The following is a 57,671-nucleotide window of genomic DNA, read 5'->3' on the forward strand; positions in this document are numbered from 1 at the left end:
GGGGTGGGTGGGGTGGGGGAGAGGTGGGGGCGGGGGGAAGAGGCGAAGCCGCCCCCCACCCCAGCCACCCCACCTCACCCCACAGGCAACCCCGCTGCCCGCCAAGCCTGGAAGCCGCCCTCCAGATCGGTTGCCCGGTGCAGGCCCAACTCGCGCAACGAGAGCGCCGCGAGGCTCGATGCGTAGCCCTCGTTGCAGACGACCACGACCGGAAGGGCGTGATGTGTCGCTTCCGGAGCGCGGTGTTCGCCCGTCGGGTCGAGCCGCCACTCCAGCTCATTGCGTTCCACGATCAGCGCGCCGGGGATGATGCCGTCGCGCTCCCTCAGCTCCGCATAGCGGATATCCACCAGCAGCCCGCCGGCCTCCTGGACCGCTGCGGCCTCCCGGGGGCCCACCCGGTGCCCCAGTTCGCTCCGGACCCGGGCCAGCAACTCGTCGATCGCGCTCATGTCCATTCCTCCGGCTGCTCGACCGCTTCGAGCCGCAGTACCGGTCCGGTGCGGCTGTAGCGGCGCATCAACGGCAGCGGCGGGTAGTAGGCGTGCACCGACACTGCATGGGTCTCGGCCGAGAGGTTGAGCACCTGATGCACATGGTGCGGGCCGAATGCCCGGCCGCGGCCGTCGCTCAGCTTGCGCTCCCGGTCCACGCCGTCGGCGAGTTCCAGGGTCTTCCAGCCCTCGGTGGGGAGGGCGGCGGTGAGCGACTGTTCCGTCAGCTCACCCGCGGCCGTCGCGAAGGCGCCGTGCGAGCCGCCGTGGTCGTGCCAGCCGGTGCCGGTGCCGGGCGGCCAGCCGATCAGCCATGCCTCGCTGCCGCCCGGCCCGTCCAGCCGGATCCAGGTACGGCCTTCGGGGTCGAGCGGGAGCGAGGCGATGAGCGCTGTGTCCGCGGCGGTGCGGTGGGCGAAGTCGAGGAGTTCGGACGCGCTGGGCCCGCCGTCATGGCCGGTGGTATGCGGGCGCGCAGGGGTACGTACGTCGGGCACGGAAACCGTCCTGGGTGATCGCGAAGAGGCGCGGCTGCCGGACAGGGGCAGGCGGCCGCGCGGGGAAGGAGATGAGGATCAACAGGACGGACGACACATGCAGCCCGCATAGCGGAGCAGGTCGAGATGGACCCTCCGCCAGAATCGCGAGCTGTGATCAGTCACCCTCGGAGTGAAGCATGGACGTTCGCACAGGGTCAACAGCGGACGGTTCCCCTTCCCCGGTTCCGTTGTCCCGGAACACCAAGGAATCCCCGGTCTCCCCGCTGCCCCCGGACCGCCGGGCCCGGCCCGCCCCGGCCTCCCGCCCGTGCGCCCCGCCCCGTACCGCGTCCGCGCAGGCGGCCATCTCGGCCGGACGGACACCGGACAGTGCGGTGACCAGATGGCCGTCCGGCCGCACGAGCAGCACGGTGTGGGCGGCCGCACCCGGATAGGCCTCGGTGACGAGGATCTCGGCGGCCATCGGCAGTGCGTCGACCGCGTCGGCCAACCGGGGCATCAGACCCGCCGACTGCCAATGGCGCCGGTCCCAGACCCCCGTGCCGGGCGCCACCAGCACCACCAGGAGGCCCTTTCCGAGCCGGTCGTGCAGCCGGACCACCGAGCCGTCGGACGCGGTCACCGGCACATCGGTGACGGCCGCGCCGGGGAGCGTCTCGACGAGGGGCCCCTCGGCGGCGGGCGGCGCGAGCGGGGTACGGGCGTACACGGGCGGCGAGCCCAGCGGGCCGCGGCCCAGGTGGCCGTCGGTCAGCAGGGTGCTGCGGCCGCGCACCGCACCCGGAAGCACGGTCCGCCAGCGGGCCGAGCCGCCGTCCCGCAGCAGCGGCAGCGCCTGGTCCGCGGCGCGCAGCCGGGCCGCGACCGCGCCCCGGCGCTCGGCCTGGTAGCTGTCGAGCAGGACCTCGGAGGCGCCGTGGTGCCAGGCCAGGCCCAGTTTCCAGGCGAGGTTCTCGGCGTCCCGCAGGCCCTCGTCGAGGCCCTGGGTACCGAGGGCGCCCAGCAGATGGGCGGCGTCCCCGGCGAGGAAGGCGCGGTCCTGCCGCCAGCACCGGGCCAGCCGGTGGTGGACGGTGTGCACGCCGGTGTCGAGGAGCTCGTACGGCGGGACCAGCCGGCCGGGGCCGCGGCCCCGGGCAGGCACCGCGCCGCCGTCCTGGCCGCTCTCGTCCGCCGCGCCCGCCGGGGATTCGGTGGTCCAGCCGGCCAGGGAGTCGCGGATCCTGGCGACCAGGGCGTCCGGCGTGACCAGTTCGCGCCCCGGCGGCAGCAGCCAGTCCAGCCGCCAGAGGCCGTCGGCCAGCGGACGGGCGGAGACCTCGTTGCCCGGTTGGCCGCCGTGCCGGGGCGGTGACCGGTGCAGCAGGGCCTCACCGGGCCAGGGGAGTTCGCAGCGCAGCGCGGCCACGGCATGCCGTTCCACGGCCGTACGGCCCGGGAAGCGGATGTCCAGCAGCTTGCGGACCGTCGAGCGCGGACCGTCGCAGCCGACGAGGTAACTCCCGCGCCACCACGTCCCGTTGGGGCCGCGGGTCTGGGCGCTGACGCCGTGCTCGTCCTGTTCGAGGTCGGCAAGGCGGCTGCCGGTGACGATCTCGACGAGCTTCTCGTCGGCGAGGGCGGCGCGCAGGGCGCGGGTGAGCGCATGCTGCGGGAGATGGACCGGGGACACGGCGGCGGGGGCGGCCGCGCCGTCCGGGGTCTGGGGGGCGAAGGCGACGCGTTCCAGCAGGCGCCGACGGCGCATCGTGCGCCAGGCCGTCCAGCGGGTGCCGGCGCTCTCCAGGGCATCGGCACAGCCGAGCCGGCCGACGAAGGCCGCGGTGTCCTGGCGGAGCACGGCGGTGCGGGCGGGCCGGGTGTCTTCCTGGCCGGTGGTCTCGTCGAGGACGACACAGGGCACGCCGAGGCGGGCGAGGGCGAGCGAGAGGGAGAGGCCGACCGGGCCGGCCCCGACGACGATCACCGGGTCCACGGCGCAGCTCCCCGGGGCCGCTGGTACGTACGGGACAGGCGGGAACTGGCAGTTGGAGCCCGGTGCGTGATCACACAGCGTATGCAACCCACTGCGGCCGCTCGCGTCAAGTGACGGAGGCGGTGGCGACGGCGCCACCGCCTCCGGACGGTCTCATCTCAGCCGCGGAACGGCTGTCGTGCCGGCCGGGCCGCTCGGAACGGCACGGCAGGCACTCGGCCGGACACTCAGTCCTGCTTGCCCGCCGGCTTGTCGGGCACCGCGTCGGCAACCTCCATCGCGTCGCCGGCCGCCACCGGCTCGCCGGCCGTGGTCACCTCGATACCGGACCTGGCCCGGCGGCCGCGCTGCTCGATCCAGTTGGCGAGGGCGGACAGCGCCAGGCACATCGCGACATAGATGGCGCCGGTCACGATGATGACCGGGACATAGGTGTCGTTGCCGTTCACGATGATGTTGGTGCTCATCAGACGGGCCGTGAACAGCAGCTCCTCGAACGTGATGATGTAGCCGAGGGAGGTGTCCTTCAGGGTCACCACGAGCTGGCTGATGATCGTCGGCAGCATCGCCCGGACGGCCTGCGGGATCAGCACCGTCGTCATGACCTGTGTCTTGCTCATGCCCAGTGCGTAGGCGGCCTCGCGCTGCCCCTTGGGCACGGAGTTGATGCCGGCCCGCAGCACTTCGGCCTGCACCGAACCGTTGTAGATCGTCAGCCCGACGACCAGCGCCCAGAACTGCGGCTGGCTGCCGGTGAGGCCGAGGCTGTCGCGGTTGGTGAGGAAGATGACCCACAGCGCATAGATGGTGATCAGCAGCGGGACGGCGCGGAAGAGCTCGATGAACCAGGTCGACAGCCAGCGGACCGGCTTGTGGTCCGACAGCCGCGCCACCGCGAGCAGCACGCCCAGGATCAGCGACAGCACCGCCGCGACCGCGAAGACCTGAAGCGTCGTCAGCACACCGTCACGGATGTTGGTCCGTACACCGGCATTGTTGAAGATGTTCCACACCTCGGGCTCGAGCTGGCCCTTGGCGCTCAGCCGCAGTACGGCGAACGCGATCAGCCCGAGTACCGCGAGGGTGCCGAGGACCGTGTAGACGCGGTTGCGCGTCTTCGCCTTCGGTCCCGGTACGTCATAAAGAACGCTCGCGCCGCTCATGCCCCTACCTCGCTTCGTTCCGCCCCGCCTGCGCGCGGCACCCACGTCGTGCTGCTCTGTCTGCCGCGGCCGGTCATCGGGCGACCCCCATCCGGCGCTCCAGCAGCCGGAAGAAGCCGCTGATGGCGAAGGTGATGATGAGGTAGGCGAGGGCGGTCCACAGGAAGATCAAGGCGATCGCATAGCCCTTGTCGTTGAGCAGTTTGGAGACGCTGAACAGCTCGGGGTAGCTGAACGCCCCGGCGATCGCGGAGTTCTTCGTCAGTGCGATGAAGATGCTGCTCAGCGGCGACAGCACGGTGCGGGTGGCCTGCGGCAGCACGATCATGCGCAGCGTCTGGGAGAAGGTCATGCCGATCGAGCGGGCGGCCTCCGCCTGCCCCAGCGGCACGGTGTTGATGCCGGAGCGCACCGCCTCGCACACGAAGGAGGAGGTGTAGAAGCCGAGGGCCAGAGTGGCCAGGGCGAAGGGGCTCCAGCCGTTGAAGAGGATCTGCGGCACGACGAAGAACGCCACCAGGAAGAGCAGCGTCAGCGGGGTGTTGCGCAGCAACGTGACCCAGGCCGTCCCGAAGGCGCGCAGCGGCGGAATCGGGGAGACCCGGAACCCGGCTATGAGTACGCCCAGTACCAGCGCGAGCAGACCGCTGGACGCGGTGATCGCCAGAGTGCTGAGGAACCCGTCCCGGAACTCGGGCAGATAATCGAGGAGTACGTTCATGGGGTCTCCGCGGTAGCGGTCAGGTCGACGGTGGGAAGAGGGGCGAGGGGCGGGGGAAGACAGCGCGCCCCGCACACCCGGCCGCGGCGGGCGTACGGGGCGGCGCAGTCAAGCGGGTGCCGGCGCCTCAGTAGCGCGGCAGCGGCGTCTGCGGGGCGGTGTACTTCGAGCCCGACTTGCCGAGCGTGCCTTCGTACGCCTTCTGGTAGTCGCCGTTCTTGATGTGGTTCTCCAGGGCGCTGGTGATCGCGTTGCGGAGCGCCTTGTCGTCCTTGTTCATGCCGACGCCGTAGGGCTCCTTGGTGAAGGGCTTGCCGACGACCCGGAGCTTGCTGGGCCGCTGCGCGGCGTAGCCCTTGAGGATCGCGTCGTCGGTGGTGACGGCGTCGACCGAGCCGTCCAGCACGTTCTTGACGCAGTCCGAGTACTTGCCCAGCTCGGTGGTCTTGGCGCCGTACTTCGACTTCTTGATCTCCTGGAGCGGGGTCGAGCCGGTGATCGAGCAGACCTTCTTGCCCCGGAGGCTGTCCGGCCCGGTGATGGACTTGTTGTCCTTGCTCACGAGGAGGTCCGCGCCGGCGGTGTAGTACGGGCCCGCGAAGCCGACCTGCTTCTTGCGCTCGTCGTTGATGGTGTACGTGCCGACGTAGAAGTCGACGGCACCGCCGGAGATCTTGGTCTCGCGGACGTTGGAGTCGACCGTCTGGAACTCGATCTGCTTCTCGGAGAAGCCCAGGTCGGCGGCGATCATCTTGGCGATCTCGATGTCGAAGCCGGAGTACTTGTTGGTGGCGGGGTCCTTGAAGCCGAGGAACGGCTGGTCCGCCTTGACGCCGACGACGATCTTCTTGGCCTGCTGGGCCTTCTTCAGCACCGCAGAGTCGATCTTCGGCGCCGAGGCGACCTTGTAGTCGCCGCTGTAGACCTCGCCGCCGGCCGGCTTGTCGCCCGCAGAACCCGACTCGCCGCCGCACGCAGTCGCCGTGGCCGCCAGCGCGAGCACCACCGCACCGGCCGCAGCCGTCTTACGAATCCTCATGGTGAACATCCTTTGGTTCAACAAGTGTTGGCATTGATGGTGGCCCAACTGCGGCCTCAGTGGTGGAGGATCTTCGACAGGAAGTCCTTGGCGCGGTCGCTGCGCGGGTTGTTGAAGAACTGGTTCGGCTCAGCCTCTTCGACGATGCGGCCGTCCGCCATGAAGACGACCCGGTTCGCCGCGGAGCGCGCGAACCCCATCTCATGGGTGACCACGATCATCGTCATGCCGTCCCGGGCGAGCTGCTGCATCACGTCCAGCACCTCGTTGATCATTTCCGGGTCCAGCGCGGACGTCGGCTCGTCGAACAGCATCACCTTCGGGTCCATCGCCAGCGCACGGGCGATCGCCACCCGCTGCTGCTGACCGCCGGAGAGCTGTGCGGGGTACTTGTCGGCCTGGGTGCCGACACCGACCCGGTCGAGCAGTGCGCGGGCCTTCTTCGTGGCGGCTGCCTTGTCCGTCCTGCGGACCTTGGTCTGCCCCAGCATCACGTTCTCGAGCACCGTCTTGTGCGCGAACAGGTTGAAGGACTGGAAGACCATGCCCACGTCGGCGCGCAGCCGGGCCAGCTCCCGTCCTTCCTGCGGCAACGGCTTGCCGTCGATCGTGATGCTGCCGGTGTCGATGGTCTCCAGGCGGTTGATCGTGCGGCAGAGCGTCGACTTGCCCGAGCCCGAGGGCCCGATCACGACGACGACCTCGCCGCGGTGGATCGTCAGGTCGATGTCCTGGAGCACGTGCAGCGCGCCGAAGTGCTTGTTCACGTTGTCCAGCACGACCAGCTGGTCCCCTGCCGGCGCGGGACCCTCGGCGTTCTTGGTCACCGATACTTCGCTCATCGGCGTGTAGCTCCGTCCTCCTCGGTTGGGAGGACCCTAGTAACGCCCTTCGACCAGCGTCATTAGTTCTGAGGGGAACTTGAGGATAACGATCCGGCCGCAAAGGGACACTGTGCGTGAAGCGGGGCGCCGAGGTACCGGCGGCAGACGGTGGCCGCGGGCGTACCGGCTGGGTAACGGATGGCGGCCGGGAGGTGGCCTCCTCTTGACGCGCGCACCTCGCATCACCGTAGATGCCCTGTGGCCTGTACACACGCACCCGGGAAGGAGGCCCGATGAGACTGCTGCTCGTCGAGGACGACGATCATGTCGCCGCGGCCCTGTCCGCGGTGCTCGCCAAGCACGGTCTGTCCGTCGTGCACGCACGCAACGGCGAGGAAGCGCTCAAGGCCCTGCTGCCCGACCATGCGGAACCGTTCGCGGTGGTGCTGCTCGACCTCGGGCTGCCCGACCAGGACGGCTTCGAGGTGTGCGGCCGGATCCGCAAGATCTGCGCCATCCCCGTCATCATGGTCACCGCGCGCTCCGATGTGCGCTCCCGCATCCACGGCCTCAACCTCGGCGCGGACGACTATGTCGTCAAGCCGTACGACACCGGTGAGCTGCTGGCCCGCATCCACGCGGTGAGCCGGCGTACCGCACCCGGCGGCACCGACCAGCCGGCCGACGAGAGCGCCGCCGACGACGCGCTGCACCTGGGTGCGGTCACCGTCGAGCTCCCCACCCGCCAGGTGTCCGTGGACGGCACCTCGGTTCCGCTCACCCGCAAGGAGTTCGACCTGCTCGCCCTGCTCGCCCAGCGCCCCGGCGTGGTCTTCCGCCGGGAACAGATCATCAGCGAGGTGTGGCGGACGAGCTGGGAGGGCACCGGACGGACCCTGGAGGTGCATGTCGCCTCCCTCCGCGCCAAACTGCGGATGCCCGCCCTGATCGAGACGGTGCGCGGCGTCGGCTACCGCCTGGTCGTGCCGGCCGCCGGCGCGGGGCCCCGGCCGCCCGCCGCCCCGGCCTCCTGACGGCCGCCGCGACCACGTGCGCACCCGACTCCTCCCGCTGCTCATCGTCCTCATGGCCGGTGTGCTGCTCGCGCTCGGCATCCCGCTGGGCGTCATCACGGCCGGTGTGGAGCAGCAGCGGGTGGTCGTCGACCGGATCGACGATGCCGCCCGCTTCGCCTCCCTCGCCCAGTTCGTCACGGCCCGCCCCGCCGCCGACGGCGACAGCAAGACCCCGGAGGAGGACGAGCGGCGCGCCACCCTTCGTACCGAACTCGCGCGCTACTACGGCCTCTACGGCATACGGGCCGGTGTCTTCTACCGCGATCACACCCCGATGGCCGCCGCCCCGGCCGGTATGCCGGTGCCCCGCGAGGGCGAGGGCGCACAGGCCTTCAGTGAGGCGCTGGCCGGCCGTCGCAGCCACGACCCGCACCAGATCTGGCCCTGGGACGACACCGGCCGTATCCCGGTCGCCTCACCGGTGATCCGCGACGGCGATGTGGTCGCCGTCGTCATGACCGACTCACCCACCGCACAGATGCGTTCCCATGTCCTGCGCGGCTGGCTGCTGATCGCGGCCGGAGAGTGCGCGGCCATGCTCGTCGCCGTCGCCGCGGCCTTCCGCCTCACCGGCTGGGTGCTGCGGCCGGTACGGGTCCTGGACGCGGCCAGCCACGACATCGCCACCGGCCGGATGAACGCCCGGGTGGCCGCCACCGCGGGCCCGCCCGAACTGCGCCGCCTGGCCCGCTCGTTCAACGAGATGGCCGACAACGTCGAAGACGTCCTGGAACAGCAGCGCGCCTTTGTCGCCGACGCCTCCCACCAGCTGCGCAATCCGCTGTCCGCGCTGCTGCTGCGGATCGAGCTGCTGGCCCTCGAACTCCCCGACGGCAACGCGGAGATCGCCTCGGTCCGTACGGAGGGCAAGCGGCTGGCCCGCGTCCTGGACGATCTGCTCGACCTCGCGCTCGCCGAACACACCGCCGCCGACCTCCAGCTCACCGATGTCGCGGCGCTGGCCGCCGAACGCGTCGGCTCCTGGCGTCCGCTGGCCGACGACAAGGGCGTCCTCCTCACGTACGAGGGGCAGCGGGCGGTCACCGGCTGGGCCGACCCGGTCGCCCTGTCCAGCGCCCTGGACGCCGTCGTCGACAACGCCCTGAAGTTCACTCCGGAGGGCCGGCCGGTCACCGTCGGTGTCGCGCCGGAGGGCGAGCGCGTCCATGTCACCGTCGCCGACCGGGGGCCCGGCCTGACCGACGACGAGCTCGTCCGGGTCGGTGACCGCTTCTGGCGCAGCAGCCGCCACCAGAACGTCTCCGGCTCCGGGCTCGGTCTGTCGATCACCCGCGCCCTGCTCGCCGCGGGCGGCGCCACCATCGCCTACGAGCCGCATCCGCCGCACGGGCTGAAGGTCACCGTCACCGTGCCGCGCACCGCACCGTGAGGGGCGTCCGCTCGGGCCGCCGGGCATCCCGGTCACCTGTGCTACTGTTTAGGGCGTTGCAGTTGTGGTACCCATGATGAACTTTGTGCGCGCCCGGAGGCTGGTAGCCCCGGGCGTTCCTTGTTTTCCGGACCTGTTCCGGTGTGGGGCAATCATCTCGGCGACAAGGAGACCGCACGGTGTGGTCTCCGGTTTGCCCCATGAAGGAGAAAAACATGGCTTCCGGCACCGTCAAGTGGTTCAACTCGGAAAAGGGCTTCGGCTTCATCGAGCAGGACGGCGGCGGCCCCGACGTCTTCGCCCACTACTCGAACATCGCCGCGCAGGGCTTCCGTGAGCTCCTCGAGGGCCAGAAGGTCACCTTCGACGTGACCCAGGGCCCGAAGGGCCCGCAGGCGGAGAACATCGTCCCCGCCTGACGCTTCTCGCGTCCCGTGACCGGGGCCCGCACCGGCTGGTCCGGTGCGGGCCCCGGTCCGTTCGCGGACTCCGTGCGCGGACGGGGCCCGGTCCGGGGCCTCAGGACCCGGGAGGGCGCCTCCGGGCTGCCGGAGCCGGGCCGTTTGCGATCAGGTCTCCCCGGCTGCCGGCTGCCGGCTCAGGGCTTCTGGGACACGTAATAGCGCCGGGCGCCCTCGTGCAGCTCCAGCGGATCGGTGAACACCGCCGTCCGCAGATCCACCTTCTGTGCGGCATGCACCTGGCGCCCGATCGAGTCCCGGCTGTCGATGACCGTACGGGTGATCCCCTGGGTCATCGCCGCATCCTCGCGGTCCGTCGTCACCAGCAGGTTCGCCACCGCGATCGTCTTCACGCCCTGCCCGTCCTGGGCCAGGGGGTAGGCATCGGCCGGCATCACCGCCGCGCGGTAGTAGCGGGTGCGCTCGCCCTGCCGGTGCAGCGCCGGGCCCAGATCACCGAGCGGGACCAGCCGCACCGGGAACCGCTGGACCAGCCGCTGCACCGCCGTCGTCGGCAGCCCGCCGGACCAGAAGAAGGCATCCAGCTTGTGCTGCTCCAGCAGCTTCGGCATCTCGTCGATGCCGACCCGTACCGGCTCGATGTCCTTGTCGAAGTCCAGCCCGGCCGCCTCCAGCAACCGCCGGGTGATCAGCTGTACGCCGGAGCTGTCGGCCCCGACGCCCACCCGCAGCCGCCGCAGATCCTTCGTCGAGCGCACCGCGGACTTCTTCGGCACCACCAGCTGCATGTAGTCGTCGTACAGCCGCGCACAGGCCCGCAGCCGGTCCGCGCCCGACTCGCCCCTGACCTGGTACTCGGCGACCGCGTCCGCCGTCGCGATGGTGAACTCCGCGCGCCCGGCGACCAGTTGCCGCAGATTGTCGATGGAGCCCTCGCTGCGGGCCAGCCGCAGATCCACGTCCGGCAAGTCGCGGGCCAGGTCCTGCTTCAGCAGCTCCCCGTAGCGCGCGTACACCCCGGTCGGTACGCCCGTCGCCAGCGTCACCTGCCCGCGGGGCGAGGGCTCACCACCCATCGCCAGCAGCCACCACAGCCCCAGCCCGAGGGCGACCAGTGCGGCGACCGTGGCCTGGAAGGCCCGGCGGCCGGTGCGGGAGAGTGCGGTGACCATGGGCGGGATCCTGCCAGCACATCGGCCGGAAAGGGAGGGGTGGGGTGGACCGGGGCCTCTCCGCAGGCCCGACCGCCCTATGCATATGGCACTTCGCGTAGCACGATCGAACATAGAGGGCCGCCCCTCACGATCATGCGACGCAGCGGGGACCTGGCACGTCCCCCACCGCGTGCCGCCCGGCGCGCACTCCCTGTGATCCCTCCATCCGAGCGCACCGGCGCCGGTGCCCGACACCGCGGCCCCCTGACGCGCCGGTGCGGGAAACGACACCTCATGAAACCGCTCACCGAACTGCGTCCGGACCTCCATGCCCGGCCCGACGCTCTCCGCTCACCCCCGCTCGCCGCCGACCTCGGCCTGCTCCTCCTGCGCCTGACCGTGGGACTGATCCTGGCAGGACACGGCGCCCAGAAGCTCTTCGGCTTCTTCGGCGGCCACGGGCTCACCGCCACCGGCAAGGGCTTCGAGGCCCTCGGCTACCGCCCCGGTGAGTTCTATGCCGGCCTCGCCGGGGCCTCGGAGGTCCTCGGCGGCCTCGGCCTCGCGGCCGGGCTGCTCACGCCCCTCGCGGCGGCCGCACTCATCGGCGTGATGATCAACGCCATGGCCCTCTCCGCGTCCCAGGGACTCTGGGCGGTGACCGGCGGCATCGAATACCCCCTGACCATCGCCGTCGTCGCACTGACCATCGCGGCGACCGGCCCCGGCCGCTTCGCCCTCGACCGCCCCTTCCGCTGGGGGAACGGCGGTCTGCGCAGCGCGGCCTTCGCGCTGGTGGCGGGCGGTGTCGGCGCCGCGATCGTGCTGGCCCTGTGAGACGGGCCGCCCGCGCCGCCGCACGCCCGGGGCCGGATCCCGCCCGAAGACTCCGGGGTCGGGAGGTACTTCCGGTACCGCCTACCCTTGTTGCATGACCAGCAGCGACCGGAGCCAGGCAGTGGGCGTGAACAAGAGTTACGAGATCCGCACCTACGGGTGCCAGATGAACGTCCACGACTCCGAGCGGCTGTCCGGCCTGCTGGAAGACGCCGGATACGTCCCCGCGCCCAAGGACGGCGAGGGCGCCGACGTGGTGGTCTTCAACACCTGCGCGGTGCGGGAGAACGCCGACAACCGGCTCTACGGCAACCTCGGTCAGCTCGCCCCGAAGAAGGCCGCGCGGCCCGGTATGCAGATCGCCGTGGGCGGCTGCCTCGCCCAGAAGGACCGCGACACCATCGTCAAGAAGGCCCCCTGGGTCGACGTGGTCTTCGGGACGCACAACATCGGCAAGCTGCCGGTGCTGCTGGAGCGCGCCCGCATCCAGGAAGAGGCGCAGGTCGAGATCGCCGAGTCCCTGGAGGCGTTCCCCTCGACCCTGCCCACCCGCCGCGAGAGCGCGTATGCGGCCTGGGTGTCCATCTCGGTGGGCTGCAACAACACCTGCACGTTCTGTATCGTCCCGGCGCTGCGCGGCAAGGAGAAGGACCGCCGGCCCGGCGACATCCTCGCCGAGATCGAGGCGCTGGTATCCGAGGGCGTCAGCGAGATCACCCTGCTCGGCCAGAACGTCAACGCGTACGGCTCCGACATCGGCGACCGCGAGGCCTTCAGCAAGCTGCTGCGCGCCTGCGGGAAGATCGAGGGCCTGGAGCGGGTCCGCTTCACCTCCCCGCACCCCCGCGACTTCACCGACGACGTCATCGCCGCCATGGCCGAGACGCCCAACGTCATGCCGCAGCTCCACATGCCGCTCCAGTCCGGCTCGGACACCGTCCTCAAGGCGATGCGCCGCTCGTACCGCCAGGAACGCTTCCTCGGCATCATCGAGAAGGTGCGCGCCGCGATGCCGGACGCCGCCCTCTCCACGGACATCATCGTCGGCTTCCCGGGCGAGACCGAGGAGGACTTCGAGCAGACCCTGCACACGGTCCGCGAGTCCCGCTTCGCCCAGGCCTTCACCTTCCAGTACTCCAAGCGCCCCGGCACCCCGGCGGCCGACATGGCGGGCCAGATCCCCAAGGCCGTGGTCCAGGAGCGCTACGAGCGCCTGGTCGCCCTCCAGGAGGAGATCTCCTGGGAGGAGAACAAGAAGCAGGTCGGCCGCACCCTCGAAGTCCTGGTCGCCGAGGGCGAGGGCCGCAAGGACACGGCGACCCACCGCCTGTCCGGCCGGGCCCCCGACAACCGTCTGGTCCACTTCACCCGCCCCGACGAGCCGGTCCGCCCCGGCGACACGGTGACCGTCGAGGTCACCTACGCCGCTCCGCACCACCTCCTGGCGGAGGGCCCGGCCAAGGCGGTCCGCCGTACCCGGGCCGGTGACGCCTGGGAGAAGCGCAACGCCGCCCCGGCCGAGAAGCCCCAGGGCGTGCTGCTGGGCCTGCCCACCATCGGCGCCCCGGCACCGAGCCCGGCGCCCGCCGCCGGCTGCGGCTGCGACTGACCCGGCCGCGTGCCAGGTGCCCGACAGGGCACCACGACCGCCCTCGTACCAGGGGCGTTACGCTGCGTGGCATGCTCGTAGCCGCCGCTCTCTGCCCCTGCCCGCCGCTCCTCGTCCCGGCGGTGGCCGCCGGGGCGGCGCCCGAACTGGCGGCGCTGCGTGCCGCCTGCCTGGACGTGACCGGCGTGCTCGCCGCGGCCCGCCCCGACCGGCTGGTCGTCCTGGGCCCCGCCGACGAGGCCGGCCGGGGCCCGCATCCGCAGGGCGCCCGCGGCTCGTTCCGCGGCTTCGGGGTGGACCTCGAGGTGCGGCTGGGCGCCGCCGGGACCACGCCGGAGCGGGAACTCCCGCCGTCGCTGTCGGTCGGCGCCTGGCTGCTGTCCCGTACGGAATGGGCCGACGCCCCCGTGGACGCGCTGGGTGTGGCGGAGTCGCTGCCCCGCGACCACGCCCTGTCGACGGGCCGGGAGATCGCGGCGTCCGCGCCCCGGGTGGCGCTGCTGGTGATGGGCGACGGCAGCGCCTGCCGGACGGTGAAGGCGCCCGGCTACTTCGACGAGCGGGCCGAGGCCTTCGACACCGCGACGGCCCGCGCCCTGGGCACCGCCGACATCGATGCGCTGACCGCGCTGGACGAGGAGCGCGCCGCCGCCCTCCAGGTATCCGGACGGGCCGGCTGGCAGGTCCTGGCGGGCGCGGCCGAGGGCGCGGACCTGCGCGGCCGGCTGCTCCGCGACGAGGCCCCGTACGGCGTGGGCTACTTCGTGGCCGCCTGGTCGTAGCGCGGCCCGAGGACGGATACGCCGACGGCCGCGAGGCGCTCCATCTCGCGGCCGTCGAGCCGGGTACGGCAGGCGCGCCGGCTAGTGCCGTGCGCTCTCGCTGTCCGCGGCGGCCTCCGCCGACTGCTGGCGGGGGATCCCGGCGCTCTCGCCGGCCTTCTCCGCCGACGGCTCATCGGCGGCGGCCGTCGCGGACGCCGTCTCAGCGGACGCCTCCGGAGCCGCCGCCTCCGCCGCGGATGCCGTCTCCGCCGGGGACCCGGGTCCGTCCGCGGCCTGCTCGGTGCCGTCGGCGTCCTCGGCCCCGGTGCCCTCGGTGGCCGCCGAAACGGCCGGTTCCGCCGCTTCCGCCGGCTCCGCCGGTTCCTCCGCCTCGGCCGTCACCGCCGCAGCGGCACTCTCCTCCGCCGAGGCTTCGGACTTACGGCGGCGAAACCGCGAAAACACGCCCATAACTGCTCCTACGCTCTTCATGTGGCGAAATCCCATGCCGCCGGGGAACGGCCCATTGCGCCGCCCGCGGGCGCCGGTGGGACGCACCGGCTCCTGGGACCTCGCAACAGGCAACGAACCCATCTGTGGCCCGTCACGTCGCTCGTTCGAGATGGGGGCGTGATGTTTGCGAGACTGACGGGGTGAACACCGCCGTTCCCGCTCCGCGGGTCATCGCCGTCGTCGGTCCCACTGCGGCCGGAAAGTCCGATCTGGGCGTCGCACTCGCACAGCATGTGGGGGGCGAGGTCATCAATGCCGACTCCATGCAGCTCTACCGCGGCATGGACATCGGCACCGCCAAGCTCACGCCCGAGGAGCAGCAGGGCGTCCCGCACCGCCTCCTGGACATCTGGGACGTGACCCGCGCCGCCAGCGTCGCCGAGTACCAGCGGCTGGCCCGCGCCGAGATCGACCGGCTGCTCGCCGAGGGCCGCACCCCGGTCCTCGTCGGCGGCTCCGGCCTGTACGTCCGCGGCGCCATCGACGCCCTCGACTTCCCCGGCACCGACCCGGAGGTGCGCGCCCGTCTGGAGGCCGAACTGGCCGAACTGGGCAGCGGCGCCCTGCACGCCCGGCTGGCCGCCGCCGACCCCGAGGCGGCCCGCGCGATCCTGGCGGGCAACGGCCGCCGCATCGTGCGCGCGCTGGAGGTCATCGAGATCACCGGCCGCCCCTTCACCGCCAACCTCCCCGGCCACGAAGCGGTCTACGACACCCTTCAGATCGGCGTCGACGTCGAGCGCCCCGAACTCGACGAGCGGATCGCCCGGCGGGTCGACCGTATGTGGGAGGCGGGCCTGGTCGACGAGGTGCGCCGGCTGGAGGGCGAGGGGCTGCGCGAGGGCCGTACGGCCTCCCGGGCGCTCGGCTACCAGCAGGTGCTCGCCCAGCTGGCGGGGGAGTGCACCGAGCAGGAGGCGCGCGACGAGACGGTGCGCGCCACCAAACGCTTTGCGCGCCGCCAGGACTCGTGGTTCCGCCGGGACCCGCGGGTCCACTGGCTCAGCGGCGCCGCCGAGCACCGGGCGGAACTTCCCGGCCAGGCGCTGGCGTTGCTCGAACGACCGGTCACAGCCTGATCACGTCATGGCATCGGGACGCTCCGGCCGTCATCCGGGCCCCTGAGGGCGTGTCATCATCGACCTTCGATCGAGGCGTGCAGTCTGGAGTGGGGAGGGCGCGTGGCAATGGAGGCCGGCCCTCGCAACGGAGCGCAGCGTCCGGACAACGGCGTTGATGCGGCACCCCTGACCGACGACGGTCCGGACGCCGACCACGGCCTGCCCGGCGCCGACGGTGTCGGTACCGGACCGCTCACCGACCCGGACACCCTGGACGACTCCGACGCCCCGGGCTCCGGCCCCGGCGAGGGCGGCGAGTCCTTCCGGGAGCTGCGCCCGCCCCGTCGGCTGCGGCTGTGGCAGCTGGCCCCGATCGTGGCGCTCGCCGCCCTCGGCTCGCTGATGTTCGCCTTCCCCCTCGCCTTCGAGCTGGGCGGCGACGGCGGCGCGATGATCGCGATGCTCGGCCTGCTGCTGTGCTGCTGCGCCGCGGGCTGGGGCATGATGGCCGCCCGTCGCGTCGGCCACACCTGGCCCGGCCTCCCGGCACGCGGCTCCGGCCGCCGGGCCGACTGGCGCGTGGTGCTGCTCTACGCCGTCGTGGTGGCCATCCCGGCGTCACTGGCCATCTGGCGCGTGGCCCGGCTGCGCTGAGCGGCGGGGTCTCCCCACCGGTGAGGTCCCCCGAGGCTCCCCATGGGGCGGCTGTTCCGATGGGGTGGCTGTCCTCGATGGTGCGGCTGTTCCCGCCCCCCCCCGTGTTCCGGTGCTTGCTTCCGCGGCTCCTGGGTGTCCTGCGGGCTTGCTTTGCCGTGGGCCTGGGTTTTCCCCTCCGCCCACCCCCCTTCGGGGGGTGGGCGGGTGTAGGCGAGCGCAGCCCCCACCCCCCGCCCCACCCCCGCCCCCGTAAGGCCGATCCCGCCGCCGTCCCCGTACGATGCAAGGGTGACCAGCACGCAGCGCCTCCCCTTCCTCAAGGGCCACGGCACCGAGAACGACTTTGTGATCGTCCCCGACCCGGACGGCCGCCTCGACCTGCCCGCGACCGCCGTCGCCAGGATCTGCGACCGGCGGGCCGGACTCGGCGGCGACGGCCTGCTGCGTGCCGTACGGTCCGCCGCGCACCCGGAGGCGCGTGCTCAGGCCGATGAGGCCGAGTGGTTCATGGACTACCGCAACGGCGACGGCTCGATCGCCGAGATGTGCGGCAACGGCGTCCGCGTCTTCGCGCGCTATCTGCTGCACGCAGGTCTGGTCGAGGCCGGTGACCTCGCCATCGCCACCCGCGCCGGCGTACGCCGCGTCCACGTCGCCAAGACCGGTGATGTGACGGTCTCGATGGGCCGCGCGGAGCTCCGTGAGGAGAGCGTCGTCGTCACGGTCGACGGCCGCAGCTGGCCGGCGCGGAACGTGAACATGGGCAATCCGCACGCCGTCGCCTTCGTCGACGATCTGGCCCACGCCGGCGACCTGCTGGCGGTACCGCCGTTCAGCCCAGCGTCGGTTTATCCCGACGGCGTGAACATCGAGTTCGTCGTCGACCGCGGTCCGGGCCGGGTCGCGATGCGGGTCCACGAGCGCGGCTCGGGCGAGACCCGCTCCTGCGGTACCGGCGCCTGTGCGGTCGCCGTCGCCACCGCCCGCAGGGACGGTGCGGACCCCACGAAGACCGGAACACCCGTCACGTACACGGTCGATGTGCTCGGCGGCAGCCTCTCGATCACCGAGCTGCCCGACGGCACGGTCGAGATGACCGGCCCGGCCGAGATCGTCGCCGAGGGCACCTTCACCCCCGCCTGGAGGGGCGCCGCGCTCGCCTGACGGGACGTGCGGCACCTCCCGGGGTCGGCTTTACGCGAGAAACGGTTCCGGCCAAAAGATTCGCTCGAACGGGTGATCCGTATCACTCTGAGCGAGAGGCGGACAGCGCTGCGTGATGGGCTCGGTAGCATCAAGCACCGGCCCGGGCGTCCCAACTGACACGTCCCACCGCCGGTCGACGCTGCCGGAGGTGCCCATGAGCGCAGAGGCCACTAACCCTGGTAACCCTGGAGCAGCGGGCCGCAAGCGCGGCCGCCGCCGGCTGGAGCTCAGAGGGCTGCGCCGTATCGGCCGTGCCGCGCTGCTCGGCCCGGCCCCGCGCGACGGCCTCCCGCACGCCCTGGAGCACGTCGCCAAGGTGCACCGCGGCCACCACCCGGACGCCGACCTGGACACCCTCGCCAAGGCCTATCTGCTCGCCGAGTCCTCGCACCGCGGCCAACTGCGCAAGAGCGGCGAGCCGTACATCACCCATCCGCTCGCGGTGACCCTCATCCTCGCCGAACTGGGCGCGGAGACCACGACCTTGACCGCCTCCCTGCTCCACGACACCGTCGAGGACACGGAAGTGACGCTGGATCAGGTAAGGGACAGGTTCGGCGCGGAGGTCTGCTATCTGGTCGACGGCGTCACCAAGCTGGAGAAGGTCGACTACGGCGCGGCGGCCGAGCCGGAGACCTTCCGCAAGATGCTGGTGGCGACCGGCAACGACGTCCGGGTGATGTCCATCAAACTCGCCGACCGGCTGCACAACATGCGCACCCTCGGTGTGATGCGCCCCGAGAAACAGGCCCGGATCGCCAAGGTCACCCGCGATGTGCTGATCCCGCTCGCCGAACGCCTCGGTGTCCAGGCGCTGAAGGCTGAGCTGGAGGACCTGGTCTTCGCGATCCTGCACCCCGAGGAGTACGCCACCACCCGGGCCCTGGTCATGGAGTACGCGACGCGGTCCGATCCGCTCACCGCCCTCGCGCAGCGGGTACGCGCGGTCCTGGACGAGGCGGGTATCGACGCCGAAGTCCTCGTCCGGCCACGGCACTTCGTCTCCGTCCACCGGGTACGCCTGGCCCGCCGTGAGCTGACCGGCGCGGATCTGGGGCGGCTGCTGGTGCTGGTGGCGGAGGACGCCGACTGCTACGCCGTCCTCGGCGAGCTGCACACCTGCTTCACCCCGGTCATCTCCGAGTTCAAGGATTTCATCGCGGCCCCCAAGTTCAACCTTTACCAGTCGCTGCACACGGCGATCACCGGCCCGTCCGGGGAGATCGCCGAGACGCTGATCCGTACGCACCAGATGCACCGGGTGGCCGAGGCCGGGGTGATCGCGCTGGGCAATCCGTACGCCCCCACGGACGGCGCGGACGCCCCCGAGGGCGAGCGGGCCGACCCGACCCGCCCCGGATGGCTCTCCCGGCTGCTGGAGTGGCAGCGCACCACCCCCGACCCGGACACGTTCTGGACCTCGCTGCGCGACGACCTCGCCCAGGACCGGGAGATCACCGTCTTCTGTGCCGACGCCCCCTCGGGCGGCTCGTCCGGCGTCACGGGCGGGGCCATCGGTCTGCCCGCCGGGGCGAGTTGTGTGGACGCCGCGTACGAACGGCACGGCGAGGCGGCGCACTGCTGTATCGGCGCCCGTGTCAACGGCCGGCTCGCCACGCTCTCCACCGTCCTGCACGACGGCGACAGCCTCCAGCTGCTGATGGCCCCGGACTCCGCGGCCGGCCCCTCGCCCGAATGGCTCGACCACGCCCGTACGCCCGCCGCCCGGCTCGCCATCGCCCGGTGGCTGGCCGGGCCGGGGGAGCCCGTCGCCCGCCCGGCCGGCCCCGGGGAGGGGCCCGCCGCGGCGCCCCCCGCCGACCGCCGCGCCGCGGACCACGACCGCTCCGGAGCGGACCGGGCCGCCCCCGCCTCGCTCCTCGCGGTGGCGGATCTGCCCGGCGCGGCCGTCCGGCTGGCGGGCTGCTGCACCCCGGTGCCGCCGGACGCGGTCACCGGATTCGCCGTACGGGGCGGCACGGTCACCGTCCACCGTGCCCTGTGCCCCGTGGTGGCGCGGATGGCGGCCACCGGCCGGCAGCCGGTCGGGGTGCGCTGGCGGGGCGCCGACCAGGGGGGCCACGGCTGCCGGGTCACCCTCCTGGCAGAGGCCTTCAGCCGGCCGCACCTCCTGGCCGACCTCACCGAAGCCATCGCTTCCCAGGGTGCCGCCGTGGTGTCGGCCGCCGTCGAACCCCCGCACGAACAGCGGGTCCGCCACACCTACACGCTGCATCTGCCGAACGCCGCCGGGCTGCCGTCCCTGATGCGGGCCATGCGCCAAGTGCCGGGTGTCTTCGACGTGTTGCGCGCGGGCCGCGCCCGGCAGGCCGCGGCGCTGCGCCCCTGAAAGCTTCCGGGGCACGCCGGGTGACGGTCCGTCGGGAAACTCTCCGTCCGGCGGCGTAAGACGGACGCACGATCCGCCGCCCGTTCGGGTGCCGTTTGCCCGGTCACCCGCGGGGGAGGGTGCCGCGTTGGTAGCCGTAGTTCATGTCCCTTCCCCTGCGCCGCCCGTTCCGCGACCCCGATCGCCCCGTCCGCGCCCGCGCCCTGACCCGCGGCCCGAGCGGACGGATCCGGTGGACCGGCTACCGGGCCGCCGCCCTCGGACTGGCCGCACTCGCCACCCTCGGCGCGGCCGAGCCATCGCCCATGGGGCCGCAAGGCCTCGGCGACCCCCTCTACCCGACGCTCGGCAATACCGGATACGACGTCACGTCCTACGACGTCTCCCTGGACTACTCCGGCCACAACAACCAGCCGCTGAACGCCGTCACCGAGATCACCGCCCGGGCCACCACCGAGCTCGACCACCTCAACCTCGACTTCGCCCGCGGCACCGTACGCTCCGTCAAGATCGGCGGTCTGCCGGCCGAGCACCAGCAGCACGGCGAGGACCTGGTGCTCACCCCGGCCTTCCACATCTCCCGGGGGCAGGAGGTGAAGATCTCCGTCGCGCACACCAGCGAGCCCACCGGCAAGGGCGACGGCGGCTGGATCCGCACCTCGGACGGCCTCGCGATGGCCAACCAGGCCGACGCCGCACACCGCGTCTTCCCCTGCAACGACCACCCTTCCGACAAGGCGCTCTTCACCTTCCACATCACCGCGCCCCAGGAGCTGACCGCCGTCGCCAACGGGCTGCCCCAGCGCCCCGGTGCCCGCGCGGCGCGCCGGACCTGGACCTATCGCACCACCCACCCCATGGCCACCGAGCTGGCGCAGGTCTCCATCGGGAAGTCCAGCGTGCTGCTGCGCCACGGGCCGCACGGGCTGCCGGTCCGCGATGTCGTACCGACCGCGGACCGCCCCGCCCTCGCGCCCTGGCTGGCGAAGACCCCGGATCAGCTGGCCTGGATGGAGCGCAAGGTCGGTCCCTACCCCTTCGAGGCGTACGGGGTGCTGATCGTCAACGCCAGGACCGGCTTCGAGCTGGAGACCCAGACCCTCTCGCTCTTCGAGAAGGCCATGTTCACCGCCGGCCAGCTGCCCGACTGGTATGTCGAGTCCGTGATGGTGCACGAGCTGGCCCACCAGTGGTTCGGCGACAGCGTCAGCCCGCGCCGCTGGTCGGACGTCTGGCTCAACGAGGCCCATGCGACCTGGTACGAGGCCCTCTACGCCCAGGAGAGGGGCGACAAGCGTGCCTCTCTGGACGCCCGTATGCGCCATGCCTACGAGGAGTCCGACGGCTGGCGGGCCGAGGGCGGCCCGCCGGCCGCGCCCAAGGTGCCCAGCCCGGGGCAGAAGATCGGCATCTTCCGCCCGATCGTCTACGACGGCAGCGCGCTGGTTCTGTACGCCCTGCGGCAGAAGATCGGCACCGCCGCCTTCGAGCGCCTGGAACACGAGTGGGTGGACCGGCACCGCGACGGCGTGGCGGACACCGCCGACTTCATCCAGCTGTCCTCCCAGGTCGCCGGGCAGAACCTGACCGGGTTCTTCCAGGCATGGCTCTACGGCGACCGGACACCGCCGATGCCGGGTCATCCGGAGTGGCTGCACAAGGGGGGCGCGGACAAGCCCGGCGGGCCCAAGGGCGCTGCCGCAACCCCTGGACCGAAGGGCGCCGCCGCAACCCCCGGACCCAAGGGCGCCGCAGCAACCCCCGGAGCCAAGGGGGCGGCGGAGAACCCCGCGCCCAAGGGGGCGGCCGGGACCCCCGGGCCCGGGGGAGCCGCCGAAACGCCCGGAAAACCCGTGTGACGGCCTTCCTGGGTCGTGGGACCATCGTGGGGTCGGCGCCGGCCGGCCCGGGAATCTCCGGGGCGGCTCGGACGTTGACAAGAGCGACGGCCGCGGCAGCACCTCGGCGGTCGCCGCACCACCGACAGTCCCGGCGGGAACACCAGGTCCCCGCGAGGGCTCACCGACGACGCAAAGGATCAAATGACCTCCTCTTCTTCCCTTCCGCAGGACCGGCAGCGCCTCCCCGAGAGCCTTCGGGCCAACGCCCTGATGGAAGAGGACGTCGCCTGGAGCCACGAGATCGACGGGGAGCGTGACGGCGACCAGTACGACCGTTCGGCGCGTGCCGCGCTCCGCCGTGTAGCGGGCCTTTCCACCGAGCTCGAGGACGTCACCGAGGTCGAGTACCGGCAGCTCCGCCTGGAGCGTGTGGTGCTCGTCGGCGTCTGGACCACCGGCACGGTCCAGGAGGCGGAGAACTCGCTCGCCGAGCTGTCCGCACTCGCCGAGACCGCCGGGGCCATGGTGCTCGACGGCGTCATCCAGCGCCGCGACAAGCCCGACCCGGCCACGTACATCGGCTCCGGCAAGGCACTGGAGCTGCGCGACATCGTGCTGGAGTCCGGAGCGGACACCGTGGTGTGTGACGGTGAGCTCTCCCCGGGCCAGCTGATCCACCTCGAGGACGTCGTCAAGGTCAAGGTGGTCGACCGGACCGCGCTGATCCTCGACATCTTCGCCCAGCACGCCAAGTCCCGGGAGGGCAAGGCGCAGGTCTCGCTGGCGCAGATGCAGTACATGCTCCCCAGGCTCCGTGGCTGGGGTCAGTCGCTGTCCCGGCAGATGGGTGGCGGTGGCTCCGGTTCGGCGGGCGGCGGTATGGCCACCCGTGGTCCCGGTGAAACCAAGATCGAGACGGACCGGCGGCGGATCCGCGAGAAAATGGCGAAGATGCGCCGGGAGATCGCGGAGATGAAGACCGGCCGGGACATCAAGCGCCAGGAACGCCGGCGCAACAAGGTCCCCTCCGTCGCCATCGCCGGCTACACCAACGCCGGCAAGTCCTCCCTGCTCAACCGCCTCACCGGCGCCGGTGTGCTGGTGGAGAACGCCCTGTTCGCCACCCTGGACCCCACCGTCCGGCGGGCCGAGACGCCCAGCGGACGGCTCTACACCCTCGCCGACACCGTCGGCTTCGTCCGGCATCTGCCGCACCACCTCGTCGAGGCGTTCCGCTCCACGATGGAGGAGGTCGGCGACTCCGATCTCATCCTGCATGTGGTCGACGGCTCGCATCCGGTGCCGGAGGAGCAGCTGGCCGCCGTCCGCGAGGTGATCCGCGACGTGGGCGCGACGGACGTGCCCGAGATCGTGGTCGTCAACAAGGCCGACGCGGCCGATCCGCTGGTGCTCCAGCGCCTGCTGCGCCAGGAGAAGCACGCCCTCGTGGTCTCGGCCCGTACGGGCCAGGGCATGGAAGAGCTGCTGACCCTGCTCGACGAGGAACTTCCCCGGCCGCAGGTCGAGATCGAGGTCCTGGTGCCCTACACCCAGGGCGCCCTGGTCTCGCGGGCGCACGCCGAGGGCGAGGTCATCTCCGAGGAGCACACCGCGGACGGCACGATGCTCAAGGCGCGGGTGCATGCGGAGCTGGCCGCCGAGTTCCAGCCGTTCGTCCCGGCGGCGTAGCAGCCGCGCAGCGCGAAAGGGCCCGCCCCCGGTCTCCCGGGGGCGGGCCCTTTCATCGTCTGCGGGCGGTAGGCGGGTGGCCGCCGTTCCCGGCGCCACCCGCCTCACACGCCTACTGCTTGCTGGCCCACTTCTTGCTCATGGTGTCGAACATGCTCTTGGCCTCGGGGCCCAGGTGCGGGCCGGCCGACCAGCGGGCCGGACGCGGCCCCATCGACATGTTGGAGATCAGCACCGGCTTGCCGTCCGTGCCCTTGATGAACCAGGGGCCACCGGAGGAGCCACCGGTCATGGTGCAGCCGATCCGGTACATGGTCGGCTTGTTGGCGTCCATCGACAGCCGGCTCGGCTTGTCGGTGCACTGCTGCTGCGCCGCACCGTCGAACGGCGGCTCGGCCGGGTAGCCCTGCGCGGTCAGGCTCGGGATCTTGGCCATCGCGGGCGCGTTGAAGTCGACCCGGTACGCACCGCCGGCAACCTCTTCGAGCGACTTGCCGCCCGTGTTCTCCTCCGGCTTCACATGCATCAGCGCGAAGTCGTACGGAGCCATCGGCACACCGGGAACGGCGCCGCCGCCCTTGATCCACTGCTGGGACGTCGCCATGTCGTCCGCCCACCACTTGCCCGACGGGACCCGGTCCTCGTAGGACTTGCCCTTCAACTGGCCGGCAGTGCCGCCGGTCTTGTTGAAGTTCGGCACGAACATCATGTTGCGGTACCAGCCGCCGCTCTTGCCGGCGTGCACACAGTGCGCCGCGGTCCACACGAGGTTGGACTTACCGGGGTGCGCCGGGTCCTTGACGACGGTGGCGGAGCAACGCGACCCGCCCTCGGGGGTGCTGAACAGCAGCAGGCCCACGCCGGGAGCGGTCGAGGTGTACGGGGTCTTCACGGCCTGAGCCGGGACGGCGGCGGGCTCAGGGTCGGTCTTGCCCTGGTCCTCCGAGATGTCCTCGGGCTTGCTGGGGTCCTGGGGCGGCTTGACCTTGTCGATCTTGTCCTTGTCCCAGAAGTCCTTGATGATCGGGTTGATGAACTCCCCGGCCTCCCGGAGCCACTTGTCCCGGTCCCAGTTCTTCCACTCACCGTTCTTCCACTTGTCCAGGTCGAAGCCGTGTTCCTTGAGCTTGTCCTGGATGTCCTGAGGGATCTGGAAGCCACCCCCGCCCGTGGAGTCCTGGGCCGCGGACTGGCTGGCCTTGGAGTCCGCGTTGCCGCCCTCGGGTCCGCAGCCGGTGGCGGTGAGTGCCACGACGGCGGTGAGGGCGGCGGCGGCCAGGACTGGCCGACGTATGGATCGCATGGGTGAGCTCCCCCTGGTGAATCGGACTGAGCCGGTGTGGCTTGTTCGGTGTTGCACCGGTCTGTTCTTTGTCATGAACCTCAAGATCCCGGCGCAACACCCCACTATGCCGGTGACGATGGGGACGGCGGTACTCGGGTCCCCGGTTCCACGCCATCAAGGATCTTGCCGAAAACCGTGATCCCGAGTCGCCGCCGTCGTTGGTACGTACGGGGGACGTCCCGGGCTGCCCCCAGCCCGCGCGGCACCAGCAGCTCACCAGCAGGAGGACACAACTGCCGTGGCGTTGACCGAAACCGTGCCGGCGGCCGCGCCGCCGGCCCATGAGGGGATCCTGCGCCGGCAGTCCCTGCGTGAGTCCGCTGCCCGTACCTACGCGCGCTCGCTGCCCATCGTCCCGGTGCGCGCCCGCGGGCTGACCATCGAGGGCGCCGACGGCCGGCGCTATCTCGACTGCCTCTCCGGCGCCGGCACTCTGGCGCTCGGCCACAACCACCCGGTGGTGCTCGAAGCGATCCGCACGGTCCTCGACTCCGGCGCGCCGCTGCACGTCCTCGACCTCGCTACTCCCGTCAAGGACGCCTTCACCACCGAGCTCTTCGCCACCCTCCCGGGGAAGTTGGCGGAAACGGCGCGCATCCAGTTCTGCGGCCCGGCCGGCACGGACGCCGTCGAGGCAGCCTTCAAACTCGTCCGCACCGCGACCGGCCGGGACGGCCTGATGGCCTTCTCCGGCGCCTACCACGGCATGACCGCGGAGGCGCTCGCCGCCTCCGGGGGCGCGCAGCACACCAGCGTGGTCCGGCTGCCCTATCCGTACGACTACCGCTGCCCCTTCCAGACCGGCGGCGAGCGCGGGGCCGAGCTCGCCGCGCGCTGGACACAGAGCCTGCTCGACGACCCCAAGAGCGGGGTGCCCAGGCCGGCCGGGATGATCCTGGAGCCGGTCCAGGGCGAGGGCGGGGTGATCCCCGCGCCGGACGGCTGGCTGCGGCGGATGCGGGAGATCACCGCCGCCCGGCAGATCCCGCTGATCGTGGACGAGGTGCAGACCGGCGTCGGCCGCACCGGCGCCTTCTGGGCGGTCGACCACAGCGGCATCGTGCCCGATGTGATCGTGCTGTCGAAGGCGATCGGCGGCAGCCTGCCACTCGCCGTGATCGTCTACCGCGAGGAGCTCGACGCCTGGCAGCCCGGCGCCCACGCGGGCACCTTCCGCGGCAACCAGCTCGCCATGGCCGCCGGAGCCGCCACCCTCGCCTACGTCCGCACCAACGGCCTCGACCGGCGTGCCGGGGAGCTCGGCGCCCGGATGCTCGACCGGCTCACCGCCCTCGCCGCCGCCCACGACTGCATCGGCGATGTCCGCGGCCGCGGGCTGATGCTCGGCGTCGAGCTCGTCGACCGCAGCGCCGATGCCGACGCCATGGGTGCCCGTCCCGCCGACCCGCAGCTCGCCGCCGCCGTCCAGCACGCCTGCCTGGAACGCGGCCTGATCGTCGAACTGGGCGGCCGGCACTCCGCCGTCGTCCGGCTGCTGCCACCCCTGACCATCACCGACGAACAGGCGGAAGCGATCCTCGACCGCCTCGCCGACGCCATCGCGGCGGCGGTCCGCACCACCCCCGGGCCGACGGGCTCGTCCCCCACGACAATGCGAGGCACCTCCCCATGAACGAATGCCCCGGCCCCGACGGTGGCCAGCCCGCCGAGCGCATCCCCGCCCACCAGGGCGCGGGCACGATCGAGTCCGTACCGCGCCAGCAGCGGCGCGCCGCGGACGACGGCTGCCACCAGCAGCCCTACGAGGCCCAGGAACCGGCCGCCCCGCACTGCGCCCCCGGCCCGTACGACCGCACCCGGTCCGGTGACCACGACCCTCTCGACCACCCGGATCCGGCCGTCGCCGCCGATGCCGCGGGCATCGAGCATCTGCTCCGCTGCTGGCTCCGCGAGAACGGCACCCACCGCCCGGCCGAAGCCAGGCTGCGCATCCCCCTGCGGGCCGCCGCGGGCGCCCTGGACATCCCCGTCCGCTACTGGTCGCCCACGGGCTGGCACCGTCTGGGCGCCCCCGCCCTCGAAGGCGCCCCGGCCGGCGCCGCCCCGCTGGACGCCGTCACCCTCGCCGCGCTGCTGCGCCGCGAGGCCGCGTACGGCGACCGCCGGGCCTCGGACGGCGGCGAGCACCGGGTGGCGGACGCCGACGGGCGCCCGGAAGCGGACGGCGAGGGGCAGCAGGCACCGGACGGCGACGGCGCCGAACTCATCGGCCGGGTCGCCAACTCCGTGCGCAATGTCGCCGCCTTTCTCACCGACCGGCGCGCCCGGCCCGCCGACGACCACGGCGCCCTCTTCCTCGAAGCCGAACAGTCCCTCCTCCTCGGCCACCCGCTGCACCCCACACCCAAGAGCCGCGAAGGCCTCTCCGACGCCGAGACCCGGGCCTATTCGCCCGAACTGCGCGGCGCCTTCCCGCTGCACTGGATGGCTGTGCACCGCTCCGCCCTGGCCGCCGACTCCGCCTGGACCGAACGCGGCAAGTCCGTCCCGGCCGAGCAGCTCGCCAGGGACCTCGCCGGGGACGGCCTCCGGCTCCCCGAGGACACCGTGCCCCTGCCGCTGCACCCCTGGCAGGCCAGGGAACTCGCCGACCGCCCCGACGTCACCGCCCTCCGCGAGGCCGGACTGCTGCACGACCTCGGCGCCCACGGCCCGCGCTGGCACCCCACCTCCTCCGTCCGCACGGTCTACCGGCCCGACGCGGACGCCATGCTCAAGCTCTCCCTCGGGCTGCGCATCACCAACTCCCGCCGGGAGAACCTCCGTAAGGAACTGGTCCGCGGTGTGGAGGTGCACCGGCTGTTGCGCACCGGCCTCGCGGAGCAGTGGCAGACCGTCCACCCCGGCTTCGACATCGTCCGCGACCCGGCCTACCTCGCCGTCGACGGCCCCGACGGCGAACCCGTCCAGGGCCTCGACGTCGTCATCCGCCACAACCCCTTCAGCACCACCGACGACGCCGTGTGCGTCGCCGGTCTCACCTCTCCCCGGCCCTGGCCCGGCCACTCGGGGGTGCGCTCCCGGCTCGAGGTTCTCGTCGTCACACTCGGCGCCCGCACCGGCCGCGCCCTGGACGCCGTGGCCACCGAATGGTTCCTGCGCTACCTCGAAGCGGTCGTACGGCCCCTGCTGTGGCTCGACGGCACGGCCGGCATCGTCCTGGAGGCCCACCAGCAGAACACCCTCGTGCTGCTGGACCCCGACGGCTGGCCGGTCGGCGGCCGCTACCGCGACAACCAGGGCTACTACTTCCGCACCTCCCGCCGCGCCGAGCTGGAGCGGCGGCTGCCCGGAATCGGAGTGGCGAGCGACAGCTTCGTCGCCGACGACGTCACCGACGAACGCTTCGCCTACTACCTCGGTATCAACAACGTCCTCGGCCTCATCGGAGCCTTCGGCTCCCAGCGCCTGGCCCGTGAGGAGATCCTGCTCGCCGCCTTCCGGCGGTTCCTCGCCGACGCCGCCGCGGCCCCCCGCGCGCACCGTTCGCCGCTCCCGGAGCAGCTGCTGGCCGCCCGCACGCTGCGCTGCAAGGCCAATCTGGCCACCCGGCTGCACGGCCTCGACGAACTCGTCGGCCCGGTCGAAACCCAGTCCGTCTACGTCACCCTGCCCAACCCCCTCGCCCCGTAGCTGCCCGGCGCAACCCCCGCCCGCAGCCTTCCGACCCCCGTCCCCGTCCCCGTCCCCGGCGCCCCGCGACCCACCAGACCACGCGGCACGCGGCCACGAGAGGAGAGTGTCGCCGTGCCACCCACCGATTCCGGCCTCGGCTCCAGCTCCGATGACACCCTGGACCTGCAACTCCCGCCCGAATTCAGCGCGTTGTTCGCCCAGGGGCACGGGCGGCCGGCGTCCCTGCACTTCCCGGCAGCCGGCCCGCTGCTCGACAACCTGGCGGGCTGGGGTGCGGCCGACACCCCCGCCGGACCGTTCGAGCTCGTTCCCGTCCAGCCGGCCCGCGATCTCGCCCTGATCACCGGCTGGATGAACGATCCGGCCGTGGCGGCCTTCTGGGAGCTGGCGGGCCCGCCGGAGACCACCGCCGCCCATCTGCGCGGCCGGCTCGACGGCGACGGCCGCAGTGTGCCCTGCCTGGGGGTGCTGGCCGGGGCCCCGATGAGCTACTGGGAGATCTACCGCGCCGATCTGGACCCCCTCGCCCGCTACTACCCGGCCCGCCCCCAGGACACCGGTATCCATCTGCTCATCGGCGGGGGCGGAGACCGGGGACGCGGGCTGGGCGGCATGCTGCTGCGCGCCACCGCCGATCTCGTACTCGACCACCGCCCGCAGTGCGCGCGGGTCCTCGCCGAGCCCGATCTGCGCAACACCGCCTCCGTCGCGGCCTTCCTGAGCGCCGGATTCCGCTACGGCGACGAGATCGAACTGCCCGGCAAACGCGCGGCGTTGATGGTCCGCGACCGCACGCTCCGCGACCTGCTCTGACCCCGGCGCCGTCCGCCGACGGTCCCGCTCCGGCCCGCCGTCCATCCCCGCTGCCCCGGTTGTCCCCCGTACGTGCCGGGGCGGTCCCGCTTCGAGGAGCCCGCCTTGTCGCCTGAGCCCCAGCCTTCGCACAGCGCCTGGCAGCATGCCGCGCGCCGACTGTTCGCCAAGACCCTGGCGGAGTTCGCGTACGAGGAAGTCCTCACCCCCGAGCCCGACGGCACCGCACCCGACGGCACCCCGCAGTACCGGCTCCCGATCGGCGACGACCTGGTCTACCGCTTCCGCGCTCGGCGCGGCGCCTACGGCCACTGGCGCGTCGACCCCGACTCGATCACCCCCGACACCGACCCCTTCCGCTTCCTCACCCACGCCCACGACACCGTGCTGGGCCTGTCCGGCGACACCACCGGCCACCTCATCCGCGAGCTGACCGCCACCCTCGCCGCCGACACCCGCCTCGACGCCACCGCCCTCAGCGCCGCCGACCTCGCCGATCTGGACTACGCCACCCTCGAAGGCCACCAGACCGGCCACCCCTGGCTCGTCGCGAACAAGGGCCGCCTCGGCTTCTCCGCCCATGACACGGCGACCTGGGCCCCCGAAGCCCGCACCCCCCAGCGCCTGCCCTGGCTCGCCGCGCACCACAGCATCGCCCACTACCGCGGTATCCCCACTCTGGCCACCCCCGACCGCCTCTACGGCGAGGAGCTCGCCCCCGCCACCCGTCACGCCTTCGCCCGCACCATCGCCGACGAGGGCCACGACCCCGCCGACTACCTCTACCTCCCCGTGCACCCCTGGCAATGGGACGAGACCATCGCCCCGCTCTTCGCCCCGCAGCTCGCCGACAGATCCATCATCGCGCTGCCCACTGACAACGACCTCCGCCTGCCGCAGCAGTCGATCCGTACCTTCCTCAACCTCAGCCGCCCACGGGCCCGTACGGTCAAACTGCCGCTGTCCATCCTCAACACCCTTGTCTGGCGCGGTCTGCCCACCGAGCGCACCCTCGCCGCGCCCGCCGTCACCCGATGGGTGCACGGCCTGCGCGACGCCGACCCCTATCTGCGCGACGAGACCCGGGTGATCCTGCTCGGCGAGACCGCCTCCGTCACCGTCGAGCACCCCCTCTACGACCGGCTGCCCGGCGTCCCGTACCAGTTCAAGGAGCTGCTCGGCTGTATCTGGCGCGAGCCGGTCAGCGGACAGCTGGACCCCGGCGAGCGCGCCCGTACCCTGGCCGCGCTGCTACAGACCGATCCGCAGGGCCGTTCCCTGACCGCGGAGCTGGTGCGCCGCTCGGGGCTGGCCCCGCGCGACTGGCTGGCACGGCTGTTCGCCGCCCTGCTCCCGCCCCTGCTGCACTTCCTCTACCGGTACGGCACGGTCTTCTCCCCGCACGGCGAGAACGCCATCGTCGTCTTCGACGAGCACGACGTCCCCACCCGCCTCGCGGTCAAGGACTTCGTCGACGACGTCAACACCAGCTCCCGGCCGCTCCCGGAGCACGACTCCATGCCCGACGACGTACGGGCCGTGCTGCTGACCGAACCGCCCGCCTTCCTCACCCAGTTCATCCACTCCGGACTGTTCGTCGGTGTCTTCCGCTACCTCGCGCCGCTGTGCGCGGACCAACTGGGCGTTCCCGAGGCCGAGTTCTGGTCACTCGTACGGGCGGAGATCCTGCGCCACCACGAGCGCTTCCCCGCCCTCAAGGAGCGGCACGAGACCTTCGACCTGCTCACCCCGCGGATCGAGCGGCTGTGCCTGAACCGCAACCGTCTGCATGTGGACGGTTACCGGGACCGCCGCGACCGCCCGCACGCGGCCGTGCACGGCACCGTCCCCAATCCGCTGCACCACCCGTGACGGGACCGGCTGTCAGTGGTCCCGCGTAGGCTTGCAGCGCTATGACGAAGCCCTCCCTCCCCGATCTGCTCCACGCCGCCGTCACCGCCGTCGGCGGCACCGAGCGCCCCGGCCAGGTGGCGATGGCCGAGGCCGTTGCCGGGGCCGTGGACGAACAGGCCCATCTGCTGGTGCAGGCCGGCACCGGCACCGGAAAGTCCCTCGGCTATCTGGTGCCGGCGCTCGCGCACGGCGAGAGAGTGGTGGTCGCCACGGCCACCCTGGCGCTCCAGCGCCAGCTCGTCGAGCGCGATCTGCCGCGTACGGTCGAGGCGCTGCATCCGCTGCTGCGCCGTCGCCCCGAATTCGCCATGCTCAAGGGCCGCTCCAATTACCTGTGTCTGCACCGCCTCCACGAGGGCGTCCCCCAGGAAGAGGAGGACGGTCTCTTCGACGTGTTCGAGCAGGCGACGCCGACCAGCAAGCTCGGCAAGGACCTGCTGCGGCTGCGCGACTGGGCGGACGAGACCGAGACCGGCGACCGTGACGCGCTGACCCCCGGAGTCTCCGACCGCGCCTGGGGCCAGGTCTCGGTCTCCTCCCGGGAGTGCCTGGGCGCCTCGAAGTGCGCCTACGGGGCGGAGTGCTTCGCCGAGGCCGCCCGGGAGCGCGCCAAGCTCGCCGATGTCGTCGTCACCAACCACGCGCTGCTCGCCATCGACGCGATCGAGGGTGCGCCGGTCCTCCCGCAGCACGAGGTCCTGATCATCGACGAGGCCCATGAGCTGGTCTCCCGGGTCACCGGCGTCGCCACCGGCGAGCTCACCCCAGGCCAGGTCAACCGCGCCGTGCGCCGGGCCGCCAAGCTCGTCAACGAAAAGGCCGCCGACCAGCTCCAGACCGCGTCGGAGAGTTTTGAGCGCCTGATGGAGCTGGCCCTGCCCGGCCGTCTCGAGGAGATCCCCGAGGACCTCGGCTACTGCCTGATGGCGCTGCGGGATGCGGCCCGTACGGTCATCTCGGCGCTCGGTTCGACCCGCGACAAGTCGGTCCAGGACGAGGACGCCGTCCGCAAGCAGGCCCTCGCCGCGGTGGAGAACGTCCATGCCGTCGCCGAGCGCATCGCGAACGGCTCCGAGTACGACGTCGTCTGGTACGAGCGCCACGACCGCTTCGGCGCGTCCCTCCGGGTGGCGCCGCTGTCCGTCTCGGGCCTGCTGCGCGAGAAGCTCTTCGACGACCGCTCGGTGACCCTCACCTCCGCCACGCTCAAGCTGGGCGGCGACTTCAACGGTGTCGCGGCGTCCCTGGGCCTGGCGCCCGAGGGCACGGAGGGCGAGGACATCCCGCCGTGGAAGGGCCTGGACGTCGGCTCCCCCTTCGACTACTCGAAGCAGGGCATCCTCTACGTCGCCAAGCATCTGGCCCAGCCCGGCCGTGAGGGCAGTCGCACCGACATGCTCGATGAACTCGCCGAGCTGATCGAGGCCGCCGGCGGCCGCACCCTCGGCCTCTTCTCCTCCATGCGCGCGGCCCAGGCCGCCGCCGAGGAGCTGCGCGGCCGGCTGGACGTGCCGATCCTGCTCCAGGGCGAGGAGACGCTCGGCGAGCTGATCCGGGCCTTCGCCTCCGACGCCCGTACGTGCCTGTTCGGCACCCTGTCCCTGTGGCAGGGCGTCGATGTACCGGGCGCGAACTGCCAGCTGGTGGTGATGGACCGGGTGCCGTTCCCGCGTCCGGACGACCCGCTGATGAGCGCCCGGCAGAAGGCCGTGGAGGAGGCCGGCGGCAATGGCTTCATGGCGGTCGCGGCCACCCATGCGGCGCTGCTGATGGCCCAGGGCGCAGGCCGTCTGGTCCGGGCCACCGGCGACCGCGGTGTGGTCGCCGTCCTCGACCCCCGTGTGGAGCGGGCCCGTTACGGCTCCTTCCTCCGCAAGTCGATGCCCGAGTTCTGGTACACCACCGACCGCAACCAGGTCCGCCGCTCCCTCGCCGCCATCGATGCGGCGGCAAAGGCGGCGGAATCACCGCAAGCGGCACAGCTGGAAGCCGCCGAGGACTAGGTTCAGCGCCATGGCAGAGCCCCGGAACCGGCGCAGTGGTTCCGGGGCTCGGTCGTGAGGGGCGGGTCAGATGCGGCGCAGTACCGCCACCACCTTGCCGAGGATGGTCGCCTCGTCGCCGGGGATCGGCTGGTACGCGGAGTTGTGCGGCAGCAGCCACACATGGCCGTCCTCGCGCTTGAAGCGCTTGACGGTGGCTTCGCCGTCCAGCATGGCGGCCACGATGTCACCGTTCTCGGCGACCGGCTGGCGTCGGACCGTGACCCAGTCGCCGTCGCAGATCGCGGCTTCGATCATGGAGTCGCCGACGACCTTCAGCACGAACAGTTCGCCGTCGCCGACGAGCTGGCGGGGGAGCGGGAAGACATCCTCGACCGACTCCTCCGCGAGGATCGGGCCACCGGCGGCGATCCGGCCGACCAGCGGGACGTAGGAGGCGGCGGGCTTGCCGGCGGTATCCGTCGCCGCTGCGGTGGTCTGGTCCGAGCCGCGGACCTCGTAGGCCCGGGGGCGGTGCGGGTCGCGGCGCAGGAAGCCCTTGCGCTCCAGAGCCATGAGCTGGTGGGCGACGGACGAGGTGCTGGACAGCCCGACGGCCTGGCCGATCTCGCGCATGGACGGCGGATAGCCGCGCCGCTGCACCGAATCGCGGATCACCTCGATCACCCTGCGCTGGCGGTCGGTGAGTCCGGAACTGTCGGCTCGGATCCCTGGGGGACGGCCGGGCAGCGAGCGGGCGGGCTTCTGCTCTTCGGAGTCCGACGTGGCGTCGTCCATCGGCGGCCGCTGTGCCTGTTGCTGATGCTCGAACCGGCTCTGGGAGTGGCTTTGTGCGGTGATGGTCGCGCTGTCTGCGGTGGTGGTCACGTCGGCCCCTCTCGAAATGTTCTCCCTAGTTAGCCAACGGTAGTTGCTTTCGAAAGGTTGCGCCAAACACACGTTCGAGTGAAATATTCGCCGATTGGCTGCTCGAATCGGCGGCGGGGTGTATGGCCGAACGGAAATACCGGCCCTGGCCGTGCCCTTCCGCCCGGTTTTCCGGCCGTCCGGTGTGTCGGGCCATCGGTGTGCGGAGGGGTGTGGCGGCCGGCCGCCGCGACCCGGCTGATTCTGTCATCCTCGCCCCGCCGCGCCGCCGCCCGGGTGGCTTCCCGTACTCTCGTGGGCGACCGTCCGGCCCGTCGCCGCCGCGACACGCGGTAGGCAGATGTAAGCGCCCCGACACCACATCTAGTGGTTAGATGCGATCGGTTACCCAGAAGTTGTGGTGCCTGGTCTCCCAGGGGGTCGGGAATCGCCTATGCTGGTGACCACTCCGAAGGGCCCGTACGGACCGGTCGGAGGCTATCGGCGTGTGCCGGGTTCGTTGGCGTACGTACGTCCGTATATCGAGCGGTGAGGAGGGTGGAGCCATGCACTGCCCCTTCTGCAGGCACCCGGACAGCCGGGTCGTCGACAGTCGCACCACCGATGACGGGACGGCGATTCGCCGGCGCCGCCAGTGCCCCGACTGCTCCCGCCGTTTCACCACCATCGAGACGGCGTCGCTGATGGTGATCAAGCGGAGCGGGGTCACCGAGCCCTTCAGTCGCAACAAGGTCATCGCGGGTGTGCGCAAGGCATGCCAGGGGCGCCCGGTCACCGAGGACGCCCTCGCCAAGCTCGGCCAGCGGGTCGAGGAAGCGGTGCGTGCCACCGGCAGTGCCGAGCTGTCCACCCATGACGTCGGGCTCGCCATACTGGGCCCGCTTCAGGAGCTCGACCTCGTCGCGTACCTGCGCTTCGCGTCCGTTTACCGGGCCTTTGATTCACTCGAGGACTTCGAGGCGGCCATCGCCGAGCTGCGGGAGCAGCGCGAGCAGGGACCGCCCGGGCAGGAATGCGGGACCGACGGGGAGGCCGGCGGCCCGGCCGTCCCCGTGCCCGCCACCGCCGCCGACTGAGTTCGGCGCGCATCCAGGACCTGTACCGGGGCGAGAGCAGTGCGTCCCGGTAGCAGAAAGACATACACCGTGCCACGGAATGAGTGCGCACATATGGGCGTTTGCCCGTATACAGGGAGGCGGCATGACAGAGACGACGAGCGGCCCGGCACGAGGCTCCCGCGCCAAGGGCAGCAAGGCGAGCAAGGGTCTGCGTATCGAGCGCATTCACACCACACCCGGCGTGCATCCGTACGACGAGGTGGAGTGGGCGTCTCGCGACGTCGTCATGACCAACTGGCGCGACGGCTCGGTCAACTTCGAGCAGCGTGGCGTCGAGTTCCCCGACTTCTGGTCGGTGAACGCGGTCAACATCGTCACGAGCAAGTACTTCCGTGGCGCGGTGGGGTCCCCGACCCGTGAGTCCAGCCTCAAGCAGCTCATCGACCGCGTGGTCAAGACCTACCGCAAGGGCGGCGAGGAGAACGGTTACTTCGCCTCCCCGGCGGATGCCGAGATCTTCGAGCACGAGCTGGCGTACGCCCTGCTCCACCAGGTCTTCAGCTTCAACTCGCCGGTGTGGTTCAACGTCGGCACCGCGCAGCCGCAGCAGGTCAGCGCCTGCTTCATCCTCTCCGTCGACGACTCCATGGAGTCCATCCTCGACTGGTACAAGGAAGAGGGGATGATCTTCAAGGGCGGCTCCGGCGCCGGCCTGAACCTCTCCCGTATCCGCTCCTCCAAGGAGCTGCTCTCCTCCGGCGGCAACGCCTCCGGCCCGGTCTCCTTCATGCGCGGCGCCGATGCGTCCGCCGGAACGATCAAGTCGGGCGGCGCCACCCGCCGCGCGGCCAAGATGGTCGTCCTGGACGTGGACCACCCAGACGTCGAGGCCTTCATCGAGACCAAGGTGAAGGAGGAGGAGAAGGTCCGCGCGCTGCGCGACGCCGGCTTCGACATGGACCTGGGCGGCGACGACATCACGTCCGTCCAGTACCAGAACGCCAACAACTCGGTCCGCGTGAACGACGAGTTCATGAAGGCTGTGGAGACCGGCTCGAAGTTCGGGCTGCGCGGCCGGATGACCGGTGAGGTCATCGAGGAGGTCGACGCCAAGGGTCTCTTCCGCAAGATGGCGGAAGCGGCATGGGCGTGCGCCGACCCCGGCATCCAGTATGACGACACCATCAACCACTGGCACACCTCGCCTGAGTCGGGCCGGATCACCGCGTCCAACCCGTGCAGCGAGTACATGCACCTGGACAACTCCTCGTGCAACCTCGCCTCGCTCAACCTCCTGAAGTTCCTGCGCGACGACGACCTGGGCAACCAGTCCTTCGACGCCGAGCGCTTCGCCAAGGTCGTCGAGCTGGTCATCACCGCGATGGACATCTCCATCTGCTTCGCGGACTTCCCCACCGAGAAGATCGGTGAGACCACCCGCGCCTACCGCCAGCTGGGCATCGGCTACGCCAACCTCGGCGCCCTGCTGATGGCCACCGGTCACGCCTACGACTCCGACGGCGGCCGCGCGCTGGCCGGTGCCATCACCTCCCTGATGACCGGCACCTCCTACAAGCGCTCCGCCGAGCTGGCCTCGGTCGTCGGCCCGTACGACGGCTACGCCCGTAACGCCGACGCCCACAAGCGCGTCATGAAGCAGCACTCCGACGCCAACGGCGCCGCGGTGCGCATGGACGACCTGGACAACCCGGTGTGGGCGGCGGCCACCGAGGCCTGGCAGGACGTGCTGCGCCTCGGCGAGAAGAACGGCTTCCGCAACGCGCAGGCCTCCGTGCTGGCCCCGACCGGCACCATCGGCCTGATGATGGACTGCGACACCACGGGCGTCGAGCCGGACCTGGCCCTGGTCAAGTTCAAGAAGCTGGTCGGCGGCGGCTCCATGCAGATCGTGAACAACACGGTCCCCAAGGCGCTCAAGCGGCTCGGCTACCTGCCCGAGCAGGTCGAGGCGATCGTCGCCCACATCGCCGACCACGGCAATGTCGTAGACGCCCCGGCCCTGAAGACCGAGCACTACGAGGTCTTCGACTGCGCCATGGGCGTGCGCTCGATCTCCGCCATGGGCCACGTGCGCATGATGGCCGCCGCGCAGCCCTTCCTCTCGGGTGCGATCTCCAAGACGGTCAACGTCCCCGAGACGGCCACCGTCGAGGAGATCGAGGAGGTCTACTTCGAGGGCTGGAAGCTCGGCCTGAAGGCGCTCGCGATCTACCGCGACAACTGCAAGGTCGGCCAGCCGCTCTCCGCCAAGAAGAAGGAGGAGGCCAAGGTCGAGGCCCCGGTGGAGAAGAAGGTCGTCGAGTACCGCCCGGTGCGCAGGCGCCTCCCCAAGGGCCGTCCCGGCATCACCACCTCCTTCACGGTCGGCGGTGCCGAGGGCTACATGACCGCCAACTCCTACCCGGACGACGGTCTCGGTGAGGTCTTCCTGAAGATGTCCAAGCAGGGCTCGACCCTCGCGGGCATGATGGACGCCTTCTCCATCGCGGTGTCGGTGGGCCTCCAGTACGGCGTGCCGCTGGAGACCTACGTCTCGAAGTTCACCAACATGCGCTTCGAGCCGGCCGGCATGACGGACGACCCGGACGTGCGGATGGCGCAGTCGATCGTCGACTACATCTTCCGTCGCCTGGCGCTGGACTTCCTGCCGTTCGAGACCCGCTCGGCACTGGGCATCCACTCCGTCGAGGAGCGCACGCGCCACCTGGAGACCGGTTCGTACGAGCAGTCGGAGGACGAGGTCGACGTCGAGGGCCTGGCCCAGTCGGCGCCGCGGCAGACGGAGTCGGTGACGGAGTCCACCCCGGCGGTGAAGATCGTCGAGGAGGCTGCCGCCCCTGCGCCCAAGCAGGCGCACACCAACGCCGAACTCGTCGAGATGCAGCTCGGCATCAACGCCGACGCGCCGCTGTGCTTCTCCTGCGGGACGAAGATGCAGCGGGCCGGCAGCTGCTACCTGTGCGAGGGCTGCGGATCGACCAGCGGTTGCAGCTGAGCATGAAGCGGGCCCGCGCGGCTCGTGCCGCGAGCTGACACAGCTCGTGGAAGCGTGGAGGGGACCGGCCGGGCGCCGGTCCCTTCTCCGTCGTGTGCGGGGAGTTTTTCAGCGTCAGGGGGGCGCCGGCGGAGCGAACGTCCGGGGCGTGCGGCCGTCGCGCGGGTGCGGGCAGCCGGGCCCGTCCGTCGAGCGGAGCAGGGAAGGCAGCCGTCTGCCGCCTCCCCCTGCTTGCTGCCGGTTGCCGGGCTCTCGCCGCTCCCGTCAGCCGCCCATCTGCGAGACAAACGCGTCCGGGTCGGTGTCGAATCCGCGGAGTGCGGCGCGGAATCGCCACTGCCCCGCCTCGTCCCTGGTGAATTCGGCCACCCTGGCGGCGGTCGCCTCCGCTACCTCGGCGAAGTCGTTCTCCGCCAGATCGGTATAGCCCTCGCGGATCCGTACGGCGGTGTTCTCTATGTCGCCGAAGACCTTGCGGCCCTCGCCCTGCTGGATGGCCACGCCCACGACCACGCGGGCGTAGGCGTCGGACAGCCGGTCCAGCTCCAGGGTCATGATCTCGTCGAAGCCGAATCCCTGGCCGGTCCTGCTGTCCCGGTTGAGGTTGATGGTCCCGTCGGGCGACCGGCTGTCGAAGTGCACCAGATAGGCAGGATCGCCGTGCGGCGCATCGGCCGTATACGTCGCCGCGATGATGTCGAGGTCGTTGTCCGGCGTCCCGAAGGGGCTGGGGTCCCATTTGAGGGTGACCTCGACCTTTTCGATCCCTTTATTGAACGTGCTCACCGGGCTTCCCTCCCGTCATCTCCCGGGGACACGGCTCGAACCACGCGGTCACGCGGACAACTCCCCAGGACTTCCCGTTGGCTGACCATCGTGTCACGTCCGGCGTTCCGTAGGGCGGGTGAACTGCCCCTGGTCACACGGGGTTTGCATCCGCGTCGAGTGGCTTGAAAGTGCCCCCGCCACCCATGGGGTTGCCGGTCAGGCTCAGCGGGCCCGCTCATCCCAGAGGCGGTGGAGGTGGCCGTCCAGTACGTCCAAGGCGGCGGCGGGGGAGAGGTGGCCGATCAGGACGTGCGTGGTGAGCCCGTCGGCGAGGGCGAGGAGAGTGCGGGCCGCGCGGTCCGGGTCGGGGGTGTCGCAGGCGTCGGCGACCAGCCGCGCGAACACCGTCTGAAGGCCGGTGTAGTTGGTGCGCAGAATTTCGGCCAGGGCCGGGCTGACGGCGGCCTGTGCCATGAAGGCCAGCCAGACCCGGGCGTCGGCGCGATGTTCCTCCCGGAGCAGTGATACTTCGGCCGCGGCGTGCCCCAGCGTCGAACGGGCCGACTGGGCGGGCGATTCGGCGAGCCGGGCCGCCACCCGTGCGGCGATCCGTTCGCCGATGTCACTGAGCACGAAGGCCAGCATCTCCTCCTTGGTGCCGAAGCAGCGCTGGACGGCCCCCATGGACACCTTTGCGCGGGCCGCCACGTCGCGGAGCGTCACGCCTTCCAGGCCGCTCTCGTCGGCGAGTTGGCACACGGCCTCGGCGATCTGCCGACGCCGGCTCCCGTGGTCGACCTGCTTGGGCATGCCCGCACTCCGGTTTATTCGATGCGTGTGTATCGGTGACAAGGCTACGATGCCGATCCGATGCAATCGCATCGGAAAGGTCCGACACGGCCTGCGCGGTCCAGGGGAGGGCCGGCGGAGGCCGCGAAAGGGTGAGGACATGCGCAACGCGCTGTGGAAGATGCCGGCCCGTGCCCAGGCAAGGGCGGTGCGCACCGGTGAGGTGTCGGCAGTGGAGCTGGTCGACGCCCATCTGGCACGGATCGCCGAGGTCAATCCGGCCGTCAACGCCGTCACCCAGCTCCTTGCCGAGCAGTCGCGGGGCGCGGCGGCGGAGATCGACCGCAGGCGGGCGGCCGGCGCGGAGCTGGGCCCGCTGGCCGGTGTGCCGTTCACGGTCAAGGAGACCACGGCCATCGAGGGCGTGCCGACGACCTACGGCGCGAAGTGCTTGCGTGACTCTGTCGCACGCTCCGATGCGCCCCCGGTGGCGCGGCTGCGCGGGGCCGGAGGCATCCCTGTCGGGCACAGCAACATGCCGACGCTCATTCTGGCCGGTGTCCACACACGCAGCGAGCTGTTCGGGGACACCGCGAACCCCTGGAGCAGCGCGGTCACACCGGGTGGCACCAGCGGCGGCGACGGCGCGGCCGTGGCGAGCGGCATGGCCGCGCTCGGACTCGGCAACGACTCCGGAGGGTCGGTACGTATTCCCGCGTCCTTCTGTGGCGTCGCGGGTCTGAAGCCGACGTACGGGCGGTTCGCCGCCGATCACCGCATCGGGGCCGACGACCCCTCCCTCGCCGCCCAGATCCTCGTGGTCGACGGCCCCTTGGCCCGTACGGTCGACGATCTGCGGCTCGCGTACGAGGTACTGGCAGGGGCCGATCCGCGTGACCCGCGGGCCGTGCCGGTGCCGCCCTACGGCGATCCGTTGGAGCGTCCTCTCAAGGTGGCGATGGTGACGGACCCCGGAGGGCACGGCATCCACCCCGTGGTGCGCAAGGCGGTGGAGAGCGCCGCTGACGCGCTGCGGGACGCGGGGTACGAGGTGAGCGAGGTGGCGGACGTGCCGAGGCTGGACGATGCCCTCGACGCCTACGCCCGTATGACGCTCACGGAGTTCGCCACCACCTGGCCGGTCGTCAAGCCGCTGCTCGGGGAGGGCGGCCATCGCTATATCGAGAGGGCGATGGCGAGGTCCGGTCCCCTGGAGCTGACGGATTATCTGCGGCTCACCGGGGTGCGGATGGGCATCCAGCGGGACTGGGCGGCGTTTCTGGACGTGTACCCGCTGGTCCTGGGGCCGGTGTTCACCGAGCCGCCGTTCGCGCCGGGGGACGACGTGCGCGATGAGGAGAGCCATCGGCGGGTGCAGCAGGCGATGCGGCTGTGCACCGCGACCAGCTTCGTCGGCGTGCCCGCGGTGGCGGTGCCCACCGGTGTGGTGGCGGGGCTCCCTCATGGCGTGCAGTTGATCGGGCGCTCCTACCGGGAAGACCTGTGCCTGGAGGCGGCCGAGGAGGTGGAGCGTCGGCTGGGTGTGCACACGCCGATCGACCCCCGCCCGTAAGGAAGTTCGGGCCGGACGGAATGTGACGCGCAGTGATCCCGCCCCGCCCCTGGGCCGTACGATGGCGCGGTGCTGGTCAAGTGGATTCGCCTCACCGTTGTGGACCGTCGAGGGTTCGAGCGGGGGCAGCGGAAATGGGCGGGGCTGCTGGGTGAGCCGGGGTTTCGAGGGCAGGGCGGGGGGTGGAGCCGGGGGCGGCCGGGCGTCGCCCATCTGGTCGCCTTCTGGGAGAGCCGGGCTTTCTACGACTCCTTCATGGCGCGTTCGCACGACCGGCTGGCGGCCTCCCAGGTCGGTACGTACAAGGACGCCCAAGTGCGGCTGTTCGAACACAAGTTCGATGTGAAGGTGGGCTTCCGTCCGTCGTTCGGTGAGGTGGACGTCCTGCGGCTGGCGCACTGCCAGGTGCACCAGGACCGGGTGGATCACTTCATGCTGATGCAGGAGAAGGTCTGGAACCCCGCGATGGCGGGTTCGCCGGGAATGCTGCGGGGGATGCTGGGGCGGGCTCCGGGGGAAGAGTTCCTGGTGTTGTCGATGTGGCAGTCGGCGGCGGAGCGGGGGAAGTACCGGCCCGAGAGGGTGGAGCGGTTGGCGCTGCGGGCCCAGATAGCCGCGGATGTCCGGGCGATCGCGGGTGATGTGGTGCAGCTCGAACCGTCGTGGACGGTGTGACGGGCGGCGGGGTCAGGGGGCTGCGCCCGAGGAGCCGTCGACCGTACCGCCGGTGGTGAATGCCCCGGCGCGGGCGGCGGCCAGTGTCACCGCCACGGCCTGGTCGGCGAGGGCGTCGTCGATCGGCTCCCGGGTGATGAACAGGCGGAAGAAAAGCGGCGCGGACACGGAGCGGACGAGCGCGCCGGCGTCGATGGTGCTGCCCGGGGCGGTGCCGGGGGCGGTATCCGACGGGGGAGTTGCCGGGGTGACCTCCGCGGTGTCGGCGTCCGGGGCCGTCGGCAATTCCCCGCGCCCGACGGCGCGTTCGACGAGGACCTCGCAGCGCGCGAACCGCTCGGCGTAGTAGTGACGCAGTGCCACGGCCGCCCGCTCCGACTGGAAGGCGGCAGCGATCATCGCGGAGCCCGACACGGCCACCGCGGGATCGGTGAAGGAGGCGACGACCTCGCGGGCCAGGGCGCGCAGATCGCCCTCCAGGGACCCGGTGTCGGGTGGGGTCCAGCTGTCCTCGCCCGCAAGGTCGAGGGCGTCCGCCACCAGGCCTTCGACGTCCTTCCAGCGGCGGTAGAGCGTCGTCTTGTGCACGCCGGAGTGCTCGGCGACGTACTCCACCGTCAAGCCCGGATAGCCGTGCTCGGTGAGTCCGGCCAGCACGGCGTCGCGGACGGCGGCGCGAGTGCGGGCGGTGCGGCCGCCGGGGCGCCGGGTGCCGGGGGTGGGCGCGGAATCACCGGTCTCGCGCCGCTTCTCGTGTGCCGTCTCCTCAGGCAATTGCAACTCCTGTTGCGTTAGTGGTTGTCGCGTGTCATCATCATCGTAATGCGACATGGGTTGCATTTGCGTGGAGGAGGATGATTGCCCACTCAGATCTCGTTACGCGACCTCACCAAGTCCTACGGGGACCGGCTGCTGCTCGACGGTGTCTCCTTGTCGATACGCCCCGGCGAACGTATGGGGATCGTGGGGGAGAACGGCGCCGGAAAGTCGACCCTGCTGCGCATCCTCGCCGGAGTCGAGCGGCCCGACGAGGGCCATGTGGTGGTCCGTGCCGACGGCGGCATCGGCTACCTCGGCCAGACCCCCGACCTCCCGCCGGACCACACTGTCCAGGACGCGATAGACGCCGCCCTGATGGACCTCAGGGAAATGGAGCGCCGGCTGCGGTCGCTGGAGAGCGGGCTCGGCCGTGCCACACCGGGCGCGCTGGAGGAGTACGGCGAGCTGCTCACCGTCTTCGAGCTGCGCGGCGGCTACGAAGCCGATGCCCGTGTCGAGAAGGCACTGCATGCCCTGGGACTGGCACGGCTGGCCCACGACCGGCCGCTCGGTGGCCTCTCGGGCGGCGAGCAGGCCCGGCTGGGTCTGGCCTGTCTGATCGCCGCCGGCCCCGAGGTCATGCTTCTCGACGAGCCCACCAACCACCTCGACGCCGCAGCACTCGACTGGCTGGAAGATGCCCTGCTCGCCCACCGGGGCACCCTCCTCGCCGTCTCGCACGACCGGCTCTTCCTCCAGCGGACCGCGACCGCCATCGTCGAAGTGGACGCCGACCGCCGGAGCCTCGTCCGTTACGGCGGCGGTTACGGCACCTTCGTCGCCACGAAGGCCGCCGCCCGCCTGCGCTGGGAGCAGGACCATGCCCGGTGGTGCGAACGGATCGCGCAGCTCACCGACTTCGCCGCGGGCGGGGCACGCAGCGTCGCCCAGGGCCGGGCCATCAAGGACGGCAACAAGATGGCGTACGACCGGGACAAGGGCCGTGTCCAGTCCTCCGTGTCCAGCCGAGTGCGTAATGCCCAGGAGCGGTTGCAAAGGCTCCGGGAGAATCCGGTCGCCAGACCGCCCGAGCCGCTCCGCTTCCGGGCGGCACCGGGAATCGGCGAGGCCGAGGGTGCCCTCGTCCGGCTCGAGGGGGTGCGGGTCGCGGACCGGCTCGCGGTGGACTCCCTCACCGTCTCCGCCGGTGACCGCCTGCTGATCCACGGCGCCAACGGCGCGGGCAAGAGCACGCTGCTCCGTGTCCTGGCGGGGGTCGTCCCGCCGGACCGCGGGACGGTGCAGCGACGAGGGCGGATCGGCTTCCTTGCACAGGAAATACCGGTCTCCCGCCCCGCCGAGCCGCTGTTCGCCGCGTTCCGCCGCGGTCTGGCCGGGGACACCGAGGAGCTGGCATCCCTGCTGCTCTCGTTCGGCCTGTTCCGTGAAAGGGACTTCCCTGTGCCCGTCGGGGCGCTCTCGGCCGGTCAGCGGCGCCGGCTCGCGCTGGCCCGGCTGCTGGCCCGTCCCGCGGACCTTCTCCTGCTTGACGAGCCGACCAACCATCTGGCGCTCACCCTCGTCGAAGAGCTCGAAACGGCCCTGTCGGCATGGCCCGGCGCGCTGGTCGTCGTCTCCCACGACCGCCTGCTGCGACGACGCTTCGGCGGCCGCCCCTACGAGATACGCGACGGCCGCCCGGCAGAAGGTGGACAGCGGAGGGGACGGGGTGCGGGGACAACGCCGTGATGACAGCTGTGCGCGGCATGTGCAAAGCAGGAGATTTAGGCTGGCGGCATGGCCCGGCCCCGTCGCATCGTCCTCATCCGCCATGGAGAGTCGGTGGGGAATGTCGACGACACCGTGTACGAGCGGGAGCCCGATCATGCGCTCGCGCTCACCAAGACCGGGCTGTGGCAGGCGAAGGAAGCCGGTGGACCGGTGCGCGAAATGTTCGGCGACGAGCGGATCTCCGCCTATGTCTCGCCCTACCGCCGCACCCACCAGACCTTCCGGCAACTGGGCCTCGATCCGGCAAAGGTCCGGGTCCGCGAGGAGCCCCGGCTACGCGAGCAGGACTGGGGGAACTGGCAGGACCGTGACGACGTGCGACGGCAGAAGGCATACCGTGACGCCTACGGCCACTTCTTCTACCGCTTCGCCCAGGGCGAGTCCGGAGCGGATGTCTACGACAGGGTCGGGGCGTTCCTGGAGAGCCTGTGGCGCAGCTTCGAGGACCCCCACCACCCGCCGAACGTCCTCATCGTCACGCACGGTCTCACCATGCGGCTGTTCTGTATGCGGTGGTTCCACTGGACGGTGGCCGATTTCGAGTCACTGTCCAATCCCGGCAATGCGGAATGGCGCACCCTGCTGCTCGGCCCGGACGGCCGCTACGCCCTCGACCGGCCCTTCGAGCGCTGGTGTGAACCCGAGCCTTATGGCACCACCGGTTAGAGTGCACAGCGATGACCCCCGACCACCGTGACGCAGACCGCTGTGCGCGGGCTCTGGCGAGCCTGCGCGGCCTCGCCGTGGGTGATGCCCTCGGATCCCAGTTCTTCGTCCCCGCCCATTACCCCTCCCTCAAGCGCCGCGAGCTGCCCCCTGCCCCCTGGCAGTGGACCGACGACACCGAGATGGCCTGCTCCGTCCTGGCGGTGCTCACCGCCCATGGCCGGATCGACCAGGACGACCTCGCCCGCTCCTTCGCCCACCACCACGACTTCGACCGTGGCTACGGCCCGGCCGTCAACCGCATGCTGCGGCTGATCCGCGAGGGCGGCGACTGGCGTGAACTGGCCTCCGGACTCTTCAACGGCCATGGCTCGTGGGGCAACGGCGCCGCCATGCGCATCGCTCCCCTCGGCGCCTGGTACGCCGACGACCCCGAGCAGGCCACCCACCAGGCGGAGATCTCCGCCTACACCACCCACCAGCACCGCGAGGCCGTCGTCGGCGCCATGGCCGTGGCCGCCGCGGCCGCCCTGGTGGCCGACCCGAACCGCGACACCGGCCCCGAACAGCTGCTGGACGGCGTGCTGGAGCTGATCCCGCGCAGCGCCGTACAGGCCGGGCTGCGCAGGGCCCGCGACATGCTCGACTACGCCGACTCCGGCACCGTCGCCGCGGTCCTGGGGTGCGGACGACGCACCAGCGCCCACGACACCGTGCCCTTCACCCTCTGGGCAGCGGCCCGGCACATCGGCAACTACGAGCGGGCGTTTTGGACCACGGCTCAGGCGGGCGGCGACGTCGACACCACCTGCGCCATCGTCGGCGGCATCGTCGCCGCCGGTCGCACGGGGAGCCCGCCCGAGGCATGGCTGGACGGCACCGAGCCCCTCCCGTCCTGGACCCCCTCCCTCGCCGACTGATCGCAGTCGTTCCGTCTCACCCGCTGCCCTCCCACGCCCGCCGTGACCAGGGGCCTGTCCGCTTCCGCCTTTCCTGCGCCCTCCAACGGGCGGCCCCGGCCCGTGAGTTGACCGGGTACGGCTCGCGTGGGGTAAGGGGACGGCGGCGCCCGGTACCGGCCTGCCTCGCATACCCATCGGTAGCGGAACCGGCCGGTCCCGTTCGCGTCCCGCTCACACGGTCGCCGACATCGTTGGCCACCAGGTGGGGATCCGGTGCGGACGGCTGAGCCGAATAGGCGTAACCTTGCTGGCGCCATGCCGTACGAGCCCCCCACCCATTCCGTCGAGCGATCATTGCGCGCCACGACGGGCGCCAAGATCGTTGCAGGTGTCGACGAGGTCGGACGCGGAGCGTGGGCCGGTCCGGTCAGCGTCTGCGCAGCCATCACCGGCCTGCGCAGGCCGCCCGACGGACTCACCGATTCCAAGCTGCTGACCCCCAAGCGCCGCACCGAACTGTGCGAGGTGCTCGGCGAATGGATCACGTCGTATGCCCTGGGGCACTCCTCCCCGGAGGAGATCGACGAGCTGGGCATGACCGCGGCCCTGCGGCTCGCGGCCGTACGCGCCCTGGAGGCGCTGCCGGTCCGGCCGGACGCGATCATTCTCGACGGCAAGCACAACTACCTGGGCGCGCCATGGCGGGTCCGCACGGTCATCAAGGGTGACCAGTCCTGCATCGCGGTCGCCGCCGCGTCCGTGATCGCCAAGGTGCGGCGCGACGCGATGATGGCCGAACTGGGCCTGGTGTACGCCGACTTCGACTTCGCGGCCAACGCAGGCTACCCCTCGCCGACCCATCGCATCGCCCTGGAGGAGTACGGTCCTACGCCGCACCACCGAGTGTCGTGGTCCTACATGGACGCCCTGCCCCGGTGGCGGCATCTGAAGAAGGTGCGCATCACCCCCGAAGCAGCCGCTCTGGAAGCCGGTGGCCAACTCGGCTTCGATTTCTGAGCGGTGCGGACATCAATTCGGTACCCGATGACATGTTCCGCACTTACGTTTGATAGACATCCCTTTATGCCTCTCTTCCCCGAGGAGCCTCAGATTCACGAGAGTGTCCCGGGTCCCCGCGCAACTCCGGCCGCCGGCCGTACCGCGCCGACCCCCCGTCCTGTTCCTGGTCCCGGTCCCCGCCCCGCGCCGCCGCGTGGCGCTCCCGCGTCCAGTGTCCGTCCGGGCAAGCCCGGACCTGCTGCCCCGCCGCGTGGGCCTGTCGCCGCTCCGCCGGCGCAGCGCACCAGCTCCCCGCAGCCGTCCGCCGGCAAGACCGGCACTGCCGCGGGAGCGCAGCTCCAGCTGATCCCGGCACCCGCCGACGGCGCCATCGACGCCGCCGACGAGGCCGTCGACCTGCTGCTGGACTCCGGGCGTGCGCCGAGCGACATCCTGGTGCTGACCACCGGTGAAACGCACCCGTGGGCCGCCCATGAACTGTCCTTCGGTGAGGCGTCCTACTGGGCCCAACATGACGCCGCGGACGACGTGTTCTACGCGGACGCCGGCGCCGAGCGTGCCACCGGCCGGCCCGTTGTGGTCGTCGCCGTCAACGGCGGTACGGACGAGGTCACCGCGCAGGCACTGCCCGCGGCGATGGCCCGTGCGGGAGTGCTGCTGATCGTCTGCGGCGACCCGCAGCGAATCAACACCGTTCTCGGCACGCACGCCTGACCGCTGCCGGTTCGCAACAGCCCGTCGGCCCTGGAGGCCGTCGGGCTCGCTTGCGTTCCTGGAGGGACTCGCTCGGGCTCCCGCACGGTCCTTGCTTGCGCTCATGCACGGACGAGGTTCGGGAGCCGCACGCTTCGGCGAGGGGCGCGGCTGCTGCGGGCGGCATTGGGCGCTGCTCAGGGCGGCTTGCCCGTGTGCCGGAACGCTGAGCAGCCGGAACGCTGAGTGGGCTGGTCGGCATGTGCGGTAGCGCCGAGCGGGGCGGCCCGGCCCGGCATCACCTGCCGGTGCCGGAAGCCGAACGCGCATCCGCCCGGTTGCTCAGCGGGCCGCCGTGTGCCGATGGGCTTCCGGTGCGCCGCCTCCCGTGCGCCGCGGCGCCGACCGGTGCTGAGTGACGGGAACAGCCGCGGCCGTACGCGGCGAATCCGTATGTGGCGAATCCCGACGCGGTGAATCCGTACGCGGTGAATCCGGACGCGCCGCCGTCGTGCGACCCGCCTCCATATGTCCCGCCCCCGTGCGACGCGATGCGGTGACCGGCTTGGCCACGGAGGACGTTTTCGGGCGGCGCCCGCCCCGGCCCTCCCCCAGTACCTGCCAGCGGTTCGGGGTCAAGGCGATGTACGCCCCGCAGCGGAGCCCGTGCAGGGTGCAGGCGTCGCGCAGCCCCCACATCCATGCCCCGTCCGTCTCCGTCCAACGGGGCTCGCCCTCACGGCAGTAGAGCAGCACGGCGGTCCGGACCGGCGCGCGCAGCCGCAGGTCGTGCGGGATGACCCGGCGCAGATGCGCCAGCAGTACATTGCGGAACTCCCAGCCATCGGGAGCAGCCGTGAGCTCGGTGAACGAGGCGCTGGCCGCCACCCGCTCGTGCGTGTCGAGCACCGCGACGATGGCCGTCGACGGCACCGGCCGGTGACGGTCGTGCAGGCCGGCGACGACCTCACGGGGATTGCGCAGCAACGGGATACCTGCCGAGGCCCATTCGGCGGGCTCCAGCGTCCGTCCCAGTCGGGCGGCGGGGTCGGCGGACGCGGGCGGGGACACCTGCTGGGGCGGGGCGAAGCCGAAGGACACGTTCCTCCCATCGTCTACGCGTCCGCACGTCGGGCGGCGGCCGAGCGCGGGAGCGCGCCACGGCATGGCCCTGCCTGGCCACGGACGGCCGGTATGGGGAAGCAGCTCTAATTCTCGCGGCCGTACAGGCATGCGGCAACGGGCGATTCCCGCCCACGACCGGAATCGCCCGGGGAGCGGCAAATGTCCCCGCCTGCCGTCGCGTCGGGCCGCGCCGTGCCGTACCGCTCCTAGCCCTGTACGGCGAGGACCAGCGGAAACACCCCCTTCGCGCCCGCCCGGCGCAGCAGCCGGGCGGCCATCGCCAGTGTCCAGCCGGTATCGGCGAAGTCGTCCACCAGCAGCACCGGGCCGCCCGCCGACGCCAGAGCCTGCGCCAGCTCCGGCGGCACGCTCAGCGAACCGTGCAGAGCACGCAGCCGCTGGGCACTGTTGCTACGCGGAACCCTGCCGTCGAATCCGTCGTCCACCGAGGTCACCGCGCCCAGGAACGGCATGCGGCCGACCGCGGCGATCCGCTCGGCCAGTGACCGGATCAGCTGTGGGCGGCTGCGCGAGGAGAGCGCGACGACGCCCACCGGGCGGGCCGGTGCATCAGCCGCACCCGAGGCCCAACCACCCGGCCCCTTGGCCCAGTCGGCGAGCACCGTGACCACGGCGGCCGCCACATCGTCCGGTACCGGACCGTCCGGAGCCTGTGGTGCGAGCATCGGGCGCAGGCGGTTGCCCCACCCGATGTCGGAGAGCCGTCCCAGGGCCCGGCCGGTCGCGGCCAGCTCACCTGCCGGGATACGCCCCTTGAGGTCGACGCCGACGGCCGGCAGCCCCGTGGGCCACATGCGCCGCGGCTCCACTTCCACACCGGGCCGTCCCAGTTCACCGCGCGCCGCATCCAGCGATGTGGCGGACACCTCGGTGGTGAACCGGGCCCCGGCGCAGTTGTCGCAGCGCCCGCACGCGACGGCCGCCTCGTCGTCCAACTGCCGCCGCAGGAACTCCATCCGGCAGCCCGTTGTGGTGGCGTACTCCCGCATCGCCTGCTGTTCGGCCTCGCGCTGCCGCGACACCCATGCATAGCGCTCGGCGTCGTACGACCACGGACGGCCGGTGGACGTCCAGCCACCCTTGACGCGTTGCACGGCGCCGTCCACGTCGAGCACCTTGAGCATGATCTCCAGGCGCGAGCGGCGCAGTTCGACCTGCGGCTCCAGGGCCGGCAGTGACACCGGGCGGCCGGCGGCCGCAAGGACGTCCAGGGTCCGCCGCACCTGTTCCTCGGGCGGGAACGCCAGTGACGCGAAGTACTTCCAGATCGCCTCGTCCTCCCGTCCGGGCAGCAGCAGCACCTCGGCGTGCTTGACCCCACGGCCGGCCCGGCCCACCTGCTGGTAGTACGCGATGGGGGACGACGGCGAGCCCAGATGCACCACGAAACCCAGGTCGGGCTTGTCGAAGCCCATGCCCAGCGCCGAGGTCGCGACCAGCGCCTTGACGCGGTTGGCGAGCAGATCGTCCTCGGCCTGCTGACGGTCGGCGTTCTCCGTCTTGCCGGTGTACGACGAGACCGTGTGCCCCCGCTGGCGCAGGAAGGCCGTGACCTCCTCGGCAGCGGCAACGGTGAGCGTATAGATGATCCCCGAGCCCGGCAGCTCGTGCAGATGGTCCGCAAGCCAGGCGAGCCGGTGCGCGGCGTCCGGCAGGGGGAGGACGCCCAGGCTCAGGCTCTCCCGGTCCAGCGGCCCGCGCAGCACCAGCGCCTCGGTGGAGCCCTCGCCCGTCCCGAGCTGCTCGGCGACATCGGCGGTCACCCGCGCGTTGGCCGTGGCGGTGGTGGCGAGCACGGGCACACCGGGCGGAAGATCGGCGAGCATCGTGCGCAGCCGCCGGTAGTCCGGACGGAAATCATGGCCCCAGTCGGAGATGCAGTGCGCTTCGTCGACCACCAGCAGACCGGTCGCCGCCGCGAGCTTGGGCAGCACCTGATCGCGGAAATCGGGGTTGTTGAGCCGCTCGGGGCTTACGAGCAGGACATCCACGTCGCCGGCCGCTACCTCGGCCTGGACCGTGTCCCACTCCTCGGTGTTGGCCGAGTTGATCGTGCGAGCACGGATGCCGGCCCGCGCGGCCGCCTCGACCTGATTGCGCATCAGCGCGAGCAGCGGGGAGACGATCACGGTCGGGCCGCTGCCACGCTCGCGCAGCAGCGCCGTCGCGACGAAATAGACCGCGGACTTGCCCCAGCCTGTGCGCTGCACGACCAGGGCGCGGCGGTGGTCGGCGACCAGCGCCTCGATCGCCCGCCACTGATCCTCGCGCAGCCTGGCCTCGCCGCTGGGATCCCCGACGAGTCGGGTCAGGACGGCATCGGCTGCGGCACGCAGATCTTCGTTGCTCATGCCCCCATGCAACCCGATGCCACTGACAACGCGCGAACGCCCGCCCGAAGCTGTGGATAACCTCGTCGCCCGAGAGTTATCCACAGGGGTCGCGGAGCGGCGGCCGACCGCGGGATCTTCGAGCCATGAATCCGCACAGCGAACCGAGCAAGCGCACCGGCGACATCCCCTCCACCCCCACGACCGTCACCCCTTCCGCGGCCAACCCGCCGAACTCTCCTCGCTCTCCCCACACACCGAAGCCGCAGGCCCCCGCCGACCCGCCCAGCTCATCCGGATCCTCCGCCCCCACGGCACCCATCGCCCCCCGGGGCCCGGCAGAAGCCTCCAGCCCGCCCGGCCCCGAGAAAGCCACCAACCCCTCCAACTCCTCCGACCCCGCCGCCTCCTCGCCCACGTCCCACCTCACCGGCTCCGCAGCCCCGTCCCACTCCTCCCACTCTTCCGCCCCTGCCGACGCGGTCAAGGACCAGCCCGCCGAGGCCCAGGTCACTCTGCGCGGCCCGGCCGAGCTCGCCGACGCCCTGCCGTACCTCATGGGTTTCTATCCGGACGACAGCATCGTGATGGTCGCGCTGAACGGCGAGCGCGGACGCTTCGGCGGCCGGGTCAGGCTCGGCATCCCGACCGACACCGTGCAGTGGCCCGATGTCGCCGACCAGCTTGCCGAGTGTCTGATCTCCGCAGGTCAGGAGCGTGAGGCCCGGCCCGCGGCGATCATCGTCTACCTCTGCCAGGAGCCGGCGGCGGGCGAGAGCGGCAAGGACGTCAAGGACCGCCTCCGCCCGCTCGCCCAGCGGCTGCGCACCGCCTGCGGCGCACTTGACGTACCGGTCCTGGAAGCCCTGTGCCTCTCCAACGGCCGCTTCTGGTCCTACTGCTGCCCCGACTTCCGGTGCTGCCCGGCGGAGGGCACACCCATGGTCATGCCGGGCACGTCCGTGATGGCCGCGGCCGCCGCCTACGCGGGAATGCAGGTGCGCGGCTCGCTCAAGGAGATGGAGGCCAGGCTCACGCCCCGTACCGGGCCGCGGGCTGCCGAGCAGGAGAAGGCGCTGGACGCGGCCGCCGGCGCGCTGGTTCCGCGCATGCTCCGGCGGGACGACGCGGCGGCCGTCCGCCGGGCCACCCTCGACCTGGCCGGCGCCATGATCCACCGGTTCCGCCAGGACACTCCCTCGGGCAGCAACCGGGCCAGGGACGCCTGTGACGACGCGCTGATCACCGATGCCGAGGCCGCCGATCTGATCCTCGGCCTCCAGGACCGGGTCACCCGTGACCGGGCGGCGGAGTGGATGGACGGCGCCGCTGCCGCGCCGGCCCTTCGGCTCTGGCGTGCCCTCGCCCGCCGCTGCGCCGGCGGCTATGCCGAACACGCGGTGGCACCGCTCACCCTCGCGGGCTGGGTCTGCTGGTCCACCGAGGACGGACCCTCGGCGCGCGTCGCCCTCAGCTGCGCCTTGGCCATCGACCCCGACTACACCTTCGCCCAACTGCTGCACCGCGCCGTCAACGAAGGCCTCGACCCGGAGCCGTTGCGCCGCTGTCTGCGCGAACAGCACCGGGAGGCCGCCGGCGAACCCCGGCCCGCCGCCCCCGCGCCCGCCGCCAAGGACACCCGGCAGCCCACGAAGCGCCCTGCGCCGACCCGCCCCGGGCCGGCCGGCCGGCCGCGGGGACCACGTGGTGGCACGGGCCCCGGTAGCCGTACGACGGACGGGCGGGGCAGGCGCCGGGCCGGGCGGGACGGCGACCGGAGCCGCCGGTGACCGTTCCGTCGGTGCGCGGCCGGCGTGACCTGTGCGCCGGCCGCACCGTTCACCTGAGTGGAGCAACCCATAGGGAGCCCCGACCTCACCAGGGAGCGCAGAGCGTGCCAGGCATCGTCCCCACTACTCAGCCGGCCCACCGGCTGTCCGGAGAGCGGCGCCCGGCGCCGCCCCGGGCCCCGCAACCCCAACCCGTCCACTCCTCACTCGTCTGTGTGGCCCTCCCGGCCCTCGCTGTGTCCCCGGCGTCGGGGCAGCTGACCGGCCACGGCATGGACGGCTTCTACCGAGACGGCCGGCGGGTCCTGTCCCGCTGCGAACTGCGGGTCGCGGGCGATGAACCGCTCATCGTCCAAGGGCGGTTGACCGGTGCGGACCGGGCCCGGTTCATCGGGACGATCCGCAGGGCCGGAGAGCGTGGGCCGGACCCGGAGATCCGCATGGAGCGGCTGCGGTCCGCCGACGGCACCGAACAGATCACGCTCCGCAGCAGTTCCGCGCGGCCCCTCCGGCTGCCGGTCGAGATCCGGCTGGGCACGGACCTCGCGGAGCTCGGATCCGTCGCCGTCGGACTCCCGGGCCGGGAACTACGGGCCGCTGTTCACGGCTCCGGGCTTCGCTGGTCCGGTAACGGCGGTGTGCACGCGGTGGTGTCCACGACGCCGTCGCCGGAGGACTCACTGGCCTCGCCCGGCCTGTTGCGCTGGGAAATCGACCTGCCACCCGGCGGCCGCCGCACTATCGAACTCCGCGCCGCACTGGAATACGGGACCGGCGGCCCGGGCAGCCCCTCGGGTCACCACCGGTATCCGGTGGGCGTCAATATCCCCGGCCCGCGCACGGGGGCGCTCACTCCGCGGACACGCAGCGACCGGCCGCCGCGCCCCTGGACAGCGGCCCGGCTGGAGTGCGACGACCACCGAGCCGACGCCCTCATGGCGAGCAGTCTCGACGACCTCCATGGCCTGGTGATGCGGGATCCGATTGCCGCTGCGGACATGTACGTCGCCGGCGGATTCCCTTGGCGCTGCGGCCTTGCACCGGTCGAAGCGCTGTGGGCCGCCCGGATGCTCCTGCCCCTGGGCACCAAGCTCACCGCGGGCACTCTGCGCTTGCTCGCCCATAGCCAACAAGCCGCACCAGGGGCGGATTTCGGCCGAATTCCCGGCGCTCTCCGGGACGCCGGGCCGCACTCACCACCGAGCTGCACCGGCATCGAGGCAACTCTTCTGTTCCCCGCCGTTCTCGCGGAGGCCCGCCGCTGGGGCCTGCCCGAGCGGGAGACGGAGCGGCTGCTGCCGGCCGCGGAGCGCTGCCTGACATGGCTGAGGAGGGTGACCGACCCGCCGGGCGGCGGCCGCGGCGGTTACGTCCCCGATCCCGTGCCCGGCGGACCGTACCGCTGCGAGACCCAGGCCCATGCTTATCGCGCCGCCCTCCTGGGCGCCGATCTCCTCGATGCCTGCGGATCATCCGACGCGTCGGCGTTACGGGACTGGGCCACAGGACTGCGTATCAGGTTCCGCAGGGACTTCTGGCTGGAGGACTCTGCGGGCGGCCGTCCCGCCGCCCTGCTCACCGCCGACGGCCGGCCCGTCCCGCACCTCGGCTCCACCACCGCCCATCTCCTCGACACCGGACTGCTCGGCGGCGGGACTTCGGCCCGCGGACTGCTGGACGCGGCACAGACCGACCAGCTGGCCGGACTGCTGGGCAGCCCGGCCATGGACTCCGGGTGGGGCCTGCGCGGGCTGAGCGCCAAGGAGAGCGGCTACAACCCGTTCGGCCACCGCAGCGGCGCGGTCCGCGTCCACGAGACGGCGATCGCCGCCGCGGGTCTGGCCGCGGCCGGCCATGAGCAGGCGGCAGGCGCCCTGACCAGAGGCATCCTCGACGCCGCGGACAGCTTCGGGTACCGCCTCCCCGAGATGTACGCGGGCGAGCAGCGCACGACCGGCGGCGCCCCCGTACCGCACCCGGCGGCCTGCCGGCCGGCTGCCGTGGCGGCAGGCGGCGCAGTGCACATACTCGTCGCCCTCGCGGGCCTGCGGCCGGACGTCCCCGCCGGGACGGTGTCCGTGCGGCCGCTCGCCACGGCCCCGCTCGGCGCGATGCAGCTCACCGGCCTGAGCGTCGCGGAGCAGCCGTTCGCCGTACGGATCAGCAGACTCGGCATGGGGATGGTGGAGACGGCGGCGGAAGGCCTGCAACTGGGTTCGTGAGGTGCTCCAGGCCTGTTTATCGTCAAGCGGACGACTATGATCACGCCCATGCCTCCCTACGACCCGTCGGCCTTCCCGCCCTTCGCCGTCACCGTCGACCTGGTCGTGCTCACCGTGCGCCGCCACGCCCTGTGCGCGCTGGCCGTACGCCGTGGTGAGCCGCCGTTCCAGGGCCGCTGGGCCCTGCCGGGTGGATTCGTCCGGGCCGATGAGGACCTCGAGGAGGCGGCAGCCCGGGAGCTCGCCGAGGAGACCGGTCTGCACGCCCAGTCCCCGGCGGGCCCGTCCCCTGTGTACGGCGCACACCTCGAACAGCTCGCCACGTACGGCGACCCCAAGCGGGACCCTCGGATGCGGGTCGTCAGCGTCGCGCACCTGGTACTCGCCCCCGACCTGCCCGCTCCCAAGGCCGGCGGCGACGCCCACAGCGCGCGCTGGGCACCCGTGGAGACCCTGCTGGAGCAGGATGACACCCTCACCCGCGAGGGCGAGATGGCGGCCCCGCTGGCCTTCGACCACGCCCGGATCCTTGCCGACGGCGTGGAGCGCGCCCGCTCGAAGATCGAATACTCCTCGCTCGCCACGGCCTTCTGCCCGCCGGAGTTCACCGTGGGCGAGCTGCGCCGCGTGTACGAGGCGGTCTGGGGCGTTGCCTTGGATCCCCGTAACTTCCACCGCAAGGTGACCGGCACCCCCGGGTTCCTCGTGCCCACGGGCGGCACGACGACGCGTCAGGGCGGCCGCCCCGCACAGCTGTTCCGGGCCGGGGGAGCGACGCTGCTCAACCCGCCGATGCTGCGTCCCGAGGTCTGAGCCCGGCCAGGACCCACGTCGCCGCAGGGGCTGAGGCTCACGCGCAGCGACACGGCGAACCGTCAAAATTGGCTAATTGCGGGAAAATAGGACATATGGCGGTACTGTGACCGGGTGGGCCCCTTCGTCTCCCTTGCAGTGTCCGACCGGCCTCACGCCCCGCCAAGGGGCGACGTCCCGCATCGCCGGGCGGCCCGATCGCCCCCGCGGCCCGCAGCCTGCATCGACCGTCATCGACGCCTCCGGGTGAGCGGTACCCCTCGCCCCTGCCCTCCCCGGCCCGCTAGCGACCGGCCTGGCCGGTGACTGTCTGTCCTGCCGGCGGACCGGTCGCCTCTGCCCTGCCGCCCTCGGATCCGTCGCCGCTTTTGCGGCGGAGCGTGCCGCCGGCCTTATCGAGTGCCCTGTGCTCGCAGTCAGTTGGGCGGGGCCGCGGACCGTCGCGTTCGGGCCGGCTTATTGGCCGTCGGTGTATTTCTTTCCACCGCACCGGGATTGTCGGCGAGCTCTGTCGCAACGCTTCTGTCGAGGCCGTCACCTGCCGCCCGGTGGCTGCGTCAAGTGCCCGTTCGGAATCGACCAAGACGCATCTGTTCATGATGCGGTGCGCACGCCAACCCGTAGGCGGTGCACGGATGTTGTCGCCAACCCGTCTGGTCTGCGGATATGCGGCCGCGGCGCTTCCCGGCTTCTTCTGCTGATCGAGTAAGGCATGTATTTTGGCGCCCTGTTGTTGTGGTCGCTGTCCACAACTCTCCATGGAGAGCGCATTTCTTTCCGATAAAGCGTCAATTCGGGGATGGGGGGCGATCACCCTTTCGTGTGCTTTTCACCAAAGACCTCAAGGGTGTTCAGGGTGTCGCCGACAAAAGATGCGTGAGTACCCTTGCGCACACCATGATGACCGCGGCTCGCCCCGGCGACACCGGCCTCGCAGGCCCGGGCGAGCTTGACCGCTACCCCTACGCCAACGCCGCCAACGCCGCGAACGCCAACAACGCAGCCGGCCATGACCGCGCCGAGCGCGTTTCGCAGGTCTGGGACAGCTCCGAGGCAGACATCGGCCGGGTCGGCCGTCGCGCGGCCGGCAGCCGCGGCCGCGGCCTGCACGGCCAACTCGTCCAACAGCTCGGCCAGATGATCGTCTCCGGCGATCTCGGCGCCGACCGCCCACTCGTCCCCGAGGAGATCGGCCAGCGCTTCGAGGTATCCCGCACCGTCGTCCGTGAGTCGCTGCGAGTCCTGGAGGCCAAGGGCCTCGTCAGCGCTCGCCCCAACGTGGGCACCCGAGTACGCCCGGTAAGCGACTGGAACCTCCTCGACCCCGACATCATCGAGTGGCGGGCCTACGGGCCCCAGCGCGACGACCAGCGCCGCGAGCTCTGTGAGCTGCGCTGGACGATCGACCCCCTCGCCGCCCGGCTCGCCGCCGGCCACGGCCGTGAGGACATCCAGCAGCGGCTGGCCGACATGGTCGAGATCATGGGTCACTCCGCCGCCCAGGGCGACACCATGACTTTCTCCCGCGCGGACGCCGAGTTCCACTCGCTGCTGCTACAGCTCGCAGGCAACCGCATGCTCGAGCACCTCTCGGGCATCGTCTCCTCCGCCCTGCACGTCTCCGGCGGCGCCGCCGGCGGCTGTGAGCGACCGGTCGAGACGTCCGTGGGCCAGCACATGCGGGTCGTCGACGCCATCGGCTCCGGCGATGCCACGGCGGCCGAATCCGCGATGCGCCAGCTCCTCGCCGCCCATGGCGAGATCGTGGGCCAGGGC

At 71.7% G+C, this 57,671-nt stretch carries 47 protein-coding genes (1 of these 47 running past the window's edge); 30 read left to right on the forward strand and 17 right to left on the reverse strand.

The annotated features are described in order from the left end of the window. Positions 1-74: 74 nt before the first annotated feature. The 8 genes from IF67_RS0128270 to IF67_RS0128300 all read right to left on the reverse strand — a co-directional run bounded on the left by IF67_RS0128270 (position 75) and on the right by IF67_RS0128300 (position 6,734). Positions 75-452: a rhodanese-like domain-containing protein gene (locus IF67_RS0128270; RefSeq protein WP_030990377.1), complete on the reverse strand. Its 378-nt coding sequence runs from the start codon at positions 450-452 to the stop codon at positions 75-77. Further along, positions 449-991, reverse strand: a complete 543-nt coding sequence (locus IF67_RS0128275) for a cysteine dioxygenase (RefSeq protein WP_030990379.1) — start codon at positions 989-991, stop codon at positions 449-451. Before IF67_RS0128275 ends, IF67_RS0128270 begins: the two co-directional genes overlap by 4 nt. A gap of 78 nt (positions 992-1,069) precedes the next feature. Continuing rightward, a complete protein-coding gene (locus IF67_RS46040; RefSeq protein ID WP_311624691.1) occupies positions 1,070-1,156 on the reverse strand; it encodes a putative leader peptide in 87 nt (28 codons plus the stop codon). Then, positions 1,149-2,969, reverse strand: coding sequence for an FAD-dependent monooxygenase (locus tag IF67_RS0128280; RefSeq protein ID WP_030990380.1), 1,821 nt, complete (start codon positions 2,967-2,969; stop codon positions 1,149-1,151). The genes IF67_RS46040 and IF67_RS0128280 overlap by 8 nt, the downstream gene beginning before the upstream one ends. Before the next feature lie 227 nt (positions 2,970-3,196). Further along, the gene (locus IF67_RS0128285) at positions 3,197-4,132 is read right to left on the reverse strand and encodes an amino acid ABC transporter permease (protein WP_030990383.1); all 936 of its coding nucleotides are present in this window, start codon (positions 4,130-4,132) and stop codon (positions 3,197-3,199) included. 73 nt (positions 4,133-4,205) lie between these two features. Beyond that, a complete protein-coding gene (locus tag IF67_RS0128290; RefSeq protein ID WP_030081485.1) occupies positions 4,206-4,853 on the reverse strand; it encodes an amino acid ABC transporter permease in 648 nt (215 codons plus the stop codon). A gap of 127 nt (positions 4,854-4,980) precedes the next feature. Beyond that, the gene (locus IF67_RS0128295; protein WP_030990385.1) at positions 4,981-5,892 is read right to left on the reverse strand and encodes a glutamate ABC transporter substrate-binding protein; all 912 of its coding nucleotides are present in this window, start codon (positions 5,890-5,892) and stop codon (positions 4,981-4,983) included. A 56-nt stretch (positions 5,893-5,948) separates the two neighbouring features. Continuing rightward, entirely contained in the window at positions 5,949-6,734 is a 786-nt protein-coding gene (locus IF67_RS0128300; RefSeq protein WP_030990388.1) for an amino acid ABC transporter ATP-binding protein, read from the reverse strand. 275 nt (positions 6,735-7,009) lie between these two features. Here IF67_RS0128300 and IF67_RS0128305 point away from each other — a divergent pair, with 275 nt between their 5' ends. The 3 genes from IF67_RS0128305 (at position 7,010) to IF67_RS0128315 (ending at position 9,601) form a co-directional block, all read left to right on the forward strand. Continuing rightward, complete coding sequence (locus tag IF67_RS0128305; protein ID WP_030990390.1) at positions 7,010-7,750, forward strand: response regulator transcription factor; 741 nt, start codon at positions 7,010-7,012, stop codon at positions 7,748-7,750. A 16-nt stretch (positions 7,751-7,766) separates the two neighbouring features. Further along, the gene (locus IF67_RS0128310) at positions 7,767-9,182 is read left to right on the forward strand and encodes a sensor histidine kinase (RefSeq protein ID WP_030990392.1); all 1,416 of its coding nucleotides are present in this window, start codon (positions 7,767-7,769) and stop codon (positions 9,180-9,182) included. Positions 9,183-9,397: 215 nt separating this feature from the next. Next, positions 9,398-9,601, forward strand: a complete 204-nt coding sequence (locus IF67_RS0128315; protein WP_030990394.1) for a cold-shock protein — start codon at positions 9,398-9,400, stop codon at positions 9,599-9,601. 179 nt (positions 9,602-9,780) lie between these two features. Here IF67_RS0128315 and IF67_RS0128320 read toward each other — a convergent pair whose 3' ends face one another. After that, complete coding sequence (locus IF67_RS0128320; RefSeq protein WP_030990396.1) at positions 9,781-10,776, reverse strand: TAXI family TRAP transporter solute-binding subunit; 996 nt, start codon at positions 10,774-10,776, stop codon at positions 9,781-9,783. Positions 10,777-11,052: 276 nt separating this feature from the next. Here IF67_RS0128320 and IF67_RS0128325 point away from each other — a divergent pair, with 276 nt between their 5' ends. From IF67_RS0128325 to IF67_RS0128335, 3 genes are all read left to right on the forward strand, one after another. Further along, on the forward strand, positions 11,053-11,595 hold the full coding sequence (locus tag IF67_RS0128325) for a DoxX family protein (RefSeq protein ID WP_030990398.1): 543 nt from the start codon (positions 11,053-11,055) through the stop codon (positions 11,593-11,595). A 94-nt stretch (positions 11,596-11,689) separates the two neighbouring features. Next, a complete protein-coding gene (gene miaB, locus IF67_RS0128330) occupies positions 11,690-13,204 on the forward strand; it encodes a tRNA (N6-isopentenyl adenosine(37)-C2)-methylthiotransferase MiaB (protein ID WP_078889678.1) in 1,515 nt (504 codons plus the stop codon). A 71-nt stretch (positions 13,205-13,275) separates the two neighbouring features. Then, positions 13,276-13,986: a class III extradiol dioxygenase subunit B-like domain-containing protein gene (locus IF67_RS0128335; protein ID WP_030990403.1), complete on the forward strand. Its 711-nt coding sequence runs from the start codon at positions 13,276-13,278 to the stop codon at positions 13,984-13,986. A gap of 81 nt (positions 13,987-14,067) precedes the next feature. Here the strand turns inward: IF67_RS0128335 and IF67_RS0128340 are convergent, their stop codons facing one another. Then, positions 14,068-14,433 carry a hypothetical protein gene (locus IF67_RS0128340; RefSeq protein WP_158713176.1) on the reverse strand — a complete coding sequence of 122 codons (366 nt, stop codon included), beginning with the start codon at positions 14,431-14,433 and terminating at the stop codon, positions 14,068-14,070. Between the two features lie 188 nt (positions 14,434-14,621). Here IF67_RS0128340 and miaA point away from each other — a divergent pair, with 188 nt between their 5' ends. The 6 genes from miaA to hflX all read left to right on the forward strand — a co-directional run bounded on the left by miaA (position 14,622) and on the right by hflX (position 23,285). After that, complete coding sequence (miaA, locus tag IF67_RS0128345; RefSeq protein ID WP_030990406.1) at positions 14,622-15,560, forward strand: tRNA (adenosine(37)-N6)-dimethylallyltransferase MiaA; 939 nt, start codon at positions 14,622-14,624, stop codon at positions 15,558-15,560. Between the two features lie 108 nt (positions 15,561-15,668). Continuing rightward, positions 15,669-16,196 carry a hypothetical protein gene (locus tag IF67_RS0128350; RefSeq protein ID WP_030990408.1) on the forward strand — a complete coding sequence of 176 codons (528 nt, stop codon included), beginning with the start codon at positions 15,669-15,671 and terminating at the stop codon, positions 16,194-16,196. Positions 16,197-16,487: 291 nt separating this feature from the next. After that, complete coding sequence (gene dapF, locus IF67_RS0128355; protein WP_030990410.1) at positions 16,488-17,363, forward strand: diaminopimelate epimerase; 876 nt, start codon at positions 16,488-16,490, stop codon at positions 17,361-17,363. Between the two features lie 196 nt (positions 17,364-17,559). Next, entirely contained in the window at positions 17,560-19,755 is a 2,196-nt protein-coding gene (locus IF67_RS0128360; RefSeq protein WP_030990412.1) for a RelA/SpoT family protein, read from the forward strand. 143 nt (positions 19,756-19,898) lie between these two features. Further along, positions 19,899-21,614 (forward strand): M1 family aminopeptidase, encoded by a 1,716-nt coding sequence (locus tag IF67_RS0128365; protein ID WP_078889679.1) that lies wholly within the window; start codon positions 19,899-19,901, stop codon positions 21,612-21,614. A gap of 183 nt (positions 21,615-21,797) precedes the next feature. Beyond that, a complete protein-coding gene (gene hflX, locus IF67_RS0128370) occupies positions 21,798-23,285 on the forward strand; it encodes a GTPase HflX (protein WP_030088298.1) in 1,488 nt (495 codons plus the stop codon). A gap of 112 nt (positions 23,286-23,397) precedes the next feature. Here hflX and IF67_RS0128375 read toward each other — a convergent pair whose 3' ends face one another. Next, complete coding sequence (locus tag IF67_RS0128375; RefSeq protein WP_030990418.1) at positions 23,398-24,588, reverse strand: trypsin-like serine peptidase; 1,191 nt, start codon at positions 24,586-24,588, stop codon at positions 23,398-23,400. 280 nt (positions 24,589-24,868) lie between these two features. On the opposite strand from IF67_RS0128375, the gene IF67_RS0128380 reads away from it, so the two are divergent. The 5 genes from IF67_RS0128380 (at position 24,869) to IF67_RS0128400 (ending at position 33,017) form a co-directional block, all read left to right on the forward strand. Then, positions 24,869-26,263, forward strand: a complete 1,395-nt coding sequence (locus IF67_RS0128380) for a diaminobutyrate--2-oxoglutarate transaminase family protein (RefSeq protein ID WP_030990419.1) — start codon at positions 24,869-24,871, stop codon at positions 26,261-26,263. After that, positions 26,260-28,284: an IucA/IucC family protein gene (locus IF67_RS0128385; protein ID WP_030990420.1), complete on the forward strand. Its 2,025-nt coding sequence runs from the start codon at positions 26,260-26,262 to the stop codon at positions 28,282-28,284. The genes IF67_RS0128380 and IF67_RS0128385 overlap by 4 nt, the downstream gene beginning before the upstream one ends. 114 nt (positions 28,285-28,398) lie before the next feature. Continuing rightward, positions 28,399-29,100 (forward strand): GNAT family N-acetyltransferase, encoded by a 702-nt coding sequence (locus IF67_RS0128390; RefSeq protein ID WP_030990422.1) that lies wholly within the window; start codon positions 28,399-28,401, stop codon positions 29,098-29,100. Between the two features lie 105 nt (positions 29,101-29,205). After that, complete coding sequence (locus IF67_RS0128395) at positions 29,206-30,972, forward strand: IucA/IucC family protein (protein ID WP_030990424.1); 1,767 nt, start codon at positions 29,206-29,208, stop codon at positions 30,970-30,972. Positions 30,973-31,013: 41 nt separating this feature from the next. Beyond that, on the forward strand, positions 31,014-33,017 hold the full coding sequence (locus IF67_RS0128400; protein WP_037839974.1) for an ATP-dependent DNA helicase: 2,004 nt from the start codon (positions 31,014-31,016) through the stop codon (positions 33,015-33,017). A 66-nt stretch (positions 33,018-33,083) separates the two neighbouring features. Here IF67_RS0128400 and lexA read toward each other — a convergent pair whose 3' ends face one another. Continuing rightward, positions 33,084-33,884 (reverse strand): transcriptional repressor LexA, encoded by an 801-nt coding sequence (gene lexA / locus IF67_RS0128405; protein ID WP_030990428.1) that lies wholly within the window; start codon positions 33,882-33,884, stop codon positions 33,084-33,086. A 545-nt stretch (positions 33,885-34,429) separates the two neighbouring features. Between lexA and nrdR the strand changes: the two genes are divergently transcribed. Together nrdR and IF67_RS0128415 are read left to right on the forward strand one after the other, a co-directional pair. Next, the gene (gene nrdR / locus IF67_RS0128410) at positions 34,430-34,960 is read left to right on the forward strand and encodes a transcriptional regulator NrdR (protein ID WP_018092899.1); all 531 of its coding nucleotides are present in this window, start codon (positions 34,430-34,432) and stop codon (positions 34,958-34,960) included. A 124-nt stretch (positions 34,961-35,084) separates the two neighbouring features. Continuing rightward, a complete protein-coding gene (locus tag IF67_RS0128415) occupies positions 35,085-37,958 on the forward strand; it encodes a vitamin B12-dependent ribonucleotide reductase (RefSeq protein ID WP_030990433.1) in 2,874 nt (957 codons plus the stop codon). Between the two features lie 264 nt (positions 37,959-38,222). On the opposite strand, the gene IF67_RS0128420 is transcribed toward IF67_RS0128415, so the two are convergent. Both IF67_RS0128420 and IF67_RS0128425 read right to left on the reverse strand, forming a co-directional pair. Then, positions 38,223-38,744 carry a TerD family protein gene (locus tag IF67_RS0128420; protein WP_030990435.1) on the reverse strand — a complete coding sequence of 174 codons (522 nt, stop codon included), beginning with the start codon at positions 38,742-38,744 and terminating at the stop codon, positions 38,223-38,225. A 204-nt stretch (positions 38,745-38,948) separates the two neighbouring features. Next, positions 38,949-39,536 (reverse strand): TetR/AcrR family transcriptional regulator, encoded by a 588-nt coding sequence (locus tag IF67_RS0128425; protein ID WP_030990438.1) that lies wholly within the window; start codon positions 39,534-39,536, stop codon positions 38,949-38,951. A 139-nt stretch (positions 39,537-39,675) separates the two neighbouring features. Here IF67_RS0128425 and IF67_RS0128430 point away from each other — a divergent pair, with 139 nt between their 5' ends. Then, on the forward strand, positions 39,676-41,088 hold the full coding sequence (locus tag IF67_RS0128430) for an amidase (RefSeq protein ID WP_030990440.1): 1,413 nt from the start codon (positions 39,676-39,678) through the stop codon (positions 41,086-41,088). Positions 41,089-41,157: 69 nt separating this feature from the next. Then, entirely contained in the window at positions 41,158-41,763 is a 606-nt protein-coding gene (locus IF67_RS0128435; RefSeq protein ID WP_030990442.1) for a YdbC family protein, read from the forward strand. Between the two features lie 12 nt (positions 41,764-41,775). Here IF67_RS0128435 and IF67_RS0128440 read toward each other — a convergent pair whose 3' ends face one another. Continuing rightward, positions 41,776-42,543, reverse strand: a complete 768-nt coding sequence (locus IF67_RS0128440; RefSeq protein WP_420708725.1) for a TetR/AcrR family transcriptional regulator C-terminal ligand-binding domain-containing protein — start codon at positions 42,541-42,543, stop codon at positions 41,776-41,778. Between the two features lie 78 nt (positions 42,544-42,621). Between IF67_RS0128440 and IF67_RS0128445 the strand changes: the two genes are divergently transcribed. The 5 genes from IF67_RS0128445 (at position 42,622) to IF67_RS0128465 (ending at position 47,615) form a co-directional block, all read left to right on the forward strand. After that, on the forward strand, positions 42,622-44,271 hold the full coding sequence (locus IF67_RS0128445; RefSeq protein WP_030990445.1) for an ABC-F family ATP-binding cassette domain-containing protein: 1,650 nt from the start codon (positions 42,622-42,624) through the stop codon (positions 44,269-44,271). Between the two features lie 48 nt (positions 44,272-44,319). Then, positions 44,320-44,979: a histidine phosphatase family protein gene (locus IF67_RS0128450; protein ID WP_030990447.1), complete on the forward strand. Its 660-nt coding sequence runs from the start codon at positions 44,320-44,322 to the stop codon at positions 44,977-44,979. Positions 44,980-44,990: 11 nt separating this feature from the next. Beyond that, positions 44,991-45,899, forward strand: coding sequence for an ADP-ribosylglycohydrolase family protein (locus IF67_RS0128455; RefSeq protein WP_030990449.1), 909 nt, complete (start codon positions 44,991-44,993; stop codon positions 45,897-45,899). A gap of 297 nt (positions 45,900-46,196) precedes the next feature. Then, positions 46,197-46,898: a ribonuclease HII gene (locus IF67_RS0128460; RefSeq protein ID WP_030990452.1), complete on the forward strand. Its 702-nt coding sequence runs from the start codon at positions 46,197-46,199 to the stop codon at positions 46,896-46,898. Between the two features lie 66 nt (positions 46,899-46,964). Further along, positions 46,965-47,615 (forward strand): hypothetical protein, encoded by a 651-nt coding sequence (locus IF67_RS0128465; protein WP_030990454.1) that lies wholly within the window; start codon positions 46,965-46,967, stop codon positions 47,613-47,615. A 321-nt stretch (positions 47,616-47,936) separates the two neighbouring features. Here the strand turns inward: IF67_RS0128465 and IF67_RS0128470 are convergent, their stop codons facing one another. Together IF67_RS0128470 and IF67_RS0128475 are read right to left on the reverse strand one after the other, a co-directional pair. Beyond that, positions 47,937-48,695 (reverse strand): hypothetical protein, encoded by a 759-nt coding sequence (locus IF67_RS0128470; RefSeq protein WP_030990455.1) that lies wholly within the window; start codon positions 48,693-48,695, stop codon positions 47,937-47,939. A 230-nt stretch (positions 48,696-48,925) separates the two neighbouring features. Further along, positions 48,926-51,091: a RecQ family ATP-dependent DNA helicase gene (locus tag IF67_RS0128475; RefSeq protein ID WP_030990457.1), complete on the reverse strand. Its 2,166-nt coding sequence runs from the start codon at positions 51,089-51,091 to the stop codon at positions 48,926-48,928. A 125-nt stretch (positions 51,092-51,216) separates the two neighbouring features. Between IF67_RS0128475 and IF67_RS0128480 the strand changes: the two genes are divergently transcribed. From IF67_RS0128480 to IF67_RS0128495, 4 genes are all read left to right on the forward strand, one after another. Beyond that, the gene (locus IF67_RS0128480; protein WP_030990460.1) at positions 51,217-52,860 is read left to right on the forward strand and encodes a DUF4192 domain-containing protein; all 1,644 of its coding nucleotides are present in this window, start codon (positions 51,217-51,219) and stop codon (positions 52,858-52,860) included. Between the two features lie 215 nt (positions 52,861-53,075). Then, positions 53,076-55,082, forward strand: a complete 2,007-nt coding sequence (locus IF67_RS0128485) for a glycogen debranching N-terminal domain-containing protein (protein WP_030990462.1) — start codon at positions 53,076-53,078, stop codon at positions 55,080-55,082. 48 nt (positions 55,083-55,130) lie between these two features. Next, positions 55,131-55,895: an NUDIX hydrolase gene (locus IF67_RS0128490; protein WP_030990466.1), complete on the forward strand. Its 765-nt coding sequence runs from the start codon at positions 55,131-55,133 to the stop codon at positions 55,893-55,895. Positions 55,896-56,717: 822 nt separating this feature from the next. After that, positions 56,718-57,671: the 5' portion of a FadR/GntR family transcriptional regulator gene (locus IF67_RS0128495; protein WP_063754400.1), read on the forward strand. The gene runs 48 nt beyond the window's last position; only the first 954 of its 1,002 coding nucleotides appear in the window; its start codon is at positions 56,718-56,720; the stop codon falls past the right edge of the window.

The sequence above is a fragment of the Streptomyces sp. NRRL S-1813 genome (assembly GCF_000719605.1).
GTDB lineage: Bacteria > Actinomycetota > Actinomycetes > Streptomycetales > Streptomycetaceae > Streptomyces > Streptomyces decoyicus.

Bases quoted from the DNA above. Each gene is read 5' to 3' on its own strand.
- hflX (WP_030088298.1), top strand. From the start codon at position 21,798: ATGACCTCCTCTTCTTCCCTTCCGCAGGACCGGCAGCGCCTCCCCGAG.
- IF67_RS0128365 (WP_078889679.1), top strand. From the start codon at position 19,899: ATGTCCCTTCCCCTGCGCCGCCCGTTCCGCGACCCCGATCGCCCCGTC.
- IF67_RS0128455 (WP_030990449.1), top strand. From the start codon at position 44,991: ATGACCCCCGACCACCGTGACGCAGACCGCTGTGCGCGGGCTCTGGCG.
- IF67_RS0128465 (WP_030990454.1), top strand. From the start codon at position 46,965: ATGCCTCTCTTCCCCGAGGAGCCTCAGATTCACGAGAGTGTCCCGGGT.
- IF67_RS0128375 (WP_030990418.1), bottom strand. From the start codon at position 24,588: ATGCGATCCATACGTCGGCCAGTCCTGGCCGCCGCCGCCCTCACCGCC.
- IF67_RS0128480 (WP_030990460.1), top strand. From the start codon at position 51,217: ATGAATCCGCACAGCGAACCGAGCAAGCGCACCGGCGACATCCCCTCC.
- IF67_RS0128320 (WP_030990396.1), bottom strand. From the start codon at position 10,776: ATGGTCACCGCACTCTCCCGCACCGGCCGCCGGGCCTTCCAGGCCACG.
- IF67_RS0128295 (WP_030990385.1), bottom strand. From the start codon at position 5,892: ATGAGGATTCGTAAGACGGCTGCGGCCGGTGCGGTGGTGCTCGCGCTG.
- IF67_RS0128460 (WP_030990452.1), top strand. From the start codon at position 46,197: ATGCCGTACGAGCCCCCCACCCATTCCGTCGAGCGATCATTGCGCGCC.
- IF67_RS0128305 (WP_030990390.1), top strand. From the start codon at position 7,010: ATGAGACTGCTGCTCGTCGAGGACGACGATCATGTCGCCGCGGCCCTG.
- nrdR (WP_018092899.1), top strand. From the start codon at position 34,430: ATGCACTGCCCCTTCTGCAGGCACCCGGACAGCCGGGTCGTCGACAGT.
- IF67_RS0128360 (WP_030990412.1), top strand. From the start codon at position 17,560: ATGAGCGCAGAGGCCACTAACCCTGGTAACCCTGGAGCAGCGGGCCGC.
- IF67_RS0128430 (WP_030990440.1), top strand. From the start codon at position 39,676: ATGCGCAACGCGCTGTGGAAGATGCCGGCCCGTGCCCAGGCAAGGGCG.
- IF67_RS0128315 (WP_030990394.1), top strand. From the start codon at position 9,398: ATGGCTTCCGGCACCGTCAAGTGGTTCAACTCGGAAAAGGGCTTCGGC.
- IF67_RS0128270 (WP_030990377.1), bottom strand. From the start codon at position 452: ATGAGCGCGATCGACGAGTTGCTGGCCCGGGTCCGGAGCGAACTGGGG.
- IF67_RS0128285 (WP_030990383.1), bottom strand. From the start codon at position 4,132: ATGAGCGGCGCGAGCGTTCTTTATGACGTACCGGGACCGAAGGCGAAG.
- IF67_RS0128400 (WP_037839974.1), top strand. From the start codon at position 31,014: ATGACGAAGCCCTCCCTCCCCGATCTGCTCCACGCCGCCGTCACCGCC.
- IF67_RS0128350 (WP_030990408.1), top strand. From the start codon at position 15,669: ATGGAGGCCGGCCCTCGCAACGGAGCGCAGCGTCCGGACAACGGCGTT.
- IF67_RS0128415 (WP_030990433.1), top strand. From the start codon at position 35,085: ATGACAGAGACGACGAGCGGCCCGGCACGAGGCTCCCGCGCCAAGGGC.
- IF67_RS0128335 (WP_030990403.1), top strand. From the start codon at position 13,276: ATGCTCGTAGCCGCCGCTCTCTGCCCCTGCCCGCCGCTCCTCGTCCCG.
- IF67_RS0128300 (WP_030990388.1), bottom strand. From the start codon at position 6,734: ATGAGCGAAGTATCGGTGACCAAGAACGCCGAGGGTCCCGCGCCGGCA.
- IF67_RS0128490 (WP_030990466.1), top strand. From the start codon at position 55,131: ATGCCTCCCTACGACCCGTCGGCCTTCCCGCCCTTCGCCGTCACCGTC.
- IF67_RS0128385 (WP_030990420.1), top strand. From the start codon at position 26,260: ATGAACGAATGCCCCGGCCCCGACGGTGGCCAGCCCGCCGAGCGCATC.
- miaB (WP_078889678.1), top strand. From the start codon at position 11,690: ATGACCAGCAGCGACCGGAGCCAGGCAGTGGGCGTGAACAAGAGTTAC.
- IF67_RS0128425 (WP_030990438.1), bottom strand. From the start codon at position 39,536: ATGCCCAAGCAGGTCGACCACGGGAGCCGGCGTCGGCAGATCGCCGAG.
- IF67_RS0128325 (WP_030990398.1), top strand. From the start codon at position 11,053: ATGAAACCGCTCACCGAACTGCGTCCGGACCTCCATGCCCGGCCCGAC.
- IF67_RS0128450 (WP_030990447.1), top strand. From the start codon at position 44,320: ATGGCCCGGCCCCGTCGCATCGTCCTCATCCGCCATGGAGAGTCGGTG.
- IF67_RS0128475 (WP_030990457.1), bottom strand. From the start codon at position 51,091: ATGAGCAACGAAGATCTGCGTGCCGCAGCCGATGCCGTCCTGACCCGA.
- IF67_RS0128290 (WP_030081485.1), bottom strand. From the start codon at position 4,853: ATGAACGTACTCCTCGATTATCTGCCCGAGTTCCGGGACGGGTTCCTC.